54 protein-coding genes and 1 riboswitch (2 of these 55 running past the window's edge) are annotated in these 55,857 nt (G+C 70.8%); of the genes, 22 read left to right on the plus strand and 32 right to left on the minus strand.

Annotation, left to right across the window (positions count from 1 at the left end; all coding sequences use genetic code 11):
• Both pknB and DEJ49_RS09140 read left to right on the plus strand, forming a co-directional pair.
• Positions 1-851, plus strand: partial view of a Stk1 family PASTA domain-containing Ser/Thr kinase gene (gene pknB, locus DEJ49_RS09135; protein WP_150183662.1) — the 3' portion only. The gene continues 1,135 nt to the left of window position 1, outside the view; 851 of the gene's 1,986 nt are visible here — the last part of the coding sequence; its start codon lies off the left edge, out of view; its stop codon occupies positions 849-851.
• 75 nt (positions 852-926) lie between these two features.
• Positions 927-1,826: a deoxyribonuclease IV gene (locus DEJ49_RS09140; RefSeq protein WP_223832776.1), complete on the plus strand. Its 900-nt coding sequence runs from the start codon at positions 927-929 to the stop codon at positions 1,824-1,826.
• A 30-nt stretch (positions 1,827-1,856) separates the two neighbouring features.
• Here the strand turns inward: DEJ49_RS09140 and DEJ49_RS09145 are convergent, their stop codons facing one another.
• Positions 1,857-2,489: a sulfite oxidase-like oxidoreductase gene (locus DEJ49_RS09145; protein ID WP_150183663.1), complete on the minus strand. Its 633-nt coding sequence runs from the start codon at positions 2,487-2,489 to the stop codon at positions 1,857-1,859.
• A 165-nt stretch (positions 2,490-2,654) separates the two neighbouring features.
• Between DEJ49_RS09145 and bfr the strand changes: the two genes are divergently transcribed.
• Positions 2,655-3,134, plus strand: coding sequence for a bacterioferritin (gene bfr, locus DEJ49_RS09150; RefSeq protein ID WP_142216594.1), 480 nt, complete (start codon positions 2,655-2,657; stop codon positions 3,132-3,134).
• A 15-nt stretch (positions 3,135-3,149) separates the two neighbouring features.
• Here the strand turns inward: bfr and DEJ49_RS09155 are convergent, their stop codons facing one another.
• Complete coding sequence (locus tag DEJ49_RS09155; protein ID WP_150183664.1) at positions 3,150-3,389, minus strand: bacterioferritin-associated ferredoxin; 240 nt, start codon at positions 3,387-3,389, stop codon at positions 3,150-3,152.
• A 177-nt stretch (positions 3,390-3,566) separates the two neighbouring features.
• Positions 3,567-4,919: a class II 3-deoxy-7-phosphoheptulonate synthase gene (locus DEJ49_RS09160; RefSeq protein WP_150183665.1), complete on the minus strand. Its 1,353-nt coding sequence runs from the start codon at positions 4,917-4,919 to the stop codon at positions 3,567-3,569.
• Positions 4,920-5,188: 269 nt separating this feature from the next.
• On the opposite strand from DEJ49_RS09160, the gene DEJ49_RS09165 reads away from it, so the two are divergent.
• Complete coding sequence (locus tag DEJ49_RS09165; protein ID WP_150183666.1) at positions 5,189-7,114, plus strand: anthranilate synthase family protein; 1,926 nt, start codon at positions 5,189-5,191, stop codon at positions 7,112-7,114.
• Here the strand turns inward: DEJ49_RS09165 and DEJ49_RS09170 are convergent.
• The 5 genes from DEJ49_RS09170 to DEJ49_RS09190 form a co-directional block, all read right to left on the minus strand.
• Positions 7,057-8,061 carry a 2-hydroxyacid dehydrogenase gene (locus tag DEJ49_RS09170; RefSeq protein ID WP_150183667.1) on the minus strand — a complete coding sequence of 335 codons (1,005 nt, stop codon included), beginning with the start codon at positions 8,059-8,061 and terminating at the stop codon, positions 7,057-7,059. The two genes, DEJ49_RS09165 and DEJ49_RS09170, sit on opposite strands and share 58 nt — an antisense overlap.
• 69 nt (positions 8,062-8,130) lie before the next feature.
• Positions 8,131-9,168, minus strand: coding sequence for a 6-phosphofructokinase (locus DEJ49_RS09175; RefSeq protein ID WP_150183668.1), 1,038 nt, complete (start codon positions 9,166-9,168; stop codon positions 8,131-8,133).
• Between the two features lie 134 nt (positions 9,169-9,302).
• On the minus strand, positions 9,303-9,947 hold the full coding sequence (locus DEJ49_RS09180) for a response regulator (protein WP_150188122.1): 645 nt from the start codon (positions 9,945-9,947) through the stop codon (positions 9,303-9,305).
• Positions 9,948-10,030: 83 nt separating this feature from the next.
• On the minus strand, positions 10,031-11,281 hold the full coding sequence (gene macS / locus DEJ49_RS09185) for a MacS family sensor histidine kinase (protein ID WP_150183669.1): 1,251 nt from the start codon (positions 11,279-11,281) through the stop codon (positions 10,031-10,033).
• A 44-nt stretch (positions 11,282-11,325) separates the two neighbouring features.
• A complete protein-coding gene (locus DEJ49_RS09190) occupies positions 11,326-12,087 on the minus strand; it encodes a lysophospholipid acyltransferase family protein (RefSeq protein WP_150188123.1) in 762 nt (253 codons plus the stop codon).
• Positions 12,088-12,219: 132 nt separating this feature from the next.
• Between DEJ49_RS09190 and DEJ49_RS09195 the strand changes: the two genes are divergently transcribed.
• From DEJ49_RS09195 to DEJ49_RS09210, 4 genes are all read left to right on the plus strand, one after another.
• Positions 12,220-12,999: an alpha/beta hydrolase gene (locus DEJ49_RS09195; protein ID WP_150183670.1), complete on the plus strand. Its 780-nt coding sequence runs from the start codon at positions 12,220-12,222 to the stop codon at positions 12,997-12,999.
• The gene (locus DEJ49_RS09200; protein WP_150183671.1) at positions 12,992-13,663 is read left to right on the plus strand and encodes a hypothetical protein; all 672 of its coding nucleotides are present in this window, start codon (positions 12,992-12,994) and stop codon (positions 13,661-13,663) included. The genes DEJ49_RS09195 and DEJ49_RS09200 overlap by 8 nt, the downstream gene beginning before the upstream one ends.
• Positions 13,664-13,831: 168 nt before the next feature.
• Positions 13,832-14,458: an RNA polymerase sigma factor gene (locus tag DEJ49_RS09205; RefSeq protein ID WP_150183672.1), complete on the plus strand. Its 627-nt coding sequence runs from the start codon at positions 13,832-13,834 to the stop codon at positions 14,456-14,458.
• Positions 14,451-15,449, plus strand: a complete 999-nt coding sequence (locus DEJ49_RS09210; protein ID WP_150183673.1) for a CU044_5270 family protein — start codon at positions 14,451-14,453, stop codon at positions 15,447-15,449. The genes DEJ49_RS09205 and DEJ49_RS09210 overlap by 8 nt, the downstream gene beginning before the upstream one ends.
• A 4-nt stretch (positions 15,450-15,453) precedes the next feature.
• On the opposite strand, the gene DEJ49_RS09215 is transcribed toward DEJ49_RS09210, so the two are convergent.
• The 6 genes from DEJ49_RS09215 to DEJ49_RS09240 form a co-directional block, all read right to left on the minus strand.
• Complete coding sequence (locus DEJ49_RS09215; RefSeq protein ID WP_150183674.1) at positions 15,454-16,203, minus strand: endonuclease/exonuclease/phosphatase family protein; 750 nt, start codon at positions 16,201-16,203, stop codon at positions 15,454-15,456.
• A 75-nt stretch (positions 16,204-16,278) separates the two neighbouring features.
• Positions 16,279-17,232: an ROK family glucokinase gene (locus DEJ49_RS09220; RefSeq protein ID WP_150183675.1), complete on the minus strand. Its 954-nt coding sequence runs from the start codon at positions 17,230-17,232 to the stop codon at positions 16,279-16,281.
• A 52-nt stretch (positions 17,233-17,284) separates the two neighbouring features.
• Positions 17,285-17,794: a DUF5304 domain-containing protein gene (locus tag DEJ49_RS09225; RefSeq protein ID WP_150183676.1), complete on the minus strand. Its 510-nt coding sequence runs from the start codon at positions 17,792-17,794 to the stop codon at positions 17,285-17,287.
• Positions 17,795-17,828: 34 nt separating this feature from the next.
• Positions 17,829-18,989 (minus strand): ArsA family ATPase, encoded by a 1,161-nt coding sequence (locus DEJ49_RS09230; RefSeq protein WP_150183677.1) that lies wholly within the window; start codon positions 18,987-18,989, stop codon positions 17,829-17,831.
• A 199-nt stretch (positions 18,990-19,188) separates the two neighbouring features.
• A complete protein-coding gene (locus DEJ49_RS09235) occupies positions 19,189-19,629 on the minus strand; it encodes an SRPBCC family protein (RefSeq protein ID WP_150183678.1) in 441 nt (146 codons plus the stop codon).
• 72 nt (positions 19,630-19,701) lie between these two features.
• Positions 19,702-20,457: a metallophosphoesterase gene (locus DEJ49_RS09240; protein ID WP_150188124.1), complete on the minus strand. Its 756-nt coding sequence runs from the start codon at positions 20,455-20,457 to the stop codon at positions 19,702-19,704.
• A 319-nt stretch (positions 20,458-20,776) separates the two neighbouring features.
• Here DEJ49_RS09240 and DEJ49_RS09245 point away from each other — a divergent pair, with 319 nt between their 5' ends.
• The gene (locus DEJ49_RS09245; RefSeq protein ID WP_150183679.1) at positions 20,777-22,573 is read left to right on the plus strand and encodes an AMP-dependent synthetase/ligase; all 1,797 of its coding nucleotides are present in this window, start codon (positions 20,777-20,779) and stop codon (positions 22,571-22,573) included.
• Between the two features lie 446 nt (positions 22,574-23,019).
• Here the strand turns inward: DEJ49_RS09245 and DEJ49_RS09250 are convergent, their stop codons facing one another.
• Positions 23,020-24,162: a glycosyltransferase family 4 protein gene (locus tag DEJ49_RS09250; protein WP_150183680.1), complete on the minus strand. Its 1,143-nt coding sequence runs from the start codon at positions 24,160-24,162 to the stop codon at positions 23,020-23,022.
• Between the two features lie 132 nt (positions 24,163-24,294).
• Between DEJ49_RS09250 and DEJ49_RS09255 the strand changes: the two genes are divergently transcribed.
• The gene (locus DEJ49_RS09255; protein WP_150183681.1) at positions 24,295-25,536 is read left to right on the plus strand and encodes a glycosyltransferase family 87 protein; all 1,242 of its coding nucleotides are present in this window, start codon (positions 24,295-24,297) and stop codon (positions 25,534-25,536) included.
• On the opposite strand, the gene DEJ49_RS09260 is transcribed toward DEJ49_RS09255, so the two are convergent.
• From DEJ49_RS09260 to DEJ49_RS09280, 5 genes are all read right to left on the minus strand, one after another.
• Positions 25,493-26,698 (minus strand): hypothetical protein, encoded by a 1,206-nt coding sequence (locus DEJ49_RS09260; RefSeq protein ID WP_150183682.1) that lies wholly within the window; start codon positions 26,696-26,698, stop codon positions 25,493-25,495. The genes DEJ49_RS09255 and DEJ49_RS09260 overlap by 44 nt on opposite strands.
• A 38-nt stretch (positions 26,699-26,736) precedes the next feature.
• Positions 26,737-27,765, minus strand: coding sequence for an NlpC/P60 family protein (locus tag DEJ49_RS09265; RefSeq protein WP_150183683.1), 1,029 nt, complete (start codon positions 27,763-27,765; stop codon positions 26,737-26,739).
• A gap of 252 nt (positions 27,766-28,017) precedes the next feature.
• Complete coding sequence (locus DEJ49_RS09270; RefSeq protein ID WP_150183684.1) at positions 28,018-29,049, minus strand: C40 family peptidase; 1,032 nt, start codon at positions 29,047-29,049, stop codon at positions 28,018-28,020.
• Between the two features lie 288 nt (positions 29,050-29,337).
• Positions 29,338-30,687 carry an NYN domain-containing protein gene (locus DEJ49_RS09275; RefSeq protein ID WP_150183685.1) on the minus strand — a complete coding sequence of 450 codons (1,350 nt, stop codon included), beginning with the start codon at positions 30,685-30,687 and terminating at the stop codon, positions 29,338-29,340.
• Positions 30,688-30,721: 34 nt separating this feature from the next.
• On the minus strand, positions 30,722-30,961 hold the full coding sequence (locus tag DEJ49_RS09280) for a hypothetical protein (protein WP_150166909.1): 240 nt from the start codon (positions 30,959-30,961) through the stop codon (positions 30,722-30,724).
• A 133-nt stretch (positions 30,962-31,094) separates the two neighbouring features.
• On the opposite strand from DEJ49_RS09280, the gene DEJ49_RS09285 reads away from it, so the two are divergent.
• The 7 genes from DEJ49_RS09285 to DEJ49_RS09315 all read left to right on the plus strand — a co-directional run bounded on the left by DEJ49_RS09285 (position 31,095) and on the right by DEJ49_RS09315 (position 37,346).
• Complete coding sequence (locus DEJ49_RS09285) at positions 31,095-31,832, plus strand: rhomboid family intramembrane serine protease (protein ID WP_150183686.1); 738 nt, start codon at positions 31,095-31,097, stop codon at positions 31,830-31,832.
• Positions 31,829-32,110, plus strand: coding sequence for an Lrp/AsnC family transcriptional regulator (locus tag DEJ49_RS09290; RefSeq protein ID WP_150183687.1), 282 nt, complete (start codon positions 31,829-31,831; stop codon positions 32,108-32,110). Before DEJ49_RS09285 ends, DEJ49_RS09290 begins: the two co-directional genes overlap by 4 nt.
• Before the next feature lie 90 nt (positions 32,111-32,200).
• Positions 32,201-32,512 carry a small secreted hydrophilic protein gene (locus DEJ49_RS09295; protein ID WP_150183688.1) on the plus strand — a complete coding sequence of 104 codons (312 nt, stop codon included), beginning with the start codon at positions 32,201-32,203 and terminating at the stop codon, positions 32,510-32,512.
• Positions 32,424-33,965 (plus strand): sensor histidine kinase, encoded by a 1,542-nt coding sequence (locus tag DEJ49_RS09300; protein WP_150183689.1) that lies wholly within the window; start codon positions 32,424-32,426, stop codon positions 33,963-33,965. Before DEJ49_RS09295 ends, DEJ49_RS09300 begins: the two co-directional genes overlap by 89 nt.
• Positions 33,950-34,612: a response regulator transcription factor gene (locus DEJ49_RS09305; RefSeq protein WP_150183690.1), complete on the plus strand. Its 663-nt coding sequence runs from the start codon at positions 33,950-33,952 to the stop codon at positions 34,610-34,612. Before DEJ49_RS09300 ends, DEJ49_RS09305 begins: the two co-directional genes overlap by 16 nt.
• A 77-nt stretch (positions 34,613-34,689) precedes the next feature.
• Positions 34,690-36,102 carry an SLC13 family permease gene (locus DEJ49_RS09310; RefSeq protein ID WP_190329300.1) on the plus strand — a complete coding sequence of 471 codons (1,413 nt, stop codon included), beginning with the start codon at positions 34,690-34,692 and terminating at the stop codon, positions 36,100-36,102.
• A 44-nt stretch (positions 36,103-36,146) separates the two neighbouring features.
• Positions 36,147-37,346 carry a glycerate kinase gene (locus tag DEJ49_RS09315; protein ID WP_150183691.1) on the plus strand — a complete coding sequence of 400 codons (1,200 nt, stop codon included), beginning with the start codon at positions 36,147-36,149 and terminating at the stop codon, positions 37,344-37,346.
• Here the strand turns inward: DEJ49_RS09315 and DEJ49_RS09320 are convergent.
• The 6 genes from DEJ49_RS09320 to DEJ49_RS09345 form a co-directional block, all read right to left on the minus strand.
• Entirely contained in the window at positions 37,295-38,668 is a 1,374-nt protein-coding gene (locus DEJ49_RS09320) for an aminotransferase class V-fold PLP-dependent enzyme (protein ID WP_150183692.1), read from the minus strand. The two genes, DEJ49_RS09315 and DEJ49_RS09320, sit on opposite strands and share 52 nt — an antisense overlap.
• Before the next feature lie 189 nt (positions 38,669-38,857).
• Positions 38,858-38,975: riboswitch (SAM riboswitch) on the minus strand.
• A 77-nt stretch (positions 38,976-39,052) separates the two neighbouring features.
• Entirely contained in the window at positions 39,053-40,117 is a 1,065-nt protein-coding gene (trpD, locus tag DEJ49_RS09325; RefSeq protein ID WP_150183693.1) for an anthranilate phosphoribosyltransferase, read from the minus strand.
• A gap of 167 nt (positions 40,118-40,284) precedes the next feature.
• Positions 40,285-41,925, minus strand: a complete 1,641-nt coding sequence (locus DEJ49_RS09330; protein ID WP_150183694.1) for a cytochrome b — start codon at positions 41,923-41,925, stop codon at positions 40,285-40,287.
• Positions 41,922-42,977, minus strand: a complete 1,056-nt coding sequence (locus tag DEJ49_RS09335; RefSeq protein ID WP_150183695.1) for a ubiquinol-cytochrome c reductase iron-sulfur subunit — start codon at positions 42,975-42,977, stop codon at positions 41,922-41,924. The genes DEJ49_RS09330 and DEJ49_RS09335 overlap by 4 nt, the downstream gene beginning before the upstream one ends.
• Positions 42,974-43,783 (minus strand): c-type cytochrome, encoded by an 810-nt coding sequence (locus tag DEJ49_RS09340; RefSeq protein ID WP_055566233.1) that lies wholly within the window; start codon positions 43,781-43,783, stop codon positions 42,974-42,976. Before DEJ49_RS09340 ends, DEJ49_RS09335 begins: the two co-directional genes overlap by 4 nt.
• 76 nt (positions 43,784-43,859) lie before the next feature.
• Positions 43,860-44,480, minus strand: coding sequence for a heme-copper oxidase subunit III (locus tag DEJ49_RS09345; protein WP_055566234.1), 621 nt, complete (start codon positions 44,478-44,480; stop codon positions 43,860-43,862).
• Positions 44,481-44,683: 203 nt separating this feature from the next.
• Between DEJ49_RS09345 and DEJ49_RS09350 the strand changes: the two genes are divergently transcribed.
• Entirely contained in the window at positions 44,684-45,082 is a 399-nt protein-coding gene (locus tag DEJ49_RS09350; RefSeq protein ID WP_150183696.1) for a response regulator transcription factor, read from the plus strand.
• A 120-nt stretch (positions 45,083-45,202) separates the two neighbouring features.
• On the opposite strand, the gene DEJ49_RS09355 is transcribed toward DEJ49_RS09350, so the two are convergent.
• The 4 genes from DEJ49_RS09355 to coxB all read right to left on the minus strand — a co-directional run bounded on the left by DEJ49_RS09355 (position 45,203) and on the right by coxB (position 49,671).
• Positions 45,203-46,447, minus strand: a complete 1,245-nt coding sequence (locus DEJ49_RS09355; RefSeq protein ID WP_150183697.1) for an Ig-like domain-containing protein — start codon at positions 46,445-46,447, stop codon at positions 45,203-45,205.
• A 133-nt stretch (positions 46,448-46,580) separates the two neighbouring features.
• Positions 46,581-46,979, minus strand: coding sequence for a cytochrome c oxidase subunit 4 (locus DEJ49_RS09360; RefSeq protein WP_055566237.1), 399 nt, complete (start codon positions 46,977-46,979; stop codon positions 46,581-46,583).
• Positions 46,976-48,712, minus strand: a complete 1,737-nt coding sequence (gene ctaD, locus DEJ49_RS09365) for a cytochrome c oxidase subunit I (RefSeq protein WP_150183698.1) — start codon at positions 48,710-48,712, stop codon at positions 46,976-46,978. The genes DEJ49_RS09360 and ctaD overlap by 4 nt, the downstream gene beginning before the upstream one ends.
• Positions 48,709-49,671 (minus strand): cytochrome c oxidase subunit II, encoded by a 963-nt coding sequence (coxB, locus tag DEJ49_RS09370; RefSeq protein WP_150183699.1) that lies wholly within the window; start codon positions 49,669-49,671, stop codon positions 48,709-48,711. The genes ctaD and coxB overlap by 4 nt, the downstream gene beginning before the upstream one ends.
• A gap of 359 nt (positions 49,672-50,030) precedes the next feature.
• Here coxB and DEJ49_RS09375 point away from each other — a divergent pair, with 359 nt between their 5' ends.
• Positions 50,031-51,407: a cysteine desulfurase/sulfurtransferase TusA family protein gene (locus DEJ49_RS09375; protein WP_150183700.1), complete on the plus strand. Its 1,377-nt coding sequence runs from the start codon at positions 50,031-50,033 to the stop codon at positions 51,405-51,407.
• 18 nt (positions 51,408-51,425) lie between these two features.
• Here DEJ49_RS09375 and DEJ49_RS09380 read toward each other — a convergent pair whose 3' ends face one another.
• Entirely contained in the window at positions 51,426-52,400 is a 975-nt protein-coding gene (locus DEJ49_RS09380; protein ID WP_150183701.1) for a carbohydrate kinase family protein, read from the minus strand.
• 134 nt (positions 52,401-52,534) lie between these two features.
• Here DEJ49_RS09380 and DEJ49_RS09385 point away from each other — a divergent pair, with 134 nt between their 5' ends.
• Together DEJ49_RS09385 and DEJ49_RS09390 are read left to right on the plus strand one after the other, a co-directional pair.
• Positions 52,535-52,759: a hypothetical protein gene (locus tag DEJ49_RS09385; RefSeq protein WP_150183702.1), complete on the plus strand. Its 225-nt coding sequence runs from the start codon at positions 52,535-52,537 to the stop codon at positions 52,757-52,759.
• A 165-nt stretch (positions 52,760-52,924) separates the two neighbouring features.
• On the plus strand, positions 52,925-54,424 hold the full coding sequence (locus DEJ49_RS09390) for a hypothetical protein (RefSeq protein WP_150183703.1): 1,500 nt from the start codon (positions 52,925-52,927) through the stop codon (positions 54,422-54,424).
• Positions 54,425-54,516: 92 nt separating this feature from the next.
• Here DEJ49_RS09390 and DEJ49_RS09395 read toward each other — a convergent pair whose 3' ends face one another.
• Positions 54,517-54,873, minus strand: a complete 357-nt coding sequence (locus tag DEJ49_RS09395; RefSeq protein ID WP_030933606.1) for a HesB/IscA family protein — start codon at positions 54,871-54,873, stop codon at positions 54,517-54,519.
• A 247-nt stretch (positions 54,874-55,120) separates the two neighbouring features.
• Between DEJ49_RS09395 and nadA the strand changes: the two genes are divergently transcribed.
• Positions 55,121-55,857: the 5' portion of a quinolinate synthase NadA gene (nadA, locus tag DEJ49_RS09405; RefSeq protein WP_409240020.1), read on the plus strand. 469 nt of this gene lie beyond the right edge of the window; 737 of the gene's 1,206 nt are visible here — the first part of the coding sequence; the start codon lies at positions 55,121-55,123; the stop codon falls past the right edge of the window.

Genomic DNA, 55,857 nt, shown 5'->3' on the forward strand with positions numbered 1-55,857 from the left:
TCCTGCTCGTCCTCGGCATCGGCACCGGCGTCTGGTACATCAACTCGGGCCAGTTCACCGAGGTCCCGCCGCTCCTGGCGAAGACCGAGGCGCAGGCGAAGCAGCGGCTCGACGACGCCGGGCTCGACGTCAAGGACATCAAGCGCACCTACAGCGACACGGACAAGCGCGGCACGGTCATGGGGACCGACCCCGCGCCGGGCGACCGCATCCGGCAGAACGACGGCGTGACGCTGACCATCTCGCTGGGCCCGGAGACCGTGAAGGTCCCGGACGTGAAGGGCATCCCTCTCGCCAAGGCGAAGAAGGAGCTCAAGAACTCCGGACTCGCACCGGGCATGGTCACCAAGAGCTTCGACGAGTCCGTCGACAAGGGCTCCGTGATCAGCACGGACCCGCGGGCCGGGTTCACCCGCAAGGCGGGCTCCGCCGTCGCCCTCGTCGTCAGCAAGGGCCGTCCGGTCGAGGTCCCCGACGTCACCGGCGAGTCCGAGGAGGACGCGCGGGCCGACCTGGAGGACGCCGGCCTGAAGGCCGAGATCGCCCCGGAGCGGGTCAACTCCGACGAGGACAAGGGCGACGTCGCCAAGCAGTCACCCGTCGCCGACAAGACGATCGCCGAGGGCGACACGGTCCAGCTGACGATCTCCAAGGGCCCGCCGATGGTCGAGGTCCCCGACGTCACCGGGATGAGCGTCGACGACGCCACGGCGAAGCTGGAGTCGGCGGGCTTCGAGGTCGACGAGGACCGCGGTCTGCTCGGCATCTTCGGGGACACGGTGAAGAAGCAGTCGGTGGACGGCGGCGACACGGCGCCCAAGAACTCGACGATCACCATCACGATCCGCTGAGGATTCGAGCACCGGGCCCCGCGCCCGGGAGGACCCCCGCCGGGGCACTTCCGGGCGCGTGCCACCCTTGACGGTGTGAGCAGCAACATCTCCCCCAGCACCACGCCCTCCGGCACCACGTCCCGCAACCCCGTGGGCGGTCACGTCCCCGTGGCCGGTGGGCTCGCCTCCGTCGGCCTCTCGTACGCCAGGGACCTCGGCGCCGAGGCCGTCCAGGTCTTCGTCGCCAATCCGCGCGGCTGGGCCACCCCGCCCGGCAACCCCAAGCAGGACGAGGAGTTCCGCGCGGCCTGCGCCGCAGGGAACATCCCCGCGTACGTCCACGCGCCGTACCTCATCAACTTCGGCTCGCACACCGAGGCGACCGTCGACAAGTCCGTGGACTCCCTGCGCCACTCGCTGCGCAGGGCGCGCGCGATCGGCGCGCTCGGCGTCGTCGTGCACACGGGTTCCGCGACCGGCGGCCGGGAGCGTGCCGTGGCCCTGGCGCAGGTGCGCGAACGCATGCTGCCGCTCCTCGACGAGCTGACGCACGACGACGACCCGTTCCTGCTCCTGGAGTCGACCGCGGGCCAGGGCGCCTCGCTCTGCTCCCGCACGTGGGACTTCGGCCCGTACTTCGAGGCGCTCGACTCACACCCCAAGCTCGGTATCTGCCTGGACACCTGCCACATCTTCGCGGCGGGCCACGACCTGGCGGGCCCGGGCGGCATGAAGCAGACCCTCGACCTTCTCGTCGACACCGTCGGCGAGGGCCGCCTGAAGCTCATCCACGCCAATGACTCCAAAGACGTCGTCGGCGCGCACAAGGACCGGCACGAGAACATCGGAACCGGCCACATCGGCGAGGAGCCCTTCCGCGAGCTGATGCTCCACCCCGCCACGGAAGGCGTCCCCCTGATCATCGAGACCCCCGGCGGCAAGGAGGGGCACGCGGCGGACGTGGCGCGCCTGAAGGAGCTCAGGGGCGTCTAGGCCCTGTGTCGAAAGTCCCTGGCGGCAGGGTCAGAGCTCGGGGCCGTCGCCGGGCTCTTCCTGGTACGAGTAGCGCTGTTCCAGCCAGGGGTCGCCGAGGTTGTGGTAGCCGCGCTCCTCCCAGAAGCCGCGGCGGTCCGCCGTCATGTACTCGACGCCGCGGACCCACTTGGGGCCCTTCCATGCGTACAGGTGCGGCACCACGAGCCGGAGCGGGAAACCGTGTTCGGCGGTGAGGAGTTCGCCGCCTTTGTGCGTGGCGAGAATCGAGCGCTCGGAGGCGAAGTCCGACATCCGCATGTTCGAGCTGAAGCCGTACTCGGCCCAGACCATGACGTGGGTGGCGTTGGCCGCCGGCGGCACGAGCTCCAGGAGCTTGCGGGCCGGGAGGCCGCCCCACTCCGCGCCCAGCATGCTGAACTTCGTCACGCAGTGCAGATCGGCGACAACGGTGTCGTAGGGCAGCGCGGAGAACTCCTCGTGCGACCAGCAGTGCTTCTCGCCGTCCGCGGTGGCCCCGAAAACCCTGAACTCCCAGCGCTCGGGACGGAACTTCGGCACCGGTCCGTAGTGCGTGACCGGCCAGCCGCGCTGCAGCCGCTGACCCGGCGGAAGCTCCGGCTCCGCTGCCTGTCGAGATGCGCGTTCCGCCGGCTGACCCATGACTCCATCCTGACAGACCCGGGGCGGTGGACGTGACCAGCCGGAGCCCGGGCGGCACCGATTGGGGCAACTCCTACTAAGCGTGCACTTACTGGACGCCCTCCGAACACCGGTGCAAGGATGCGCGCTACCTGCCCAGTCACTCGTGCGGAAGGAGCCTCTGCGATGCAGGGCGACCCCGAGGTCATTGAATTTCTCAACGAGCAGCTGACCGCCGAACTCACGGCGATCAACCAATACTTTCTCCACGCCAAGATGCAGGAAAACTTCGGCTGGACGAAGCTCGCGAAGTACACCCGTGCCGAGTCGTTCGACGAGATGAAGCACGCGGAGGTGCTGACCGACCGGATCCTGTTCCTCGACGGTCTGCCCAATTACCAGCGGCTCTTCCATGTGCGCGTGGGCCAGACGGTCACCGAGATGTTCCAGGCCGACCGGCAGGTCGAGGTGGAGGCGATCGACCGCCTCAAGCGCGGGATCGAGGTGATGCGCGCCAAGGGCGACATCACGTCCGCAAACATCTTCGAGTCGATCCTCGAGGACGAGGAGCACCACATCGACTATCTCGACACGCAGCTGGAGCTCGTCGAGAAGCTGGGAGAGGCGCTCTACATCGCGCAGCTCATCGAGCAGCCGGAGAGCTGAACCGGCCCCTGAGGGTCAGGCCGCCTCGGGGAGTTCCGCCTCGGGAGCCAGCGCCACAGCCGGTTCTCCCTGGTCCACGAGGTCACGGCGGGGGCACGCGCCCCGGCCGAGCAGCGCCTGGATGCGGCGTACGCACGAACCACAGTCCGTGCCCGCCTTGCAGGCCGACGCTATCTGGCGGGGGGTCCAGGCACCGTCCGCCGCGTGCTTCTTCACCTGCGCCTCGGTGACCCCGAAGCAGTTGCAGACGTACACGCGGTTTCACCTCCCGGGCAGGACTCATCGGTAACGCCGTCCCGATTGATCGGTGAGGCTAACCTAACCTTACCCGCGACGTCCTGCCCACAAAAGCCCCGGATACGCCGGTGGGGCGCGGATCACACGGATCCGCGCCCCACGCGCACGTACAGATGTGCCGACCAGACGTGAGAACTACTGGTCGCGGTACATCTCCGCCACCAGGAACGCCAGGTCGAGCGACTGGCTGCGGTTGAGCCGCGGGTCGCACGCCGTCTCGTAGCGCTGGTGCAGGTCGTCGACGAAGATCTCGTCGCCGCCGCCCACGCACTCGGTGACGTCGTCACCGGTGAGCTCGACGTGGATGCCGCCCGGGTGGGTGCCGAGGGCCTTGTGGACCTCGAAGAAGCCCTTGACCTCGTCGAGCACGTCGTCGAAGCGGCGGGTCTTGTGGCCCGAGGCCGCCTCGTAGGTGTTGCCGTGCATCGGGTCGGTGATCCAGGCGACGGTCGCGCCGGACGCGGTGACCTTCTCGACGAGCTCGGGCAGCTTGTCGCGGACCTTGTCGGCGCCCATGCGGACGATGAAGGTCAGCCGGCCGGGCTCGCGGTCGGGGTCGAGGCGCTCGATGTACTGCAGCGCCTCCTCGGCCGTCGTGGTCGGGCCGAGCTTGACGCCGACGGGGTTGCGCACCTGGGAGGCGAACTCGATGTGCGCGTGGTCCAGTTGACGGGTGCGCTCACCGATCCAGACCATGTGGCCCGAGGTGTCGTAGAGCCGGCCGGTGCGGGAGTCGGTGCGGGTCAGCGCCGATTCGTAGTCGAGGAGCAGCGCCTCGTGCGAGGCGTAGAACTCGACGGTCTTGAACTCCTCCGGGTCGGTGCCGCAGGCCCGCATGAAGTGCAGCGCGTTGTCGATCTCGCGGGCCAGCTGTTCGTACCGCTGGCCGGAGGGGGACGACTTCACGAAGTCCTGGTTCCAGGCGTGCACCTGGCGCAGGTCGGCGTAACCGCCGGTGGTGAAGGCGCGCACCAGGTTGAGCGTGGAGGCGGACGCGTTGTACATCCGCTTCAGGCGCTCGGGGTCCGGGATCCGGGCCTCTTCGGTGAAGTCGAAGCCGTTGACGGAGTCGCCCCGGTAGGTCGGGAGCGTCACGCCGTCGCGGGTCTCGGTCGGCTTGGAGCGCGGCTTCGAGTACTGCCCCGCGATGCGGCCCACCTTCACGACGGGCACGGACGCCGCGTATGTGAGGACGGCACCCATCTGGAGCAGCGTCTTCAGCTTGTTCCGGATGTGATCGGCGGACACGGCGTCGAAGGCCTCGGCGCAGTCGCCGCCCTGGAGGAGGAACGCCTCTCCCTTGGCGACAGCGGCCAGTCGGGCGCGCAGCTGGTCGCACTCGCCCGCGAAGACGAGCGGCGGATACGACTCGAGGTCCGCGATCACATCGCGCAGAGCCTCGGCATCGGGGTACTCGGGCTGCTGCGCCGCGGGCAGGTCTCGCCAGGTGTTGCCACCGGTAGCGGTGGTCTTAGCGTTCACGGTCACCTCGTCAACACTACGTGGTGATGCGCCCCGTCCATCCCCCCGCTCACGAAGTGAGACGGACGAGACACCACGGAGTGACCGATGCGCTAAGGTGCGGGACATGCGTACGCAGACGACGACCCAGAACTGGTGGTGGCCCGCTCATCCGGCGGCCCACTGACTCTGCGCGCACACAGACTCGCGAAGGCCGCCCGAGGGGCGGCCTTCAGTGTTTTCCGGACTCTGCCGGGAGCGGGCCGTTCCTCTCCGAGTGAGAAGGAACAGCCCCCATGCAGCCAACACAGCAGCCAGCAGAGCAGCCGACACGGCAGCTGACCGACCTCCTGTCCGACGACCGTCCCTTCGCCCTGCTGCGCCGCCGTACCCCGGGCCGCGACCACGGCACGGTCGAGGTCCTGACCGGCCCGACGGGCACGTACGAACGCCTCGCGGACATCCCCGAAGGGCTCGCCCTCGTGCCGTTCCGGCAGATCAGGGAGCGCGGCTTCGACGTCCGCGACGACGGCACGCCGCTGACCGTCCTGACGCCCGAGGAGCGGTACGAGGTGCCGCTCGCCGACGCCCTCACCGCGCTGCCCGCGCACGACGTGCGGGTCGAGGGCGGGGCCTTCGACGTGGACGACGCGGCGTACGCGGACATCGTGGGGCGGGTCCTGCGCGAGGAGATCGGGCGGGGCGAGGGCGCCAACTTCGTCATCCGGCGGACGTACGAGGGTGAGATCCCGGGCTTCGGGCGCGCGGACGCCCTCGCGCTCTTCCGGCGGCTGCTGGTGGGCGAGCGGGGCGCGTACTGGACGTACGTCGTGCACACCGGGGAGCGGACGCTCGTCGGGGCGAGCCCCGAGGTGCACGTGCGGATGTCCGGCGGGACCGTCGTCATGAACCCGATCAGCGGCACCTACCGCTATCCCGCGGAGGGCCCCACCGCCGACGACCTCCTTGCCTTCCTCTCCGACGGCAAGGAGATCGAGGAGCTCTCGATGGTCGTCGACGAGGAGCTGAAGATGATGTGCACGGTCGGCGACATGGGCGGGGTGGTGGTCGGGCCGCGCCTGAAGGAGATGGCCCACCTCGCGCACACCGAGTACGAGCTGCGCGGCAGGTCGTCGCTGGACGTGCGGGAGGTCCTGAAGGAGACGATGTTCGCGGCGACCGTCACCGGGTCGCCCGTGCAGAACGCCTGCCGTGTCATCGAGCGCCACGAGGCCGGGGGCCGCGGCTACTACGCGGGTGCCCTCGCCCTCATCGGCCGGGACGCGGGCGGCGCGCAGACACTGGACTCCCCCATCCTCATCCGCACCGCCGACATCTCCCCGGCCGGGCGCCTCCGGGTGCCGGTGGGCGCCACGCTGGTGCGCGGCTCCGACCCGATGAGCGAGGTCGCCGAGACGCACGCGAAGGCCGCGGGCGTCCTGGCCGCGCTCGGCGTACGCCCCGGACGCGCCCGCGACGAGGAGGCGCGGCCCGCGCTCGCCGACGATCCCCGGGTGCGGGCGGCCCTCGACGGGCGGCGCGCGGCGCTCGCGCCGTTCTGGCTGCGGATGCAGGAGCGCGCGGACGACCTGGCGGGGCACGTGCTCGTCGTGGACGGCGAGGACACGTTCACGGCGATGCTCGCGCACGTGCTGCGCTCCTGCGGGCTCGGCGTGTCGGTGCGGCGGTACGACGAGGAGGGGCTGCGGGAGGCCGTGCTCGCGCACGAGGGGCCCGTGGTGCTCGGTCCCGGTCCCGGCGACCCGGCCGACCTGGCCGATCCGAAGATGCGGTTCCTGCGCTCACTGGCGGCGGAGGTGGTCCGCACGCACCGGCACGGCGTGCTCGGCGTCTGTCTCGGGCACGAGCTGATCGCGGCCGAGCTGGGTCTGGAGATCGTACGGAAGGAGGTGCCGTACCAGGGTGCGCAGACGGGCATCGACCTGTTCGGGCGCACCGAGACCGTCGGGTTCTACAACAGCTTCGTGGCGCGCTGCGACGACGAGGCGGCGGGGGAGCTCGCCGCGCACGGCATCGAGGTCAGCAGGGACGCGGCGACCGGCGAGGTGCACGCCGTGCGCGGGGCGTCCTTCGCGGGCGTGCAGTTCCACCCGGAGTCGGTGCTCACGCTGCGCGGGGCCGACATCGTGCGGGAGCTGCTGGGTCAGCTCCTGTCCGGGGCCGGGACGAGGACGTTGTCGGAGCGGCGGCCCGCCAGGTAGTCCAGGACGTTGCGCACCGTGGTGTCGATGATCTGGCCGACGGCGTCCGCGGTGTAGTACGCCTGGTGGGACGTGACCACGACGTTCGGGAAGGTGACGAGGCGGGCCAGGGTGTCGTCGGCGACGACCTCAAGGGACTTGTCGAGGAAGAACAGGCCCGCCTCCGCCTCGTACACGTCCAGGCCCACCCCGGTGAAGCGGCCGGCGCGCAGCTCGCGGACCAGGGCCTCGGTGTCGATCAGGCCGCCGCGGCTGGAGTTCACCAGGATCGCGTCGTCCTTCATCGTCCGCAGCGCGTCGGCGCCGATGAGGTGCTGGGTGGTCGGGAGCAGCGGTACGTGCAGGCTGACGAGGTCGGCTTCGGCGAGGAGTTCGGCCTTGTCCACGTACTTCATGCCGAGTTCGAGGCAGGCGGGGTTCTCGGCGACGTCCCAGCCGAGCAGGCGCATGCCGAAGCCGTGGGCGATCCGGGTGAACGCCTCGCCGATCTTTCCGGTGCCGACCACGCCGACCGTGCGGCCCCGCAGGTCGCGGCCCATCAGGCCGTCGAGGCGGAAGTCGAAGTCGCGGGTGCGGTTGCTTGCGCGGACGATGCGGCGGTTGACGGCCATCGCGAGGGTCCAGGCGAACTCGGCCACCGAGTAGGGCGAGTAGTACGAGACGCGGGCGACGGTGAGGCCGAGGCGCTCGGCGACCAGCAGGTCGATGTTGTTGAACCCGGTGGACCGCTGGGCGATCATCTGCGTGCCGCCTGCGGCGAGGGTCTGCAGGACGCGGTTGTTCAGCGTGGCGTTGACGCTGGAGGAGACGATCTCGTAGCCCGCGGCGATGGGGGCGGTGTCCTCGTTGAGGAAGACGTCGACACAGCGGACGTCGTGGTGTCCCCGGAAGGCCTTCTCGATCAGCGGCTTCTCGTCGGACTGCACGCCGAACGCGAGGATCTCCATGGCCGCCAGTCTAGGGAGCACCTGTCGGGACGGCACCCGGAGCGGGCGCCGCCCCTGAAGGAGTCCGGCTCAGCCGAAGAACACCCCGACCTCCTCGTACAGCGCCGGGTCCACCGTCTTGAGGCGGGCCGTGGCCTCGGCGATCGGCACCCGCACCACGTCCGTGCCGCGCAGCGCGACCATCTTCCCGAAGTCGCCGTCCCGCACGGCCTCGATCGCGTGCAGCCCGAACCGGGTGGCGAGCCAGCGGTCGAAGGCGCTCGGAGTGCCGCCGCGCTGCACGTGCCCGAGGACGGTGGTGCGCGCCTCCTTGCCGGTGCGCCCCTCGATCTCCTTGGCCAGCCACTCGCCGACGCCGGAGAGCCTGACGTGCCCGAAAGAGTCCTGCGATCCGTCCTTGAGGACCATCTCGCCGTCCTTGGGCATGGCGCCCTCGGCGACGACGACGATGGGGGCGTACGACGCCTTGAAGCGCGAGGTCACCCAGGCGCAGACCTGGTCGACGTCGAAGCGCTGCTCCGGGATGAGGATGACGTTCGCGCCGCCCGCGAGACCGGAGTGCAGGGCGATCCAGCCCGCGTGGCGGCCCATGACCTCGACGACTAGGACGCGCATGTGCGACTCGGCGGTGGTGTGCAGGCGGTCGATGGCCTCGGTGGCGATGCCGACGGCGGTGTCGAAACCGAAGGTGTAGTCGGTCGCGGAGAGGTCGTTGTCGATGGTCTTGGGGACGCCGACGACCGGGACGCCGTACTCGTCGGTGAGCCGTGCGGCGACGCCGAGGGTGTCCTCGCCGCCGATCGCGATGAGGGAGTCCACCTCGTACTTGGCGAGGTTCTCCTTGATGCGGCGCACCCCGTTCTCCGCCTTGAACGGGTTGGTGCGCGACGAGCCGAGGATGGTGCCGCCGCGCGGCAGGATGCCGCGGACCGCGGGGATGTCGAGCGGGACGGTGTCGCCCTCCAGCGGACCGCGCCAGCCGTCCCGGAAGCCGACGAAGTCGTAGTCGTACTCCTGCACGCCCTTGCGGACGGCGCCGCGGATCACCGCGTTGAGCCCGGGGCAGTCGCCGCCGCCGGTCAGTACGCCGATTTTCTTGGCCCCCATAGGAGCAGTCCCTTCGCCTCAGTGACCTGATGCGAGTCACGCTAATGGTGATCCAGGTCACTGCGGCACGGTGCGAACGGTCAATTCCCTTGCGGCGCTTGGGAGTTGATCATGCACATTCACCCGTACGAGGGTCAGGCGCTGTCGATGCCGCGCTCTATCGCGTACCGCACGAGCTCCACCCTGTTGTGCAGCTGGAGTTTGCCCAGGGTGTTCTGGACGTGGTTCTGGACGGTGCGGTGCGAGATGACCAGGCGCTCGGCGATCTGCTTGTAGCTGAGGCCCTTGGCGACCAGGCGCAGGACCTCCGTCTCGCGGTCGGTGAGCTGCGGGGCCCTCGGGTCCTCCGGGGTGCCGGCGGCGGGCTCGGTGGCCAGGCGGCGGTACTCGCCGAGGACCAGGCCCGCGAGGCCGGGCGTGAAGACCGCGTCGCCGACCGCCGTACGGCGCACCGCGTCGATCAGCTCCTCGGTTGACGCCGACTTCAGCAGGTAGCCGGTGGCGCCGGACTTGACCGCCTCCAGGACGTCGGCGTGCTCGCCGCTGGCCGAGAGGACCAGGACGCGCAGCGCGGGGTTGGCGCCGACGAGCTCCTTGCAGACCTGCACGCCGGGCTTCAGCGGCAGGTTCAGGTCGAGGACAAGGACGTCGGGGGCGGCGGCCTGCGCGCGACGCACCGCCTGCTCGCCGTCGCCCGCCGTGGCGACCACGTCGAGCCCCGCCTCGGCCAGGTCACGGGCCACGGCGTCGCGCCACATGGGGTGGTCGTCGACGACCATGACCTTGATCGGATCGGCCGCCCGGCCGTCCCCGCCGGACCCCGTGGTCCCCGTGGCCGGTTCCTGTCGCTGCTGCTGCTCGCTCATCTCGCCTTTCCTGCCTTCCCCCGTGTGTCCCGCGCCTGTTCGCGCGGCACTCTCAGTTCCACTTCCGTGCCCTGGCCCGGCACCGAGATCAGCTCGGCCGTGCCCCCGATGTCCCGCAGCCGCCCCCGGATCGACAGGGCCACACCGAGGCGGCCCTCCCCCTCCGCCTCCACGAGCCGCCCCTCCGGGATGCCGGGGCCGTCGTCCCTGACCGTCACGATCACCTCGTCGGGCTCGTCCTCGACCAGGATCCACGCGCGTGCCTCCGCGCCGGCATGCCTGCGGACATTGTCCAGGGCGGCACCGACGGCGGCCGCCAGCTCCCGTGCGGTCCCCGGCGCGAGAAGCACCGGCGCCCCGGGCTCGGAGAGCGTGACCTTCGACCCCGCGTGCGCGGCGAGCAGCGGGCGCAGGTCGCGGGGTGCCGCGTCGTCCGGCTCGTCCGGGCCGTTGTCGGGCACCTCGAAGGCGCGGACGACGGCGCCCTGCGCGATGTCCTCCGACACGTGCGAGGCGGGCACCATGCCCCCGGCGACCAGAGTGCGCAGGGCGACCTCCTGCTCCCCGGCGAGCCGGCCGAGCTCCGCGGCCTCGCCGCCGATGGCGGTGCCGCGCCGCTGCACCATGGCCAGGACCTGGAGGACGCTGTCGTGGATGTCGCGGGCGAGGCGTTCGCGCTCGCGGGTCGCGGCCTCTATCTCCAGGGCGCGGGCGAGGGTGCGCTCGGAGGCGCGGGCCAGCTCCACGACGTAGCCGATGGCGATGGAGGCGATGCAGACCAGCAGGACGTTGTGCAGGGTGTCGCGGCTGAACGCGCCGCGCTGCACCACGTTGGCGACGCCCACGAGCAGGGACGCCGATGCCGCCCAGCGCCAGCCGCCCTTGATGGCGAACGCGAGCACGGAGCCCGCGGTCCATATGGAGGGCAGCGTCGGGGAGCCGTCGGTGATGCGCTGCTGCGAATCGGCGAGCGGCGTCAGGAGGATGCCGACGAGCGCGACGGTCAGGTCCGCGAACAGGAACCGCCGGGTGCAGCTCGCCGCGTTCGCGACGCGGGGCAGGGTGGCCAGGGTCCAGGGAGCGAGCACCGCGTAGTAGGCGATGGCCAGCCAGGGGCGGTCGAGCTTCTCGTGGGCCGCCACGAAGAGCCCGATCGCGTACAGCATCGTCAGGACGCGGTAGGCGGTGAGCGCGCGCCACAGCGGCTGCTCGACCGACATCCTCATGACTTTCTCGCGCTTGGCCATGTCCCCCACCGCCGCCCGTGTGCCCCACCCCTGAACGGACGCGGCTAGGAGCCGGACCGTTCCTTGTCGCCCTTCTCGGCCTTCTCGGCCTTCTCGCCCTTGTCGGCCGCCTTGGCGGCCTTCGCCGCCTCGGCGATCTGGCGCTTCGCGGCCGTCGCGTACATGTCGACGTACTCCTGGCCGGAGAGCTTCATGATCTCGTACATGACCTCGTCGGTCAGCGCGCGCAGCACGAAGCGGTCCTGCTCCATGCCCTGGTAGCGCGTGAAGTCGAGCGGCTTGCCGATGCGGATGCCGGGACGCATCAGCTTGGGCATCACCTTGCCGGGCGGCTGGATCTTCTCCGTGTCGATCATCGCGACGGGGAGGACGGGCGCACCGGTGGCGAGCGCCACGCGCGCGAGGCCGCCCGGCTTGCCGCGGTAGAGGCGTCCGTCGGGCGAACGCGTGCCCTCGGGATAGATGCCGAAGAGCTCACCCCGCTCCAGGACCTCGATGCCGCTCTTGATGGCCGCCTCGCCGGCGCCGCGCCCGCCGGAGCGGTCCACGGGCAGCTGGCCCACGCCCTTGAAGAAGGCAGCGGTGAGCTTGCCCTTCACGCCGGGCGAGGTGAAGTACTCCGCCTTGGCGATGAAGGTGACCTTGCGGTCGAGGACCGCGGGTAGGAAGAAGGAGTCCGAGAACGAGAGGTGGTTGCTCGCGAGAATCGCTGGGCCCTCGGCGGGGACGTTCTCAAGGCCCTCCACCCAGGGCCTGAAGCCGAGCTTCAGCGGCCCTCCGATGGCAACCTTCATTGCGCCGTAGATCAAACCGAGTGCCTCCTGTGTCTGTGGATCAGACCTTAACCCGGGGTACGGCCAATGGGCCCGACGACCCTGGTCGGTGTCAGTCCGGTCGCGTACGGTGAAGTACTCCCACCTCTCACGAAGGAGACCGAAGTGCCGGTCCTCCCCGGAGCCGAGCCGTACCGCCACGAAGGCGGCGAGATCGGCGTCCTCCTCTGCCACGGCTTCACCGGTTCCCCGCAGTCGCTGCGCCCCTGGGCCGAGTACCTCGCGGAGCGCGGCCTGACCGTCTCGCTGCCGCTCCTGCCCGGCCACGGCACACGCTGGGAGGACATGCAGGTCACGGGCTGGCAGGACTGGTACGCGGAGGTGGAGCGCGAGCTGCGGTCGCTCCTGGAGCGGTGCGAGCGGGTCTTCGTCTTCGGGCTCTCCATGGGCGGGGCGCTCGCGCTGCGCCTGGCGGCGAAGCACGGGGACGCGGTCGCCGGACTCGTCCTCGTCAACCCGGGGAACAAGGTGCACGGCCTCGCGGCGCACGCGCTGCCCGTCGCCCGGCACCTCGTGCCGAGCACGAAGGGCATCGTCAGCGACATCGCGAAGCCCGGCTCCGAAGAGGTCGGGTACCACCGCATCCCGCTGCACGCAGCGCACTCGCTGCGCCGGTTCTTCCGCGTGGTCGACGCCGAGCTGCCGCAGGTGACGCAGCCGCTCGTGGTGCTGCACAGCCCGCGCGACCACGTGGTGCCGCCCGCCGACTCGGCCCGCATCCTCAGCCGCGTCTCCTCCACGGACGTCACGGAGATCCTGCTGGAACAGAGCTACCACGTCGCGACGTTGGACCACGATGCGGACCGGATCTTCGAGGAGAGTCACGCGTTCATCGGCCGGCTCGCCCCCAGCGTCGGTAAGGAAGGGACGGCCACCGGTGGCTGAGCACGAGGCGGACCGCGAGGACAGCCGCGAGCCCGAGAAGAGCAAGGTGCCCGCGGACGGGACACCCGTGGACGGCACGCCCGCGGACGGCGTGCCCCTGGACGAGGACGCCGCCTGGCGGGCGATCGTCGCGGGGTACGGCGAGGAGCCCGCGGACCCGCCGGGCGCCAAGCCGTTCAAGTCCATCGAGGACCTGGCGCTCCTGGAGACGGAGACCAACGGCCCCGCGGGCGGCCCGGACGGGACGACGGAGGGCAAGTCCGGCATCGACAAGCCGGGCCCGGCCAGTCCCGGCCCCGACAAGCCGCTCGGCAGCTCCGTCTCCTTCGCACCCGGCGTCGGCCCCGGCACCGGCGGCCCGCGTGACTACACCACGCCGGAGCCCTCCGAGAGCGACTTCGACGCGGACGACGAGGGACACTTCGTGCCGCCCGAGCCGCCCCCGCTGCCCGAGGCCGACGTGACGGCCAAGTTCGCCTGGCTCGCCGTGCTCGGCGGCCCGCTGCTCATCCTCCTCGCCGTGCTGTTCGGCTGGCAGATGACGTGGTGGCTGACCACGCTCGGCATCGGCGGCTTCCTGGGCGGTTTCGCCACACTGGTGGTGCGGATGAACAGCGGGGACGACGAGGAGGACGACGACCCGGGACGCGGCGCGGTCGTCTGAGTCCACCCTCCACCACAGCCTTCGGGGCCCGTCCGGAACCTCTCCGGGCGGGCCCCCGCGTATGCCGCACACCTCGATGGAACCCGATCGGCCCGAGCGGCGAAGGAGAGGTGACACACCGAACGAGCCCAAGCCTTCGAGGCGTTCAGACGAACGAAAGGAGCCCCGATGACCGTCGATCCCGGCGTCCCCCTTCGCACGGGGCAGCGCACCTGCGAGAAGAGCGACGCCTGGTCCATCGAGCGGTCCCGGGACGAGCCCGAGCAGTTCGCCGCCCTCTTCGACCGGCATGCCGACGCCGTGTACCGGTACGCGGCCCGCCGGCTCGGCCCCGAGGCGGCGGAAGACCTGATGTCCGACACCTTCACCACCGCCTTCAAGGAGCGCCACCGCTACGACCTGGCGCGGGCCGACGCCCGCCCCTGGCTGTTCGGCATCGCGACCAACCTGATCGGCCGGCACCGCAGGGCCGAGGCCCGCCGCTTCAAGGCGCTGGCCAGGGTGCCCGCGCCGGTGCCGCACGACGAGCCGGTCGCCGACCTCGCGGTCGCCCGCGCGGGTGCCGAGGGGCTCCGCGGCGACCTGGCCGCGGCCCTGGCCGGGCTCTCGGCCCGGCACCGCGACGTGGTCCTCCTCGTGGCGTGGGCCGACCTCGACTACGAAGAGGCGGCCCAGGCGTTGGGGGTGCCCGTCGGCACCGTCAGATCGAGACTGCACCGGGCCCGCAGCACATTGCGCGAAGCACTGGGCGGATCCGATCCGACAGCTTTCCAGGAGGCACACGCCCATGAATGAGCTCGATGAACTGCGCGACTGGGACACGGGGGCTCCCCCGCTGGACGACGACACCCGCCACCGCGCGCGCGTGCGCCTGTTCGCCGCGATGAACGACGAGCCGACGGCTCGGGTACGTCCCCTGTGGCGCCGCCCCGTGCTGCGCGTCGCCGTCGCCGGGACCGTCGCGGCCGCCGTGGCGGGCACCGTGCTGGTCGCGGTGAACACCGGGGGCGACGAGGAAGCCCGCGCCAAGCCGCCCGCCGACAGCGCGCCGTCGATGCGCAACGTCAGCGCACGCGCCGTGCTGAACGGCGCGGCCGCGTACGAACGGAAGCACGAGAGGACCGTCGCCCCGCGCGACGACCAGTACATCTACACGAAGGAGATCATCAAGGAGACCGAGCAGCGCACGGGCGCGGTCAAACGGCACGTCGACGAGAACTGGCGTTCCGTGGACGGTTCGAAGCGCTCCTGGATCATGGAGATCGGCCACGGCTGGTGGTCGGAGCCCGACAAGGACAACGAGACGTCCTGGCCCCCGCAGGACTGGGGCACCCTGAAGAAGCTCCCGACCGACCCGGAGAAGCTGATCCTCTCGCTGCTCCACAAGACGGGACCGAACGACAGGAACGACTCGCTGGACGAGATCACCGACCAGGAGTGGCCGGACATCCACTTCAGCCTCGCCGGCCTCCTGAAACTCGTCCCGGTGATGCCGGAGGGCCTGCGCCCGGCCGCGTACGAGGCGCTGGGCATGGTCCCCGGGGTGAAGGCGGTCCCCGGCCAGAAGGACGCCAAGGGCCGCACGGGGGTGGCCATCACCTACGACGACCCGACGGGGCAGGGCATGTCGTTCGGCGGCCACTTCATCTTCGACCCGAAGACGTACGCCTTCCTGGGCTTCCGTGACACGCGCTCATCGGGTGACGGCAAGAACATGAAGACGTACACCCAGCTCTCGTACCTCGACAGCTGGGCGATCACCGACAAGGTGAAACAGCGCCCCTAGGGCCTCACCGGGGGACTCTGAGGGCGGCCAGGACCGGCAGGTGGTCCGTGGCCGCCCTCAGGTCGTCCGGGCCCACCCCGGGCAGGTCCAACGGCACGCCGCAGCCGAGGACTTCGATGCCGGGGGTCGCGAAGAGCGCGTCGATGCGCTGGTGCGGGTCGGCCGGCGTGGAGGTGTTCTCGCCGCCCCACGGCTTGACCGCCCAGCAGTCCTGGAGAGCCTCGGCGAGCCTGCGGAACGTCCGGCCGCCGGGCCGCTCGTTGAGGTCACCGCCCGCGACCGCGTGCTCCACGCCCATCCCCGCGAGCCGGTCGAGCAGCATCCCGCCCTGGTCGTACCGCTCGTCGCCCTGCAGGCTCAGGTGGCAGCTCAGGACGCCGAGCCTGGCGCCGCCGAAGCGGACGACGGCGGTCGCGAAGCCGCGCCGGTGCAGACCGGGGGTGAGCGGCAGCAGCACGTCCTCGGTGCGCTCGACCGTGGCGCGCAGCGAGCAGAGCAGCGCGGGTCCGGCCGCGGAGCCGCCGCCGGAGAGGATCACCAGGTCGGCGGCGCGCGCGAGTCGGGCCAGCTTCTTGCGCCAGCGGAAGAACCGCGGGGCCTCTTGGACCAGGACGAGGTCGGGGGCGCAGGCGGCGATGACCCGGGCGAGCGCGGCGGTGTCGTCGCGCATCGAACGGATGTTGTAGCTGAGCACCCGGATGACGGCCGAACCGTCGGGTTCAGTGCGGGAGTTGGGGAGCGGTTCGCTGACCATGGCGATCAAGATACGACAGCGCCCGCCGCTCCCCCGAAGGGACGCGACGGGCTCCGTACACCTGTCGTCACGAGGTCACATGACCGGATCCGGCTCCCGCGCCAGGTCCGCCGCTCCGACCAGACCCGCGTCGTTGCCCAGCTGGGCCGCGATGACCTGCGCCTCGGGGCGCCACGCCGCGCCGACGAGCCAGCGCTTGAAGGACTTGCGGATCGGGTCGAGGACCAGCTCGCCCTCGTCCGACAGGCCGCCGCCGACGATGAACGCGGACGGGTCGAAGAGCGACGCCAGGTCGGCGAGGCCCGCGCCCGCCCAGCGGGCCAGCTCGCGGTAGGAGTCGATGGCGACGGCGTCGCCCTGCCGCGCGGCCATCGAGATGTGCTTGCCCTCGATGCCCTCGGGGGTGCCGTCGCCCAGCGAGAGCAGGTACTCGGCGTTCTCGGGGGTGGCGTTGGCGCGCTGCTTCGCGTACCGCACGAGGGCGCGCCCCGACGCGTACTGCTCCCAGCAGCCCTGGCTGCCGCAGCCGCAGAGCAGGCCGTCCGGCACCATCCGGATGTGGCCGAACTCGGCGGCGACGCCGAAGTGACCGCGGCGCAGCTTGTTGCCGATGATGATGCCGCCGCCGAGACCGGTGCCGAGCGTGATGCAGATGACGTTGCGGTGGCCCTTGCCGCCACCGAAGCGGTACTCGCCCCAGGCCGCCGCGTTCGCGTCGTTCTCCACGACCACGGGCAGGCCGACGCGCTTCTCGACCTCTTCCTTGAGCGGTTCCTGGCGCCAGTCGATGTTCGGCGCGAAGTAGACCGTGGAGCGCTGCCGGTTGACGTATCCGGCGGCGCCGATGCCGACGCCGACGATGTCGTGCCCGGCCCGTGCGCCCGCCACGGCGGAGGCGATCGCGTCGACGATGGCCTCGGAAGTACCAGGGGTCGGCACCTTGAAGGTCGAGAGGATGTTGCCGTCCTCGTCGACCACTCCGGCCGCGATCTTGGTGCCGCCGATGTCGACGCCGATGGTGAGTCCCATGAATCCCTCAGTTCGATCGAGCCCCGCTACGGCCCACCGTACCCGAGGGGCATCAGTCCAGATCGATGTGTTCGCCCGCGGAGGAGCCGCCGTCTCGGGGGTCCCGGCCGGGCGCGGCGTCCTTCGTGGCGTCCCTCGTCGCGTCCTTCGAGGTGTCGTCCGCGGCGTCGCCGCGAGTCCACCGGCTCTCCTGGCCCTCGACCGCCGAGCGGTAGGCGGCGAGCAGCTCGGAGCCCGCCGCGGCGAGGTGGTCGAAGACGTCGGGGTTGCGTTCGATGACCGGCTCGACGACGGCCTTCGCCTCCTTGGCGACCTGCCGGAGCGTCTGCTCGACGGCGCCCTGCGCGACCGCGCCGAGCAGCGGTGCCTGCAGTCCGGAGAGCTTGTCCGACACGACGTCGAAGAGCTTGCGCAGCTCCTCGGCGGCGGAGCCGGGCGGCGGCCCGTACTGGGCGCGGCGGCGGGCCTTCTCCGCCGCGAGGTCCTCGGCGCACGCCCGCTCCCAGGCGTCGGCGTGACTTTCCTGGGGTTCCGGGGCTTCGCGCTCGGTGGCATCGCTCATGCCACTCGACGTTACCCGAATGGAGGTACGACGTTCACCGCTCGCGCGGCCACAGGTCCGGGTCGGGCGCGAACCGTACCCTCAGCTCGCCCTCGCGCAGCCCGGCGCCCGCGACGGTGCAGCGGCGCAGCGCAGACGGCAGGGTCACGATGCGGCGGTAGGGGCCGGCGGTGACGACGAGCTCGTCGCCGCGCCGGATCAGACCCAGCTCCTCACGGGTGACGAAGGGCAGCGGGATGTGCCATACGTACGCGTGACTGCCGTCGTCCTCGGGGGCCTCGGTGACAGGCCAGACGGCAGGGGCGGGGGCCGCCGCGGGCGCCGTCAGGCCGAGGGCTTGGAGGTCGTCGGTGCCGCGGGGGTCGCGGCCGAGGTGCGGGACCCTGACGACGTGGTCGTACGTCGACTCCCACACGTCGAGCGTCTTGTGCTGCTGCGCGCTGAGCCCGGCGAGCCAGGTGTCGGGGCTGGCGTCCGGCAGGATCCGGTTGGCGACGACGAGGTCGGTGCGCAGGCCGTGCAGGGCGAGGCCGGTGGCGGCGGCACGGACGGCGTCGGCGCCCGCGGGGCCGGGTTCGGCGACCAGGCGGACGGTGGTGCCGGGGGCCTCGATCACGCGCTGGACGGCGGCGAGTTCGTCCTCCCCGCGGGCCGCGGCCTCGTACAGCCAGGAGGCGGGCATGGGGACACCGGCAAGCCGGCCGAGCATGGGGCGCAGGGCGCGGGCCGCCTGGCGCTCGGGCGGGAGCAGCCTGCGCAGATAGCGGCGGAGCTGCTCGGGCAGGGCGAGGGTCGCGAGGGCCTTGGGGGTGGGCGGAAGGTCGACGACCACGGTGTCGTACGTGTCGTCGCGGGCGGCGTCGCGCAGGGCGCGCAGCAGCGCGAGCTCCTCGGCGCCGGGCAGCGGGGTCAGCTCCTCGCCGTCCAGGCGCTCGGCGCCGAGCAGGTCCAGGGCGGAGGCGGCACGTTCCTGCAGGGCGAGCAGGTCCTCGCGGAAGCGGGTGTCGGGGGCGGGGCGGAGGGGGGTGAGCCCCGGATGCGCGTCCGGGGCGCCGAGGACCGCGCCGAGGGTGTCGGCGCGGTCGGCGGAGATCACCAGGGTCCGGTGGCCGGCCCGCGCCGCGGCGAGTGCCGTGGCGGCGGCGACGGTGGTGCGTCCGGAGCCGCCGGGGCCGGTGATGAGGAGGGTGCGCATGGTTCTGAACGGTAGCTGGCGGGGCGCCTGGGTGGGTGGGGTGCCCACTCGCCGTGGGGGGTTTGTTCGTTTGCGGCTGCCGGTTCGTTGTGGCTGGTCGCGCAGTTCCCCGCGCCCCTGAAGCGAGGGCTTCGCCCCGCTTCCCACCCGCCCCCGTGTTCCCCACCGGCCCCCGTGCGCCTGAAGCCCCCTAGGCCCTCTAGACCTCCTTCGACTCCACCCGCTTCTTCAGGCCTGCCAGGGCTCGGTCGATGATGACCTTTTCCGCCTTGCGCTTGATCATGCCGAGCATGGGGATCTTGACGTCGACGGTGAGGCGGTAGGTGACCTCGGTGCCGGAGGCGGTGGGGCGCAGGAGGTAGGAGCCGTCCAGGGAGCGGAGCATCTGGGACTTGACCAGGGTCCAACTGACCTCGTCGTCGCCGGTCCAGGTGTAGCCCAGCGTCTGGTCGTCCTTGATCGCGCCCGCGTCCATGACGAGGCGGACCTGCTCGGCGCGGCCCCGCTCGTCCGTGGCGAGCACCTGGGCCTCCTTCACCTCACCCGTCCAGTCCGGGTAGCGCGCGAAGTCGGCGATCACTCCCATGACCTCGGCCGGTGCCGCCTCGATCGTGATGCTCGAGCTGGTGTGTTCCGCCATCGCTGTGGCTCCTCCAGATGCGGTCCGGGATGAGGGTGGTGCAACGCGTGAAGGCTACCGCGCGCGGGACGGTCACCACTCCAGGGCCCAGGGCCTGGACGTCCCGGCGAAGTGCCCGACGTTCACGCACTCCGTGGCGCCGACCCGCATGCGCCGGACCAGCGGCTGGTGGACGTGGCCGAAGAGCGCGTACTTGGGGCGGGTCCGGTGGACCGCGTCGAGCAGCGCCCGGCTGCCCCGCTCGAAACGGCGCGCCACGGTGTCGTAGAGGAGCTCGGGTACGTCCGGCGGGATGTGGGTGCACAGGACGTCGACCTCGCCGACGGCCTCGATCTTGGCGGCGTACTCCTCGTCGGAGATCTCGTAGGGCGTACGCATCGGGGTGCGCAGTCCGCCGCCGACGAAGCCGAAGACGCGGCCGCCGATCTCGACGCGCTCGCCGTCGAGGACGGTGGTGCCCGGTCCCGCGTACTCGGGCCACAGGGTGGGGATGTCGACGTTGCCGTAGGTGGCGTAGGTCGGAGTGGGGAGGACGGCGAACATGTCGGCGTACTGCTTGCGGACGGCGCGCTCGATCACCGCGGCCCGGTCGCTGTCGACCGTCCCCCACAGTTTTCGGCCGAATTCCCTGGCCTCGTCGAAACGGCGTGCGGTACGCAGCTCCACCAGCCTCGTCGCGTTCTCGGCGCCGAACAGGTCGGGGAAGATGCCGCGCGAGTGGTCGGCGTAGTCGAGGAAGAGCACGAGGTCGCCGAGGCAGACCAGCGCGTCCGCGCCGTCCCCCGCACGCGCGAGTGCTTCGGTGTTGCCGTGCACGTCACTGACCACGTTGACCCGGAAAGCTGGCATGCCGATCACCCTAGGACGGTCGTCGCGAGGGCGGTAGAGGCCCGTTCCAGCGGCCGGACCTGCGGTTACTTCCGAGTCGGGAAGACGGTGGCGTACTGTGCGATTCAGACCACGACGACGTGTGACGCACCGAACATCTGGGCCCGCCCCCCTACCGAACCAGCCATACCGATGGGTAACGTCCGGGCAGTCCAGTAGTGCTCAGCCCCCCACTCGACTGAGCACCTGCCCGATCTTGGACCGCACCGTCGCAGCACACAACGTCGTGGCGCCGGCGCCCTATGTAGGAGCAGCAGTCTTGCGCGAGTTCAGCCTTCCGGCCCTGTACGAGGTCCCTGCGGACGGCAATCTGACCGACATCGTCCGTAGAAATGCCGCGCAGCACCCGGACGTCGCCGTCATCGGCCGCAAGGTCGACGGACGCTGGCAGGACGTCACGGCCAAGGCCTTCCTCGCCGACGTGCGCGCCACCGCCAAAGGGCTGATCGCCGCCGGAGTGCGGCCCGGCGACCGTGTCGGCCTGATGTCCCGCACCCGCTATGAGTGGACGCTTTTCGACTTCGCCATCTGGAGCGCGGGCGCGGTCACCGTTCCCGTGTACGAGACGAGCTCCGCCGAGCAGATCCAGTGGATCCTCGGTGACTCCGGCGCCGTGGCCTGCGTCGTCGAGCTCGACGCGCACAACGCCGCCGTCGAGTCGGTGCGTGAGGCGCTGCCCGCCCTGAAGCACGTCTGGCAGATCGACGCGGGCGGCGTCGACGAGCTGCACGCCGCCGGTGCCGAGGTCCCGGACGCGACCGTCGACGAGCGCAGCGGCGCCGCCAAGGCCGACGACCCCGCCACGATCGTCTACACCTCGGGCACGACGGGTCGTCCCAAGGGCTGTGTCCTCACCCACCGCAGCTTCTTCGCCGAGTGCGGCAACGTGGTGGAGCGCCTGAAGCCCCTGTTCCGTACGGGTGAGTGTTCGGTCCTCCTGTTCCTCCCCGTCGCCCACGTGTTCGGACGCCTGGTCGAGGTCGCCGCGCTGATGGCGCCGATCAAGCTGGGGCACGCGCCCGACGTCAAGAACCTCACGGACGAGCTCGCCTCGTTCCGGCCGACGATGGTCCTGGGCGTGCCGCGCGTCTTCGAGAAGGTCTACAACTCGGCGCGCGCGAAGGCGCAGGCCGACGGCAAGGGCAAGATCTTCGACAAGGCGGCGGACACGGCCATCGCGTACAGCCGCGCGCTGGACACGCCGTCGGGTCCGTCGCTGGGCCTGCGCCTCAAGCACACGCTCTTCGACAAGCTGGTCTTCAGCAAGCTGCGCGCGGTCCTCGGCGGGCGCGGCGAGTACGCGATCTCGGGCGGGGCGCCGCTCGGCGAGCGCCTGGGCCACTTCTTCCGCGGCATCGGCTTCACGGTCCTGGAGGGCTACGGCCTCACGGAGTCCTGCGCGGCCACGGCCTTCAACCCGTGGGACCGGCAGAAGATCGGCACGGTCGGCCAGCCGCTGCCGGGTTCCGTCGTGCGGATAGCGGACGACGGCGAGGTCCTGCTCCACGGCGAGCACCTGTTCTCGCACTACTGGAACAACGAGGGTGCCACGGAAGAGGCCCTCGCCGACGGCTGGTTCCACACGGGTGACATCGGCACGCTCGACGAGGACGGGTATCTGCGGATCACCGGCCGCAAGAAGGAAATCATCGTCACGGCGGGCGGCAAGAACGTCGCTCCGGCCGTGATCGAGGACCGTATCCGCGCGCACGCGCTGGTCGCCGAGTGCATGGTCGTCGGCGACGGGCGTCCGTTCGTGGGCGCACTGGTCACCGTCGACGACGAGTTCCTCGGCCGGTGGGCGGCGGAGCACGGCAAGCCGGCGGGGTCGTCGGCGTCCTCCCTCCGCGACGACGCGGATCTCCTCGCGGCGATCCAGAGCGCGGTGGACGACGGCAACGCGGCGGTCTCCAAGGCGGAGTCCGTCCGCAAGTTCCGCATCATCGGCTCGCAGTTCACGGAGGAGTCGGGGCACCTGACTCCGTCGCTGAAGCTGAAGCGGAATGTGGTGGCGAAGGACTACGCGGACGAGATCGAGGCGATTTACCGCGGGTAGCGTTGACGGTCCCGCCCACTCGCCGTGGGTGGCAGCTACCCGTCCGCGACTCCCGCGCCGCGCTGGTTGCTCGCGCAGTTCCCCGCGCCCCTAAGAGCTGGGGCTGCGCCCCGCTCTCTCCCTGCCTGGAGGCGGCGGAGCCGCCTTTCAGGGGCGCGGGGAACTGCGCGGACGCCCCCCACCGGCCCGCAGGCGCGAAACGAGCCCCCGCGGCACGGCCGAGGGCGGGCCTTTAGGGGCGCGGGGAACTGCGCGAGCAACCCCCACCGCCCGTAAGGCGCGAAACGAGCTCCGCGGCACGGCCGAGGGCGGGCTTTTAGGGGCGCGGGGAACTGCGCGGACGACCCCCACCGGCCCGCAGGCGCGAGACGAGCCCCCGCGGCAGGGCCGAGGGCGGGGGGTGCAGGGGTGCGGGGAACTGCGCGGGCCGCACCCGCCCGCCTCCGCTACAGGAGTGACTTGAGGTTCTCCGCCAGGAGGTCCCAGCGCCACTTCTCCTCCACCCACGCCCGCCCCCGCTCCCCCATCCGGGACCGAAGCTCCGCGTCACCCAGCAGCGCGGTGATGCGGTCCGCCGCCTCCTCGGGCGCGCCACCCCGTACGACCCACCCCGTCTCCCCGTCCCGCACCGCATCCGGCGCCCCGCCGGAGTCCCCCGCGACGACGGGCAGCCCTGTCGCGGACGCCTCCAGGTAGACGATGCCGAGGCCCTCGACGTCGAGGCCCCCGCGCCGCGTCCGGCAGGGCATGGCGAAGACGTCCCCCGCGCCGTAGTGCGCGGGAAGTTCCGACCACGGGACGGCCCCCGTGAAGCGGACGGAGTCCGCGACCCCCGTCTCCGCGGCGAGCCGACGCAGGTCCTTCTCGTACGGGCCGCCCCCGACGATCAGCAGCACCGCGTCCGGCTCCGCGGAGAGAATCCTCGGCATGGCGAGGATCAACGTGTCCTGGCCCTTGCGCGGCACGAGCCGCGACACGCACACCACCACGGGCCGGTCCGTCAGGCCGAGCCGCGCCCGCACCTCGTCGCCGCCCGACCCCGGGTGGAACGTCTTCTCGTCGACCCCGGGCGGGAGTTGGACCATACGGCCCGCCGCCGCCGGGCTCAGCGCAGCCGCGATCCGCGAGCGCGTGTACTCGCCGAGATACGTGATCGTGTCCGTCGCATCGCCGATCCGGCGGAGGAGTTGGCGGGAGGCGGGCAGCTGGGCCCACCCCGCCTCGTGGCCGTGCGTCGTCGCGACCAGCCGCGTCGCCCCCGCCTTGCGCAGCGCGGGCGCCATGAGCCCGAGCGGCGCCGCCGCCCCGAACCACACCGACGTGCAGCCGTGTTCGCGCAGGAGCGACACCGCGCGACGGGTGACGCGAGGCGTCGGCAGCAGCATCGTCGTGGCGTCGCGTACGACCTGGAAGGGCTGCTCGGCGTCGAAGGCGGCCGTCGCCTCCGCGCCTTCGCGGCCCCGCTTCCACGTGGAGGCGTAGACGACGAGCTGCTCGGGGTCCAGGCGCAGCGCCATGTTGTGCAGGAACGCCTGGATGCCACCGGGCCTGGGCGGGAAGTCGTTCGTGACGATCAGGGTCTTGTGCATCGCGCACGACAGTACCGAAGCGCGGCCCCGGCGCCGAAAGCCACGGCCCAGCCTCTTCGCCCCTCCCCCGCCCCGCCCGGCATCATGTCGTCTTGAATCCTGATTAAGCATGTGAAAAGGGGCGAGGCGCTCATGGCACGCATCCTGACCGTCTGGGGGCTGACCAGGGCCCTGCTCATGCTCTTCGTCCTCCACGTGTTCACCGCCCCCGGACCCGACGTGACCAGCGACGTCTCCGTCATCTATCAGGGCTGGTACGAGATCCTGCGCACCGGCACCTTCCCGCTCGACGACGTCACCTGGCAGTACCCGCCCGCCGCCGCCCTCGCGGTCCTCTCCCCGGCCCTCCTCCCCTTCCTCGACTACGCACCCGCCTTCTTCGTGTGCTGTCTGCTGTGCGATGCGGCCGTGTGTGCGCTGCTGCTCTACGCGGGGTGTCGGCCCGGGAAGTCGCTGCGGGGGGCTTGGGTGTGGGTGATCGGCGTCGTCCTGCTCGGGCCCACCTCGTACGCGCGCTACGACGTGCTGGTCGCCGCCGTCGCCGTCGCCGGGCTGCTCGCCGGGGCCCGGCACCCGCGCACGATGGGGGCGCTCGCGGGGTTCGGGGCACTGCTCAAGGGGTGGCCCGTGCTGCTGCTCGTCGGCGCGCCGCGCGGGCGGGCGACGCGCCGGTCGTGGAGTGCCGCGGCGGGCACAGCCCTTGTGCTCGCCCTGGCTTTCCTCGTCACGATGCCGGGGGCGCTCGCCTTCCTCACCTTCCAGCGCGACCGCGGCACCGAGGTCGAGTCGCTCGGCGCCCTCGTCTTCCACGTCGCGCGCCACTTCGGCTGGCGGGGCGAAGTGCGGCTCAACTACGGCTCGGTGGAATTCCTCGGGCCGTACGTGCCGCTGGTGAGCACCGTCGCCCAGGGGCTGTCCGTGGCCGCCCTCTGCTGGCTCCTCGCGTGGCGGCTGCGCGCTCGCGTCCGTGCGGCGAGCACCCCGGCGGACGCGGCCTTCGTCGCGGTGCTGCTCTTCACCACCACGAGCCGGGTGATCAGCCCGCAGTACATGCTGTGGCTGGTCGGGACGGCCGCCGTGTGCCTGGCGTTCCGTGCGAGCCCCATGGTGGTGCCGGCGCGGCTGGTGCTCGTGGCCACGTTCGTGACGTTCCTGGAGTTCCCCGTGTGGTTCTCGCACGTGGTCGCCGGCGATCCGCTGGGGCTGGCCCTCCTCCTCGTACGCAACGGGCTGCTGGTCGCGGCGACCGTGCTGGCCTGCCGGAACCTGTGGCGTCGGACGGTGTCCGTGCCGCCGCGCGGGGCCGCGTCGCGTCCGATGCCGGAGCAGGTCAGCCAAGCTCCGCGCGCAGATACGTATGCCAGCGCGCCGTGAAGTCCTCGGGCGTGGTGTCCAATACGCCCCGCAGCGCGCCCTCGACCGCGCCGTCGCGCCCGTCGTGGGCACCCACCGCCTCGTAGAAGTCCGTGAGCTTCCGCTCGCCCCACTGCTCGGCGATCATCCGGCAGGCCAGCCACGCGCCCTCGTACGCCCCCGCGAGCTTCGCGGCGTCCCCGCCGAAGCCGAAGTCCTTGTCCTCGGGGAGCGCGGCGGGCAGGTGGCCGCGCTGGACCGCGCGGCGCAGCTCGGGCGCGGCCTGCGCGGCGGTGCGTCCGGTGTCGCGGTAGCCCACCCAGTCGGCGAAGCCCTCGGAGAGCCAGAGCGGGGTGGCCTCGGAGGTGTCCGTGCGGGTCGCGACGTGGGTCGCCTCGTGGGTGAGGACGACCCGCTTGCCGAAGTCGCCGAGCACGCCGTACGCCTCGGGGTTGACGATGATCCGGTCGGCGGGGGCCCGCCCCGACCTGCCCGTCTCGCCGGTGGTGACCGCGGCGATCCCGCGGTAGCCGGACGCGGGCGCCCCGAGGAGCCCCGCCATGCCGTCCAGCGACCGGGGCACGAGGACGACGATCCGTCCCGGCCACTTCCCCGGCCAGGCCTCCCGCACCGCGGGCACCGCCCGGTCGGCGAGTTCGCGGTGGGCGCGCAGGTCGGCGGCGCTCTGCCCGACGCCGAGTACGAGGCTGCGCTCGCCGCGCTCGGCGGTCACGCGCCCCTGGTCCCAGAGCTGTTCGCCGGTCTTCTTCGCGGGCCGCTCGTCGGTGACGTACCACTGCCCGCCGGTGCGCCTGAGCGTGAGCGTGCGCTCGGCGGTGATCGGGGCGCGGTCGAAGCCCTTGACGCGGTAGTGGAGCTCGGCGTTCGCCGTGGCCCTCGCGCCGTCGCGGTCGAGGCCGGTCAGCCGGTAGTCCCAGGAGTCGAGCGGGACGGCGCGCAGGCGCCCGAAGAGGTCCTCGGCGCCCTTGGCGGGGCGCTCGGTCCTGTCGTACGCCTTCTCGTCCCCGGCGAGGACGGCCCGCGCCCGCCGCTCCAGGACCTTGCGCACCTCGCCCGCCGCCGCGTCCGGGACGGGGTCGCGTCCGCCGCATCCGGCCAGCACGACGAGACAGAGGGCGCAGCAGAGCGCCGCCAGCCATGACCCACGTCCGTGACCTGCCACCTTCCCGATCGTACGGGGCGTGCGCGGCGTACGGCCGGTCAGATCCGCGTCACGGACGAGACCGGCATCATGCCGACGGGGTCGTAGCGGACCGGCGCTCCGGGGTAGGGGGCGTGCACGACCTGGCCGTTGCCCATGTACATCCCGATGTGGCTGGCGTCGTCGCGGTAGGCGACCAGGTCACCGGGTTGTGCCTCGGACAGGGACACCTGGCGTCCCGCGTACCGCTGGGCCTGCGAGGTACGGGGCAGGCCGACCCCTGCCTGGGCGTACGACCACTGCATGAGGCCGGAACAGTCGAATCCGGAGGGTCCGTTGGCGCCCCACACGTAGGGCTTGCCGATCGCGGACCGGGCGGCGGCGATCGCCGCGGCGGCGCGCGAGGAGGACGGGGCGCCGCCGAGCTCGGGCAGGCCGTCGCGCCCGCCGGACCGCGAGGACCTGTCGTACGCGTCGCGCTCGTCGTCGGGCAGCGAGTTCAGGAGCTTCCTGGCCTTGGCGAGCTTGTGCTCGACGGAGCGCTTGTGGCGGGCGACGGTGGTGCGGCTCTTCTCCAGCTCGGCGAGTTTGCGGCCCGCCTCGGCGCGCTGCTGCGCGAGGGTGCGCTGCGCCCGCTGGAGGTCGGCCAGTTCGCCCGCCTGGCGGGCGCTGACGCGGTCGAGGACCGAGGCCCGCTCCAGGTAGCGGTCCGGGTCGGAGGAGAGCATCAGGGCCAGCGAGGGGTCGATGCCGCCCTCGCGGTACTGCGCCCCGGCGAGGGCGCCGAGGGCGCCGCGCATCCGGTTGATGCGCTCCTGGCCGCGCGCGACGCTGTCCTTGGCCCGTGCGACCTGCGCGCGCAGCTTGTCGGCGTGCTCGTCGGCCTTGTTGTACGACTCGGTGGCCTGCTCCGCCTGTTCGTAGAGCCGGTCCACCTTGGCGCGCGTGTCGGACGGCTTGTCCTGCGGCGCGGCACCTGCGGGCGCGGCAGCGAGGGCCGCCGCCGCGGTGGCCGCTGCCGCTGAAAGGACGGTCACGCGCGTGCTCCGGTCGAGACCGGGCTGTGCGGGACGGCGATGGAACCCCACGGGACGCCGCTCTCCCTTCCGATGACACAGACTCTGACGACCCCCCGGGTGTCCCGGGGAATGCGCGCCGACAGTAGCCGTGCGGGAACGGACGGCCAAAGACCCGTCCGGGTGCGGAAAGGGCGCGGACAGCCCGACGCCCCGCTTCTGACGCAGGTCATCAACGGGGCGTGGGGTCAGCGGGAGTTGCCGGAATTCGCCCGTTTGGGCGGTGTCGGCAATGCGTTGACGCCGAGCGTCAACCGGGATTCGTCAGACGCGGACGCCGAACTGGAAGGTGCCGAGGTACGCCATCGACTCGTAGCGCACCGAGGCGCCGGGGTGCGGGGCGTGCAGCACCTGGCCGTTGCCCGCGTAGAAGCCGACGTGCGCGAGGTTGTTGAAGAACACCAGGTCGCCGGGCTTCAGTTCGCTGCGGCCGATCCGCGTGCCGTCGTTCTGCTGGGTGTATGTGGTCCGGGAGATGTGGACGCCGGCCTGCGCGAACCCCCACTGGGTGAGGCCGGAGCAGTCGTAGGAGTTGGGGCCCGTGCCGCCGGAGACGTAGGGCTTGCCTATCTGGGTGGCGGCGGCGGCCATCGCGGCGGCGCCGCGGCCGGAGGCGGGCTTCTCGTCGCCGAGGTCCACGCGCTCGTCGGCGGCGCGGCTCGCGCGCTTCTGCTCCTTGGCGTCCAGCGCCGCCTTCTCCTTGGCGGTCAGCGTGTTGAGGAGCTTCTGCGCCTCGCCGAGCTTGGCCTGGACTTCCTTCTTCTTCTTGCCGAGCTCCGTGCGGGTGTCGGCGAGGTCGTCCAGCTTGCCCGCGGCCTCCTTGCGCTGCTGCGCGAGGTCCCGCTGCTTCTTCTGGATCTTCTTGAGCCCGTCGACCTGCTGGCTGCTCAGCTGGTCGAGAGTGGACGCCTTGTCGAGGTAGTCGTCCGGGTCGGAGGAGAGGAAGAGCTGCAGGGAGGGGTCGATGCCGCCGGAGCGGTACTGGGCGCTGGCCATCGAACCGAGGCCGTCGCGCAGGTCGTTGAGCTCCTCCTGGCCGCGGGCGACCTTGTCCTGGAGATCGCCGATCTGCTTCTCGAGCTTCTCCTGCTTCTCCTTGGCCCCGTTGTACTTGTCGGTGGCCCGCTCCGCGTCTTCGTAGAGCTTGTCGACCTTGGACTTGACCTCGTCCTTGCTCGGCTTCGGCGCGGCCTGGGCGGCACCCTGCGAGGTGAGGGCCACGGCAGCGGCGGCGGTTGCGGTGAGCACGGTCACGCGGGTGCGGCTCGGCTGCTTGGGTCGACGGTGGGACGCCACGAAGGCGGCTCCTTCTTCCTCCAGCCGCCTACCGAGACCCGGTCGGCGGGTACCGCCGCCGTCACCCCGGATGGGTGATCAACCGAGCGGAGGTTCGAGGTGACATTAGTGACCTTCTTGTGATCAGTTCAAATCACACCATCAAAAAATCGTCCCAGGAGAGCATTCTTTACTCATGACGCACAGTCAGTGATGATCTTCTGACGCTACGTCGCGTGAAGGGCGCCTCAATTCGGGCATAGGGCACAGGAGTTGCCGAGTGCCGCTTAGCGAGCGAAAGCCTCGTCCTCAGCCGCGCGAGAGCCGCTTCAGGAGCACCGCCGAAGCCACCGGCCGCGCCCCCGCCTTCGCGATCCCGTCGGCCACCTCGCGGTCGGTCGAGACGACCACCACGGGCCGCCCCGGCGGCTCCGCCCGCACCAGCTGACGGATCAGCTCGTCCGCCGTGACGCCGGGCTTGGAGAAAAGCACCCGCACCCCGCGCGGCGGCGCGAGCAGCACGGGCGCGGCCAGCTCCGCGCCGTCGAAGACGCAGGTGACCTCGGCGCCCGACTGCAGGGCGAGCTGCGAGAGCGAACCGAGCAGCCGCAGCCGCTGCTTCTCCAACGGCATGGTCGGATAGCCGGTCTTGGTGACGTTGTAGCCGTCCACGACCAGGTGGGCCTGGGGCAGCGCGAGGAGCTGGTCGAGGATCGCCGGGTCGTTCTCGGAGAGCGCGCGGGCGGCGATGTCCTTGGGCGACATCCGCCCCGGCTCGACGGCGTCCACGGTCTCCGCGGGCCGCACGGAGACCGGCGGCAGGGCGAGCTCGCGCCGCAGCCCCTGCGCCGCGTCGAGGACCGTGTCGAGCAGCAGGCGCACCCGCATGTCCTCGACGCTGCGCCCCTCGCGCGCGGCCCTGCGGCTGGCCTCCAGGGCCGCCTCGGTCTCGCCGAGCCGCGCCTTGAGCCGCCGCGTCTCGCTCTCGGCGGCGGAGATCTGTGCCTGTCCCTCGGCGCGCACGGCCTCGACCTCCGCGGCGGCCTTGCGCAGCGCGGCCTCGCCGCGCTTGACGTCACTGAGCGCGCCGCGCAGTTTGCGGTGCATCGATTCGGCTTCCCTGCGCGCCGATTCGAGCTCGGCGCGCAGCCGCTCGGTCTCCGCCTTGGTCTGGCCGCGGGCCGCGACCAGCTCCTCGCGGAGCCGCTCCAGCTCCGCCCTCGTCTCGTCGTCGACGCGTTCGGCGTCGGCCCGCTGAGCCTCCTCGCCCGCGGCGGTGACCAGCTTCACCCAGCCGGTGGGCCGCAGTACGTAGGCCGCGGCGGCCACGTCGAGGGGGTCGGCGGCGGGGGGCGGCGAGCCGGCGTCCAGGGCGCCCGCGAGCTCGGGCTGGACCTCTCTGAGGCGTTCGCCGATGCGCTGCCGGAAGAGGGTGTCGTTCTCCACCGCGGCCGCCATGGCGTTGGCCGCGAACTTGGCGCGCCGGGTGGGCGTGAACCGCGCGTACTGCCGCAGCTGCGCGGGCAATTCGGCCAGGGTGAGGCCGCCGAAGCCGTCCGAGACGATCTGGACGACCCGCCGCCGCACCCCGTCGGGCAGCGGACGGTCGAGCACCTCAGCGGCGCCGTCGTCCGGCTCCCCGCCTGAGCTCTCCACCATCCGTCACCCCACTAGCTGTGCGGGCCCCGCTCCCTCAGGAGTCGGTGCCCGGCCTGTCCACGAGTTCCACCTGATCCACCGCGTTGCACCAGCGGCAGCGCACCGACTCGATGGTCTCACTGACCACCTCGCGTTCCTCGACGTTCGACTCTCCGGCCAGGTCGAGATGGACATACTCGACGACCTTCGAGCTGCGGGTCACGTCGAAACGCGTGAGATTGCCGCACAGCGTGCAGCGCCACCGGGTGGTGTCCGTCGGCAGGGGGACCGTCATCGTGGCTGCTTTCCCTCGGTGTCCTTGGTGCGTATTGCCCGTAACCCTAAGGCCTGTAAGGGGCACCACGCGGCGGCCTCCACAGCGGCATGGCGGTCTGTGCGGGAAGCGCCCGTTACGTCATGCTCTGTTCATGATCGCCACATGGGGTACGAAGGCGGGCCGGCTGCTCAGGGGACAGTCCGCCACGGTGACGTACGGACTGATCGCCGTCTGCTGCGTGATCTTCGTGATCTCGCCGGTGTCCGGGTTCAATCCCGCGTACGGCAGGGGCAACGAACTGCTCGCCGCGCAGCAGGCCTACTTCGAGCGGTGGGGCGTCGTCCCCGCCGAGCTCTTCAAGGGCGTCCCGGGCGCCGCCCTCGGACCGTTCACCGCTCTGTTCGTGCACGGAAGCTGGCTGCATCTGCTCGGGAACATGCTGTTCCTGTACGTGTTCGGGGCCATGGTCGAGGAACGCATGGGGCACCTCCTGTACGCGCTCTTCTACGTCTGCTGCGGCTACCTCGCCCTGCTCGCCTACGCGGCCGCGCACGCGGGCTCCGACCAGACGCTCGTGGGGGCGTCCGGGGCGATCTCCGCCGTCCTCGGCGCCTTCCTCTATCTCTTCCCGAAGGCGCGCGTCACCAGCCTCTTCCCGTTCCTCTTCTTCCTGCCGCTGCGCTTTCCCGCATGGGTGGTGCTGCCGTTCTGGGTGGCGCTGCAGTGGCTGGCGGCGGGGCAGGGCGGCAAGGGCACGGGGGTGGCCTATCTGGCGCACCTCGTGGGCTTCTCGCTCGGGTTCCTCTTCGCGTGGGGGTGGAGTCTGCGGAGGACTAGAGTGCGTGTGAAAGGCAGCGCACCGGCCACCGAGGGAGACAGCCAGCCGTGATCACCGCGATCGTGCTCATCAGGACCAGCGTGGACCGGATTCCGGAGATCGCCGAGTCGATCGCCGCGCTCGACTCGGTCAGTGAGGTCTTCTCCGTGACGGGTACGTACGACCTGATCGCGATGGTGCGCGTGCCGCGCCACGACGACCTGGCGGACGTCATCCCCGGCCGGATCAGCAAGATCCCCGGCGTCGAGGGCACGGACACGCACGTCGCCTTCCGCACGTACTCGCAGCACGACCTGGAAGCGGCCTTCGCGATCGGCCTCGACTCCTGAGCACTGCCCGGCCGAGGGTTTCCTCCGCATGAGGGTTTCTTCATCCGCGCCTCATCCTGACGGTGCGGTGCGTCGCGCACCCTCGCAGTCATGGTCTTCTCCCACCGCATGGCCGCCCTGGCCGCCGTCGTCGCGATCCCGCTCGGCATCGCCGCGACCAGCTACCTCCTGACGGACAGCCCCGAGCAGCCCAAGGCCCCGCCCAAGGTGGAGCTGGAAAGCGACTCGCCGTCCTCGGAGCCGGCCCCTCCACGGCCCGCCCCGAGCGACGAGAAAGTATCCCCTCCGCCGGTGAGCGAGAATCCCTCGAACGATGACAGCGGAGACAGCCGAAGCAGTGGGAACGGCGACGAAGACGCCGCGGACGACAACGACGACGACGGCCCCGGCGACGACGGGTGAGCCCCGGGGCCGCTGGATAACGGCCCGGGTCCGCATCCTGCTGTGGCTGCTCGTCGTGATGACGGTCGCCCTCACGGCGGTCGCGGCCACCACCCGATCGGTCCTGCTCCGCGACGTCGACCACCGCATCGACGGGCTCCTCGCCCAGGAGACCGCGGAGTTCACCAACCTCGCGCGCGAGGGCGTCGACCCGCACACGGGCGAGAGGTTCACCGACCCCGACCCGCTCCTGCGGCTCTTCCTGTCCCGGCAGTACGCCGACCCCGACGAGGAACTCCTCGGTCTGGTCGGCAGCTCCGGGGAGGTACCCGCCAAGAAGGAGCAGTCGCGCGAGGCGCGCATCGACCACCCCCTCGCCGAGGACCCCGCCGCGCTGCGCACCGTCTTCGCCTCGCCCGACGCGACCGGCACGGTCCACCGCGACCGGGGCGAGATCCGCTGGGCGAAGGTGGAGATCGGGGCGCGCGCGGGGCATCCGGCCGCCGCGTTCGTCGTGGCCTTCCACCCCGCGGGCGAACAGGCCAAGGCGAACGACGTGTTCACCATGCTGCTCGCCATCTCCGGCGTCGCGCTCCTGATGACGACGGGCATCGGCTGGGCGGTCGCGGGCCGCATCCTCAGACCGGTGCGTCTGGTGCGCACGACCGCCGCCCAGCTCACCGAACAGGACCTGACCCGGCGCATCCCGGTCCAGGGCAGGGACGACATCGCGGCGCTCGCCGAGACGTTCAACGGCATGCTGGACCGCCTGGAGCGGGCGTTCGCCGCGCAGCGCGAGTTCGTCGACGACGCGGGCCACGAGCTGCGCACGCCCATCACCATCGTCCGCGGCCATCTGGAGCTGATGGGCGACGGTCCCGGCGAGCGCGAGGAGACCGTCCGCATCGTGACGGAGGAACTGGACCGGATGAGCCGCATCGTCGAGGACCTGCTGCTCCTCGCCAAGGCCGAGCGGCCCGACTTCGTCGCCTCGGAGCCCGTGCAGCTCGCCGAGCTGACCGCGGACGTCTTCGTCAAGGCGCGGGCGCTCGGCGACCGCGCCTGGCGGCTCGCCGAGGTCGCCGACGCCGAGGCCCCTCTCGACCCCCAGCGCATCACCCAGGCGATGGTGCAGCTGGCCCAGAACGCCGTCCAGCACACCGCCCCCGGCCAGCGGATCGGCATCGGCTCACGCCTGTGCGCGGGACGCGTCGAGCTGTACGTCGCCGACAGCGGGCCCGGCGTGCAGCCGCAGGACGCCGGGGTCATCTTCGAGCGGTTCCGCCGCGGCACCGCCCGGCGCGGCTCCCGCGCCACGGGGGCGGGCCTCGGTCTCGCCATCGTCAGGGCCATCGCGGAGAGCCACGGGGGCGGCGTCGAGCTGCGGTCCACGGACGGCGGCGGCGCCACCTTCGTACTCGTACTCCCCGAGGGGCAGCCGGAAGGGACGGAGCGGCAGTGCACCGCATACTGATCGTCGAGGACGAGGACCGCATCGCGGCCTTCGTCGAGAAGGGCCTGCGCGCCAACGGCTTCACCACCACCGTGGTCGCCGACGGCGAGAGCGCCTACGACTACGCCCTGACCGGCGGCTTCGACCTGATCGTCCTGGACATCGGCCTGCCCGGCAAGGACGGCTTCACGGTCCTTCGGCAGCTGCGCGAGGCCCGCGTGACCACGCCCGTCATCGTGCTGACCGCGCGGGACTCGGTGCGGGACACGGTGGCGGGTCTGGAGGGCGGCGCGGACGACTGGATGACCAAGCCGTTCCGCTTCGAGGAGCTCCTCGCCCGGGTGCGGCTGCGGCTGCGCACGGCGGCCGGGGCGCCCGAGGTGACGGTGTTGCGCAGCGGGGAGGTCACGCTGGACCTGCGGACGCGCAGGGCGCGTTCGGCGGGGCGGACGGTGGACCTGACGGCGCGTGAGTTCGTACTCCTCGAACTGTTCATGCGCCACCCGGGGCAGGTGCTCTCGCGGGAGCAGATCCTGTCGCACGTGTGGGGGTACGACTTCGATCCGGGGTCCAACATCGTGGACGTGTACGTGCGCGCGCTGCGCAAGAAGCTCGGGTCGGAGCGGGTCGAGACGGTGCGCGGGATGGGGTACCGGCTGCCGGAGTGAGCGCGGGGCGCGGTGGGTGAACCTTCCTTCATCTGCGCCTCATTAAGGGCTCACGGCCCGGCACCACGCTGGACAGCGTGACCTTGAACCTGCGGCAGGCCGTGACCCTCTGCGCGGCGCTCAGTCTGTGCGCGCTGCTCGCGGTCCCCGGGAACTTCCCGGGTCTGAGCGGCGACGCCCGTCTCACCCTCGCCGTCTTCGCGCTGGCGACCTGCGCCTGGATCGGCACGCCGGTCGACGACACGTACATCGCGCTCGGCGCGGGCCTCGCCCTCACCGCGACCGGTGTGATCAGCAGCGACACCCTGTTCGGCACCCTCGGCGACGAGACGGTGTGGCTGCTGATCTGCGCCTTCGTGCTCGCGGCCGCGGTGGCGCGCAGCGGGCTCGCGGGGCGGGCGGCGGCGTTCCTGGTCAGCGGGGCGTGCACCGTACGGCAGTTGACGCATCTGACGACCGCGGCGCTGGTCGTGACCGCCTTCGCGGTGCCGGCGACCTCGGGGCGCGCCGCGCTCGCGCTGCCCGTCTTCCTCGCGCTCGCCAAGGTCCTCGCCGACCGGAGACGACTGGTCGTGATGCTGGCGCTGCTCTTTCCGACCGTGATCCTCCTGTCCGCGGTCGCGACTCTGATCGGTGCGGGGGCACATCTGATCACGGTGTCGGTCCTGTGGGAGGCGACCGGTGAGCGGATCGGCTTCACGCAGTGGCTGCTCCTCGGGCTGCCCCTCGCCATGACCTCCTCTCATCTCGCGGCGGAGGCCGTCCTGTTGACGACGACGCGGCGCGCCGACCGCAAGGGTCCGGTCCGCATCACCCTCGACCAGCTCCAGGAACACAGCGAACAGCCCGTCACCGGCCCCTGGGAACCTGCCGAGACGCGCTGCGCCCTGCTGCTCGCCACCGTCGTCGCCCTGTGGTGCAGCGAGCCGCTCCACCAGGTGCCGCCCGCCGTCGTCGCGCTGATCGGCGCGGTCGTGGCCGCATCGCCCGCGCTCGGCACCGTCGGCCTCAAGGACGCCCTCAGGACGGTCCCCTGGGCGCTGCTCCTGTTCATGGCGGCGACGATGGCGATGGGGGTCGCGCTCGCCGACTCGGGGGCGGCCCAGTGGCTGGTGTCCGGGCTGCCCCTCGACCTCCCCGCGTGGCTGTTCCTCGCCGTGGTCGTCGCGGTCAGCACGGCCGCGCACCTCGTCCTGCAGTCCCGCTCGGCCCGCTCGTCGGTCCTGGTGCCGCTGGTCGTGGCGGCGGCCGTCGGCGCGGGCGTCAACCCGGTCGCCGCGGCGCTCGCCTCCACGGCGGCGGCCGGGTTCTGCCACACCCTGCCCGCCTCCGCGAAGCCCGTCACCCTCTTCGCCGACATCCCGGACACGCCCACCTACACCCCGCGGGACCTGCTGCGGCTCTCCGCGGTCCTCGCGCCGCTGACCGCCGCGCTCGTCCTGCTCTTCGCCGTGACGCTCTGGCCGCTGCTCGGCGTCCCCGTCCGCTGAACTCCCACGGCTCACCGCCCCCTCGCGTCCACCTGGAGACCACCGTGCTGACCCGTTTCGCCATCGCCCCCAGCGGCTTCAAGGAGTCGCTGTCCGCGGGCTCCGCGGCCGAGGCCATCGCCGCGGGGGTACGCCGTGCCGTCCCGCACGCCGAGACCGATCTGATCCCACTCGTGGACGGCGGCGAGGGCACGGCCCGCGCGCTGGCGTCCGCGAGCGGCGGCCGCCTCGTCGCGCTGCCCGCGACCGGACCCGTCGGCCAGCCGATCGGCACCCACTTCGCCCTGCTGCCCGACGGCACCGCGGTCGTCGAAATGGCGGCCGTGGCCGGCCTCTCCCTGGTCCCCCGCGATCTGCGCGACCCGGGCGTCACCACGACGTACGGCGTCGGCGAGCTGATCCGCGCGGCGCTCGACACGGGCGCCCGCCGCATCCTCGTCGGCTGCGGCGACTCGGGGACGTCGGACGGCGGCGCGGGCGCCCTGCAGGCACTCGGCGCCAGACTCCTCGACCTCGACGGCTGGGAACTGCCGCGCGGCGGGCGGGAGTTGACGCGCCTGAGCCGCATCGACCCGAGCGGCATCGACCCGCGCCTCGCGGCCACCGAGCTCCGCGTGGCCTGCAACCCCTACAACGTCCTGTGCGGCGAGCGCGGCGTCGCCCGCGTCTTCGGCCCCCAGAAGGGCGCGACCCCCACCCAGGTCGAACAGCTCGCCGCCGCCCTGGAGCACTGGGCACACCTGCTCACCAGGGACCTCCGCGTGCGCGCCGATCTCTTCGAGGGTCCCGGCACGGGCGCGTCGGGTGGTCTCGGCGCCGGGCTCGCCGCCCTCGGCGCCGCCCTGCTCCCCCGCTTCGACGTCCTGCTCGACCGGCTCGACCTCGACGCCCGGCTCGCCCGCGCCGACCTGGTCATCACCGCGGAGGGCGCCCTCGACCACCAGACGCCGCGCGGCAAGGTCCCCGCCGAGGTCGCCCGCCGGGCCAAGCTCTCCGGCAGGCCCGTCCTGGTGCTCGCGGGCACGATCGGAGCCGGCGCGCACGCCGTGCGCTCCGTCGGCGTCGACGCCTACAGCTCGATCCTGCCCGCCCCGATGTCGATGACCGAGGCGCTCGGCAGGGGCGGCGAGTTCCTCACCGACGCGACGGAGCGGGCCCTGCGCATGATCCAGCTCGGCTCACGCCTGCCCGCTCAGACCGCGGCGCCGGTGTCCGGCACGCACCGTCCGTCCTCGGTGCGGTAGCTCCAGCGCGCACCGTCCGCGACCAGTTCCCTCACCGCGCGCACGAAGCGCTCGACGTGCTCGTCGGGGGTGCCCGCGCCGAAGCTCACGCGGATCGCGTTCAGCGACTTCTCGCCGGGCGCGGCCTCGGGGGCGCCGCACTCGCCGGGCTCGTCGGGCTCGCTGTCGAGGAGGGTGCGCACCAGCGGGTGGGCGCAGAACAGGCCGTCGCGTACGCCGATGCCGTACTCGGCGGAGAGCGCGGCGGCGAAGTGCGAGCTGTTCCAGCCGTCCACGACGAAGGAGATGACGCCCACGCGCGGCGCGTCGTCGCCGAAGAGGGAGAGGATCCGCACCTGCGGAACCTCGGCGAGGCCCTCGCGGACCGTCCGGATGAGGTGCTGCTCGCGGGCGACGAGCTCGTCGAAGCCCGCCTCGGTGAGCGCCTTGCAGGCGGCGGCGATGGAGTAGACGCCGATGACGTTCGGGGACCCGGCCTCGTGGCGGGCGGCGGTGTCGTGCCACTCCACGTCCACGCCGCCGTCGGCGCGCCGCGCGACCTTGCGGGAGGCGCCGCCGCCCGCGAGGTACGGCTCCGCGTCGCGCAGCCAGTCGGAGCGGCCCGCGAGGACACCGGAGCCGAAGGGCGCGTACAGCTTGTGCCCGGAGAACGCGACCCAGTCGACGTCCAACTCCGCGATGGAGACGGGGTGGTGGGGTGCGAGCTGCGCGGCGTCGAGGACGATGCGGGCGCCGTGCGCGTGCGCGGCGGCGGCCAGCTCGCGCACGGGCCACAGCTCGCCGGTGACGTTGGAGGCGCCGGTGACACAGACGAGGGCGGGCCCGTAGGGTTCACGGTCGGCGAGGGCACGCTCCAGGGTGTGGACGGCCTCGTCCGGGGTGCGCGGCGCGTTGAGGTAGGTGACGCGGGCGTCCCGCCACGGCAGCAGCGAGGCGTGGTGCTCGGTCTCGAAGACGAAGACCTGGCAGTCGGCGGGCAGCGCGGCGGCGAGGAGGTTCAGGGAGTCGGTGGTGGAGCGGGTGAAGACGACCTGGTCGCCCTCGCGGCAGCCGAGGAACTCGGCGACGGTCTTGCGGGAGTTCTCGAAGAGGTCGGTCGACAGCTGCGACAGGTACCCGGCGCCGCGGTGCACGCTGCCGTAGTACGGGGCGTACGCGGCCACGTCGTCCCACACGCGCTGCAGCGCCGGCGCGCTCGCCGCGTAGTCGAGCGCCGCGTAGGTCACCTCGCCGCCGGTGACCAGCGGGACGGTGACGTCCCGGCCGAGGACGGCGAGCGGGGCACAGACGGACGAGTCGGCGGCAACGGCGGAAACAGACATGGCGAACTCCCGTGAGAGACAAGTGAGTTCACTGCGACGACGGCCGCGCCGAAGGCATGCGGCAGCGCAGTGATGAAGAGAGAAAAGGTGCGCGGAAAGGGGCCGAAGGCCCTAGCACATTCGCTTGCTCACGAGACTGCTCCCTTGAGGACCAGGACCCCAGGGCTGTGACATCCGACGATGTCCAGGGGTCCGCGCTTGCCATACGCCTTGCTGCGTACGACCTGGTCTTCACCCGGGGCACCCCGCCACGGACGGAGGGTTGCCGGACAGCGGGCCGGGGCCGTAGTCGCTGTCACTCATGACCTGTGCAGCATCCTGCCACACGATCTTCGATGCGCAAGGCGCAGTCCAGATTCCGGACTGCGCCGTGCGTCACATTCCTCAGCGGTTGCTGGCGGACACCCAGCGCTCGAGGGCCCGCTTCGCGGCCCCCGAGTCGATCGCCCGCGCCGCCTTCGCCATGCCGGCGCCGATCTGCTCCACCAGGGGCTGATCGGTGGGCGCGAGGGCGACGAGCGCCGCCGCCGAGTTCAGCAGCACCGCGTCCCGTACGGGCCCGGTCTCCCCGTCGAGCAGCCGCAGCGCCACCTCCGCGTTGTACGAGGCGTCGGCGCCCCGCAGCGCCTCGACGGGCACCAGGTCGATCCCGACGTCCCGCGGGTCGAACGCCTCCTCGCGCACGGCGCCGTCCCGCACCGCCCAGACCCGCGAGGTCGCGGTCGTCGTCAGCTCGTCGAGCCCGTCGTCGCCGCGGAAGACGAGGGACGAGTTGCCGCGCTCGGCGAAGACCCCGGCCACGATGGGCGCCATCCGCGGATCGGCGACACCGACCGCCTGGGCGCGCACCTTCGCGGGGTTGGTGAGCGGGCCGAGGAGGTTGAAGACGGTGCGGATGCCGAGCTGGCTGCGGGCGCCGCCCGCGTGGCGCAGCGCGGGGTGGAACTTCACGGCGAAGCAGAAGGTGATGCCCGCCTCGTCGGCGACCTCGACCACCCGCTGGGGGGTGAGGTCCAGGTTGACGCCGAGCTTCTCCAGGACGTCGGAGGCGCCGGACGCGCTGGAGGCGGCGCGGTTGCCGTGCTTGACGACCTTCGCGCCGGTGCCCGCGACGACGATCGCGGACATGGTCGAGATGTTGACGGTCTTGGCGCCGTCGCCGCCGGTGCCGACGATGTCGACGCTCGGGCCCGGCACGTCGATGACGTTGGCGTGCGCGTACATGGCGCGCACCAGACCGGAGATCTCCTCGACGGTCTCGCCCTTGGCGCGCAGGGCGACCACGAACCCGGCGATCTGGGCGTCGGTGGCCTCGCCGCGCATGATGCGGTCCATGGCCCAGGCCGTGTCGTCGGCGCTCTGGTCGCGCCCGTCGAGCAGGCCGTTCAGTACGTCGGGCCAGGAACGGTCCGCCGCGGTGTCGCCTCCTGCGGGGGTCACAGCGCTCATAGCCGCTCCTGGTTTTTCCGTCTGCGTATGTAGGAAACACCCCGACACAGCGGGGTGGGACCACCCTATCCAGCCCCCGGGACGGCAAAGAGCCCCGTCCATGCAATGGACGGGGCTCCTGCCGTGGCGACCGTGTAGTCGGTCAGAGCTTCAGAGCTCGGGATTGATCAGTGGTGGCCGTGGCCGCTCGTGATCTCCTTGTACTCGTCGGCGGTGGGCTTGGGGATCTGACCCTCTTCCCCGTAGTAGCCCTTGGAGAGCTTCGCCCGGAGCTTCTGCGAACCGGACAGCTTGCGCTCGACGCCGTTCTCGTCGACCGACGGGCCGAGCTCGACCGGCTTGTACTGCTCGTGCGCGGTGAGCGTGTGCAGCTGCTCCCTGCTGAGCGGCTCGTGGACCTCGATGAACTCACCGTGCGGCAGGCGCTTGATGAGACCCGACTCGCGGCCGTGCAGCACCTTGTCCTTGTCGCGCCGCTGCAGACCCAGGCAGATCCGCTTGGTCACGATGAAGGCGATGACCGGTCCGGCGAAGAAGGCGATCCGGACGAACCAGGTGATCGCGTTCAGCGACAGGTGGAAGTGCGTGGCCCACAGGTCGTTGCCACCACCGACCAGCATGACCATGTACGCGGTGATCCAGGCGACACCGAAGGCCGTACGGGTCGGGGCGTTGCGCGGGCGGTCCAGGATGTGGTGCTCGCGCTTGTCGCCGGTGACCCAGGACTCGATGAACGGGTAGACCGCGATGGCCACGAGGACCAGCGGGAAGACCACGACCAGCGGGATGAACACGCCCAGGGCGAGCGTGTGGCCCCAGAGGTTGATCTCCCAGCCCGGCATCACACGGATCAGACCCTCGGCGAAGCCCATGTACCAGTCGGGCTGGGCGCCGGTGGACACCTGGTCCGGCCGGTACGGGCCGATGGCCCAGATCGGGTTGATCGAGGCGATCGCCGCGATGACCGCGATGACACCGAAGACCAGGAAGAAGAAGCCTCCGGCCTTGGCCATGTAGACGGGAAGCAGCGGCATGCCGACGACGTTCTTGTTGCTCTTGCCGGGGCCCGCGAACTGCGTGTGCTTGTGGTAGAAGACCAGGATCAGGTGCGCCACCACGAGGCCGAGCATGATGCCCGGCAGCAGCAGGATGTGGACCGAGTAGAACCGGGCCACGAAGTCGCCGCCCGGGAACTCGCCGCCGAACAGGAACATCGACAGGTACGTGCCGACGATCGGCATCGACAGGATGGCGCCCTGCATGAAGCGGACACCGGTGCCGGAGAGCAGGTCGTCCGGGAGCGAGTAACCGGTGAAACCGGTGAACATGCCGAGGACGAACAGCAGGAAGCCGAAGACCCAGTTGACCTCACGGGGCTTGCGGAACGCACCCGTGAAGAACACGCGCATCATGTGCACGAACATGCCGGCGAGGAAGATCAGCGCCGCCCAGTGGTGGATCTGCCGGATCAGCAGACCACCGCGCACATCGAAGGAGATGTGCATGGTCGAGTTGAACGCCTCCGACATCAACTGTCCCTGCATCGGGATGTAGCTGCCGTGGTACTCCACCTCGTTCATCGACGGGTGGAAGAACAGCGTCAGGTACACACCCGTGAGGATGATGATGATGAAGCTGTACAGGCAGATCTCACCGAGCATGAAGGACCAGTGGTCCGGGAAGATCTTGCGCATGTTGGCCTTGGCGAGGGAGTAGATCCCCAGCCGGCCGTCGGCCCAGTCCGCTACCCGCTCACCGGCGGGCGCCTTCTGGCGGTTGTCGTTCGATGATGTCGTGGTGGTGCTCATCCGCGCTCCCAGAAGGCAGGACCGACGGGCTCTTCGAAGTCGCCGAGCGCCTCGAGGTAGCCCTTTTCGTTCACGCCGATGCGCAGCTGCGGCAGGGCGTGGCCGGCCGGGCCGAAGATCACTCGGGCACCGTCGGAGAGATCGAAGGTGGACTGGTGGCACGGGCAGAGGACGTGGTGCGTCTGCTGCTCGTACAGGGAGATCGGGCAGCCCACGTGGGTGCAGATCTTGGAGTACGCCACGATGCCCTCGTGCGACCACTCCAGCTCGCGCTTGTCCTTGATGTTCTCCGGCTGGATCCGGACGATCATCAGGGCGGCCTTGGCGATCTGGGTCTGGAAGTCGTGGTCGTGCTCGGACATGCCCTCGGGCATGGCGAAGGTCAGCGAACCGACCGCCACGTCCGCGGGCCGCAGCGGCTCGTGGGTGTTCATGTTCACGAGCATCTTGCCCTTGGCCCACTTGGTGTGCCGGAGCTTGTCCTCGGGCAGCGGACCGAGGTCGCGCAGCAGGACGACGCCGGAGAGCGGGACCAGGGCCAGCGCGCCGAACATCGTGTTCCGGATCAGCTTGCGCCGTCCGAAGCCCGACTCCTCGGCACCCTGCTTGAAGTCCGCCATGACCTTGGCGCGGACCTCGGGCTCGGCCGCGATCGGGTGCCGCTCGTCGGTCATCTCGACGTCGGACATCAGGGTGCGGGCCCAGTGGACCGCGCCCGCGCCGATGCAGAACAGCGCCACGCCGAGGGTGGTGCCCAGGGCGAAGTTGAGGCCGCTGATGTGACCGATCGGCCAGATGAAGACGCTCTTGTCGGCGGGGATCGCCACGTACGAGGCGATGAAGCCGACCGTCGCGATCATCGACAGCGTGAACAGGAACGCCACGGCGCGCTCGGACCGCTTGGCGGCCCGCTCGTCGATGTCCTGGACGCGGTGCTCGTGGGGCGGCAGCCCCGGGTCGGCGAACGGGTTCTCTTCCGTCACCGCCACCGAGCCGTGCTCGGTCTCCTGCTTGCTGGGCAGGTTCTCTTCTGGAATCTCTTGGCTACTCATGACTTCTTGGCCTTTGCGGTCCGAGCGGCGACCCACACGGCGACCGCGATCAGCGAGCCGAGACCGAAGATCCAGCCGAAGAGGCCTTCACTGACCGGACCCAGACCACCCAGCTTGAGACCGCCAGGGCTCTCGGTCTTCTCACCGTTGACCGCGTCGAGGTACGCGATGATGTCCTTCTTGTTCTTCTCCGGCATCGTCGTGTCGGGGAAGGACGGCATGTTCTGCGGGCCGGTCTGCATGGCCTCGTAGATGTGCTTCGGGGAGACACCTTCGAGCGACGGCGCGAACTTGCCGTGCGTCAGCGCGCCACCTTCACCGGTGAAGTTGTGGCACTGGGCGCAGTTGGTGCGGAACAGCTCGCCGCCCTTGGCGATGTCCGCCCCGTCCGGGCTGTACTGCTTCTCGGTCGGGACCGAGGGACCGGCGCCGAGCGACGAGATGTACGCCGCCAGCTGGTCGATCTGGGCCTGGTTGTAGATGACCTTCTTCTTGGGCGCCTGGGCGCCCGGCTGCTGGAGCGGCATGCGGCCGGTGCCGACCTGGAAGTCGACAGCGGCGGCGCCCACGCCGACCAGGCTCGGACCGTCGGAGGAGCCCTGACCGCCGGTTCCGTGGCAGCTGGAGCAGCCCACGGCGTAGAGCTTCTTGCCCTCGTCGATGGCGAGGGACTGGGCGGTGTCATCGGCCTGCGCCTTGTCCGCCGGCGCGAACGCGGCGTACAGCCCCCCGGTGGCCGCCAGCGCGAGGAGTAGGACGACGACCGCCGCCAGCGGATGGCGTCGTCGTGCGGAGAGCTTTTTCACGGATTACCCCGGTGTCAGGATCTTCTGCGTCGATGCTTCTGGAATGTTTCGGATGCGTCGCGTGAGCGACCTCCGCTTACTTGATCATGTAGATCGTGGCGAAGAGGCCGATCCAGACCACATCGACGAAGTGCCAGTAGTAGGACACGACGATGGCTGCGGTCGCCTGTTCGTGGGTGAACCTCCTGGCCGCATAGGTGCGGCCGAGGACCAGCAGGAAGGCGATGAGGCCGCCTGTCACGTGCAGTCCGTGGAAGCCGGTGGTCAGGTAGAAGACCGAGCCGTACGGGTCGGACGAGAGCGAGAGGCCCTCGTGCTTGACCAGCTCGGTGTATTCGTACACCTGACCGCCGATGAAGATCGCACCCATGATGAAGGTGACGATGAACCACATCCGGAGCTTCTTCACATCCCCGCGTTCAGCTGCGAACACGCCCAGCTGACACGTGAGGGAGGAGAGCACCAGGATCGTGGTGTTCGTCGCCGAGAACGGGAAGTTAAGGGCCGAGGCCATTTCCTTCCAGTGATCAGGACCTGTCACCGATCGCAGGGTGAAGTACATCGCGAAGAGGGCCGCGAAGAACATCAGCTCGGAACTCAACCAGATGATGGTTCCGACGCTGGTGAGGTTCGGTCGATTGACCGGCGGGTGCGCGTGCCCGGTATCTACTGTCGTTGCTGTCGCCACGACCGACATTATGTCGGTCGCTTATCCCGCCCTCACCCCGGGGGGTGCCGTTCGGAGTGTCTACGGGGTGTGTCCTGCCCGGATGGCCCATCGGAGGCCTGTCCGAAGCGGTGTTGACGGGGTGTCGGGAGGAGTAGCATCCGCGCATCGGTTCCCGATCCCATGACGGCACAGCTCAGCTCGACGCAACAGCTCGACGTATCGGAGGAACAATGCAGCCGACCGCCACGGTGCTGGTCTACAGCGACAACGCGAGCACCCGCGAGCAAGTCCGGTTGGCCACGGGCCGCAGGCCGGCCACGGACGTTCCCCAGGTCCAGTTCATCGAGTGCGCGACGCCGCACGCGGTCATCAAGGAGCTGGACCGGGGCGGCATCGACGTCTGCGTCCTCGACGGCGAGTCGGCGCCCGGCGGCATGGGCGTCTGCCGCCAGATCAAGGACGAGGTCTTCCAGTCGCCGCCCGTGCTGCTCCTGATGGGGCGCCCGCAGGACGCCTGGCTGGCCACCTGGAGCCGGGCCGAGGCCGCGGTGACGCTTCCGGTCGAGCCGGTGGAGTTCGCGAGCGCCCTGGCCGGGCTGCTGCGCGCCAAGACGGCCGTCGAGGCCTGAGCGAGTCTCCAGCGGTTCACGAGCGGCACCACCGGATTCCACTAGAGGGGCCCACGCCATGGCGTGGGCCCCTCTCGCATGGCCCTCTCGTATGCCTCTGACAGCCTCTCTGCCGGGCCGTCAGACCCGCGGCCGCAGCCTGGCCGCGTCGGCCGCCGCGGGGCCCTCCTTGGTCCCGGAGAGCAGCGCGCTGCCCTTGCGCCACTTCTTCCAGCTCAGGTTCCAGTCGCCGAGTCCGTTGCCGAACGCCGGCATGTCCTCGCCGTAGCTGTTGATGACCGTCACGAGGTCGCCCTGGCGAACGGTCTCGTAGAACCAGGCGGCGTTCCCGGTGCTCATGCCGGTGCAGCCGTGGCTGGTGTTGGCGGAGCCCTGCGAGCCCACCGACCAGGGCGCGGCGTGCACATACTCACCCGAGTCGGTCACCCGTGTCGCGTAATAGACCATCTTGTCGTAGAAGTCCGATGCGCCGATGCTGGCACTGGTCATACGTACGGAGTACTCCTTGCCCAGCACCACCTTGACGCCGTTGCGCGTCGAGTAGCCGGGCTTGCCCGTGGTCACGGGCATGGAGTTGATCTCCTCGCCGTTGCGGTAGACCGTCATGTAGTGCGATCCGGCGTCCGTGACGGCTTCGACGCGGTCGCCGATGGTCAGCTTCAGGGGCTTGGCCTCGCCGCCCCACAGCTTGTCCTTGACCTTGAGGCCCTCCAGGTTGCTGGAGATCCTGACGGTCGCGCCCGCGGGCCAGTACTCCTTCGGGCGGTAGTGCAGCGTCTCGCTGTCCACCCAGTACCAGGAGCCGTCGGTGGCGGGCACCGAGCGGACCTTCAGCGCGCGCTCGACGACCGCCCTGGCCTCCTTGCCCTTCACCGGGGTGCTGAGCTTGGCCGTGACGGGCTGCCCCACGCCGTACTTGCCCGCGTCGGGGCCGAAAGTGACCTTCAGCCGCTTCTTCTCGGGGGGCAGGTCGGTGTCGAAGGTGAGGACCTTGCGGCCCGGCGCCCCCTCGTCGTCCTCCGCGCTCACCCGCACGGTGTAGTGCGCGCCTGCCGCCAGCGGCGTGGTGCTGTGCCACCGGGAGCCGTCGGCCGAGAGTTCGCCCGCCACGTACCGCCCCATCGCGTCGGTGGCCAGTACGTCGGTGATGCGCCCGTCCTCGCCCTGGGCCGTGACCTCCAGGGGCTTGTCCGGATCCGCTTTCTTGCTGCCCACGGGGCCGTTGAAGGCGATCTGGTCCGCCGCGTCGTACGGCTTGGCCGAGAGCGGGTGGCCGGAGCTCCCACAGGCCGTGGTCCCCGCACCGAGTGCGGCCACCAGCATCGTGCAGCTCAGTACCGTGCGAATTCGCGGAGTGTGGCTCATAAACACACGGTATGAAGGTTCATCACGCCCGGCGCGGCGAGTGACCCGTCCGTGGGGGTGTCGCTTACGCCGAAGGGCCCCGGCGCTCCTCGCGGAGTGCCGGGGCCCTTCGGGTGCGTCGGGAACTACAGACTCACTGGGTCTGGTTCTCGCCGCGGTAGTACTCGAACACCCAGCCCCACAGGCCGATCAGGATGATCGGGGCCGAGAAGTACAGCAGCCACCAGCCGAAGACGACGCCCATGAAGGCGAGCGCGCCACCCACGGCCAGGGAGAGCGGCTGCCAGCTGTGCGGGCTGAAGAAGCCCACCTCGCCGGCCTCGTCCGCGACGTCGGCCTCCTTGTTGTCCTGTGCGGAGGCGTCGACACGCCGGGCCGTGAAGGCCAGGTAGTAGCCGATCATGATGCACAGGCCGAAGGCCAGGAAGAGCGCCGTGGTACCGGCAGGCTCCTTCGACCAGACGCCATAGACGATCGCCATGGCGAGGACGAAGACGCTCAGCCAGATGAACATCTTGCCCTGGATCTTCACTTCGTGGCCTCCTTGTCGCCGCCGAACAGCGCGGTGTCCTTCTGTCCGTCGTTCTCGAGGTGGCCGATCGCCGCGATCTCAGGGTGGTGCAGGTCGAACGCGGGCGATTCCGAACGGATCCGCGGCAGCGTGAGGAAGTTGTGCCGCGGGGGCGGGCAGGACGTCGCCCACTCCAGGGAGCGGCCGTAGCCCCACGGGTCGTCGACCTCGATCTTCTTGCCGTACTTGGCGGTCTTCCAGATGTTGTAGAAGAACGGCAGGATCGACAGACCGAGCAGGAACGAACAGATCGTCGAGATCGTGTTCAGGGCCGTGAAGCCGTCGGCGTGCAGGTAGTCCGCGTACCGGCGCGGCATGCCCTCGGCACCCAGCCAGTGCTGGACGAGGAACGTGCCGTGGAAGCCGACGAACAGCGTCCAGAAGGTGATCTTGCCGAGCCGCTCGTCGAGCATCTTGCCGGTGAACTTCGGCCACCAGAAGTGGAAGCCGGAGAACATCGCGAACACCACGGTGCCGAACACCACGTAGTGGAAGTGCGCCACCACGAAGTACGAGTCCGAGACGTGGAAGTCCATCGGCGGCGAGGCCAGGATGACGCCGGTCAGACCACCGAAGGTGAAGGTGATCAGGAAGCCGACCGCCCAGAGCATCGGGGTCTCGAAACTCAGCGACCCCTTCCACATCGTTCCGATCCAGTTGAAGAACTTCACACCGGTCGGTACGGCGATCAGGAACGTCATGAAGGAGAAGAACGGCAGCAGCACGCCGCCGGTGACGTACATGTGGTGGGCCCACACGGTCACGGACAGACCCGCGATCGCGATGGTCGCGCCGATCAGACCCATGTAGCCGAACATCGGCTTGCGGGAGAAGACCGGAATGACCTCGGAAATGATGCCGAAGAACGGCAAGGCGATGATGTACACCTCTGGATGGCCGAAGAACCAGAAGAGGTGTTGCCATAGCAGTGCGCCGCCGTTTGAGGCGTCGAAGATATGGGCGCCGAATTTACGGTCCGCCTCCAGGGCGAACAGTGCGGCGGCCAGGACCGGGAAGGCCAGCAGGACGAGCACCGCGGTCAGCAGCACGTTCCACACGAAGATCGGCATGCGGAACATCGTCATGCCCGGAGCGCGCATGCAGATGATGGTGGTGATGAAGTTGACCGAGCCGAGGATCGTACCGAAGCCGGAGAACGCCAGACCCATGATCCACATGTCCGCGCCGATGCCCGGCGAGCGGACCGCGTCCGACAGCGGGCTGTACGCGAACCAGCCGAAGTCGGCCGCACCCTGCGGGGTGAGGAAGCCGCCGACCGCGATCAGCGAGCCGAACAGGTACAGCCAGTAGGCGAACATGTTCAGCCGCGGGAACGCCACATCGGGCGCACCGATCTGCAGCGGCATGATCCAGTTCGCGAAACCGGCGAACAGCGGCGTCGCGAACATCAGCAGCATGATCGTGCCGTGCATCGTGAACGCCTGGTTGAACTGCTCGTTCGACATGATCTGCGTGCCGGGACGGGCCAGTTCGGCGCGCATGAAGAGCGCCATGACGCCGCCGATGCAGAAGAACGCGAACGACGTGACCAGATAGAGCGTGCCGATCGTCTTGTGGTCGGTGGTGGTCAGCCACTTGATCACGACGTTGCCCGGCTGCTTGCGCCTGACCGGCAGCTCGTCCTCGTACGAGTCTGCTGCCGCGGCACCCTGGGGTTCGTTGAGGATGCTCACAGGTTGTTCGTCTCCCGGTTCTTCTCGTGGCCCGTCTGCTCGATGCCGGCCGGGATGTAACCGGTCTGGTTCTTCTTCGCGAGGTCCTCGAGGTGCTGCTTGTAGCGCTCGGGAGAGACGACCTTGACGTTGAAGAGCATCCGGGAGTGGTCGACGCCGCAGAGCTCGGCGCACTTGCCCATGAAGGTGCCCTCCTTGTTCGGAGTCACCTCGAAGGCGTTGGTGTGGCCCGGGATGACGTCCTGCTTCATGAGGAACGGCACCACCCAGAAGGAGTGGATGACGTCACGCGAAGTCAGGACGAAACGAACCTTCTCGCCCTTGGGGAGCCAGAGGGTCGGTCCGGGGTTGCCGTTCTGGGGGTTCCGCTCGCCGGGCGTGCCGACTTCGTAGACACCGCCGGCGTTGGCCGGGAAGTCCTTGCGGAAACGGTCCGGAATGGCGTCCAGGTCCTTGGACGTCTTGGCGTCGCCCTTGTCGGAACCCGGCACGTCCTCGATGTAGTTGAAGCCCCAGCTCCACTGATAGCCGACCACGTTGACCGTGTGGGCCGGCTTGTCGTCGAGTTCGAGGAGCTTCGACTCGTCACGTGCCGTGAAGTAGAAGAGGACCGACACGATGATGAGCGGAACCACCGTGTAGAGCGCCTCGATGGGCATGTTGTAACGCGTCTGCGACGGTACTTCCACCTTGGTGCGGCTGCGCCGGTGGAAGATGACGCTCCACAGGATCAGACCCCAGACCAGCACGCCCGTGGCGAGCGCTGCCGCCCACGAGCCCTGCCAGAGGGAGAGAATCCGCGGAGCCTCTTCCGTTACCGGGGTGGGCATTCCAAGGCGGGGGAAATCCTTGTATGTGCAACCGGTGGCGGTCGCCAGGATCAGGCCCGCAGTCAGCACCTGCGGCAGCTTCCGCCGCATCGGGCGCCGCGACGAGCGGTCGGAGCCGTTGGGACTCACGTAGCGCCTTCCCGAGAGTCTCGCCCGCGCGGTCGGCTGCGGCCTTCACGCTGGTCGGTCGCCGCCCTGCGGCGGGCAGGGGTTTGGATGTTTATGCGGACCAAACCCTACTGGACGCTATTTGGGGTCGCGCGGGGAGGGTGCCTAACGCGCCGCGGGTCACTCCGAAGGGTGGGACGCCCGCCCCTCGACCGGTTTCTGACGGAGCCTTGGAGCGCCCACGAGCTGGGTGGAATCCGCTGGTCCGCGGGTGCGGGTGGAGGGTGGTTGCTCGCGCAGTTCCCCGCGCCCCTGCAGGGCTGCCCCTGCGGGGCGCTCCCCCTGGGCGGGGTGCTCGGGTGACGTCTTAGCGTTGACGCGTGTCCTACTTCGACGTTGCCTCCTCCGCTCCCCTTCATCCCGTCGCGCGGCAGGCGCTGCAGGCCTCCCTTGACGAGGGGTGGGCCGATCCCTCGCGGCTCTATCGCGAGGGGCGGCGGGCCCGGCTGCTCCTCGATGCCGCGCGTGAGGCGGCCGCCGACGCGGTGGGCTGCAGGCCCGACGAGCTCGTCTTCACCTCCTCCGGCACCCGCGCCGTGCACTCCGGGATGGCCGGGGCGCTGGCCGGGCGGCGGCGCGTCGGACGCCACCTGATCGTGTCGGCCGTCGAACATTCGTCGGTACTCCATTCGGCCGAGGCCCATGAGGGCGACGGCGGGGCGGTGACCGAGGTGGGGGTGGACCGCGGCGGGGCGGTGGACCCGGAGGCGTATGCCGCGGCGCTGCGCGAGGACACCGCGCTCGCCTGTCTGCAGTCCGCCAACCACGAGGTCGGCACGGTGCAGCCGGTCGCCCGGGTCGCGGAGGTGTGCCGGGCCGCCGGGGTGCCGCTCCTGGTGGACGCGGCGCAGTCGCTGCCCTGGGGACGTGTCGACGGGGACTGGTCGCTGCTGACCGGGAGTGCCCATAAATGGGGTGGCCCGGCAGGAGTCGGGCTTCTCGTCGTACGCAAGGGAGTGCGCTTCGCCGTGCGGGGGCCCGTCGACGAGCGGGAGTCCGGGCGCGCCGTCGGCTTCGAGAACATTCCGGCGATCGTGGCGGCGGCCGCCTCGCTGCGGGCGGTGCGGGCCGAGGCGGACGCGGCGGCCGTACGACTGCGGGAGCTGACGGAGCGGATCCGGGCGCGGGTGCCGGGGCTCGTGCCGGACGTGGAGGTGGTGGGCGACCCCGTGCGGCGGCTGCCGCACCTCGTCACCTTCTCCTGTCTCTATGTCGACGGGGAGACAGTGCTGCACGAGCTGGACCGGGCCGGTTTCTCCGTGTCGTCCGGGTCCTCGTGCACCAGCTCGACGCTGACACCGAGCCATGTGCTGCGCGCCATGGGGGTGGTCAGCGAGGGGAACGTACGGGTGTCGCTGCCGTTCGGCGTCGAGGAGGCGGAGATCGAACGGTTCCTCGATGTGCTGCCCCGGGTGGTGCGGGGCGTGCGGGAGACCCTGGGGGCGCCGGTGGGGGGCGGGGACGGGGCCGCGGAGGCCGTGACCGTGGACGCGCTCGGGATGAGCTGTCCGCTGCCGGTGATCGAGCTGGCCAAGGCGATCGGGCGGGTACGGGTGGGCGGCACCGTCACCGTCCTCGCCGACGACGAGGTCGCGGCCGTGGACATCCCCGCCTGGTGCTGGACCCAGGAACAGGAGTACGTGGGCGAGCGGCCGGCGGACCGCGGTGTCGCTTACGTGGTCCGCCGGAGCTCGTGATCGGTCGGCGCCCGGGGCTCAGGCCAGGTGCGGCTTGACCTCGGTGGCGGCCTCGTGGCCGTACGCCTTGGTGAAGCGGTCCATGAAGTTGCTGCGGCGCAGCTCGTACTCCTGCGTGCCGACGGTCTCGATGACCAGGGTGGCGAGCATGCAGCCGACCTGGGCGGCGCGCTCGTGGGAGACGCCCCAGGCGAGGCCCGAGAGGAAGCCCGCGCGGAACGCGTCGCCGACGCCGGTCGGCTCGACCTTCGCCTCCTCCTCCGGGACGCCGACCTCGATCGGGTCCTTGCCGGCGGACTCGATGCGGACGCCGTTCGCGCCGAGAGTCGTCACGCGGTGGCCGACGCGCGAGAGGATCTCGGCGTCGGTCCAGCCGGTCTTGGACTCGATGAGCCCCTTCTCGTACTCGTTGGAGAAGAGGTACGTCGCCCCGTCGAGGAGCGTGCGGATCTCCTCGCCCTCCATGCGCGCGATCTGCTGCGAGAAGTCCGCGGCGAACGGGATGCCGCGGGAGCGGCACTCCTCGGTGTGGCGGAGCATCGCCTCGGGGTCGTCGGCGCCGATCGAGACGAGGTCGAGGCCGCCCACGCGGTCCGCGACCGTCTTCAGCTCGATGAGGCGGGCCTCGCTCATCGCGCCCGTGTAGAAGGAGCCGATCTGGTTGTGGTCGGCGTCCGTGGTGCAGACGAAGCGCGCCGTGTGCAGCGTCTCGGAGATGCGGACGGAGGCCGTGTCCACGCCGTGCCGGTCGAGCCAGGCGCGGTACTCGTCGAAGTCGGAGCCGGCCGCGCCGACCAGGATCGGGCGGGTGCCGAGCTGCCCCATGCCGAAGGTGATGTTGGCGGCGACGCCGCCCCTGCGCACATCGAGGGCGTCGACGAGGAAGGAGAGGGAGACCGTGTGCAACTGATCGGCGACCAGCTGGTCGGCGAAGCGGCCGGGGAAGGTCATCAGGTGGTCGGTGGCGATGGAGCCGGTGACTGCGATACGCACGGCTGGGTGCTCCTGTGGAGGAGAGGCGAGGATTGACAGTTCACGCTACCGGGTCGAGGCACCCCGCCTGAAGTGCCAAAACTACCCGATAGTAGGGCTTTTTTCGTGAGCGTCCGGATGCATACGGTGCCGTTATGACCGTTATCCCGAAGGATGTCGTCCTGCACCGTCGCGCCACGGCCGCCGAGGCCCCCGAGAGCATGGAGTCGCTGCGCGGCGACTGCGCCCGCATGGCACCGCACTGGGCGGTGCCCGCCGCGACCGCGGCCGCCCCCGTGCCGCCCTCGCTGATCCACGGCATCACCGTCCCGCTGTCCTCCGCCCGTCTGATCGGCGAAATGTCGGAGTACGGAGACTGAGGGAGACTGATCGCAGGGTCCCGGCGCGCGCCGAAGGGAACCGTGCGCTCCCCTCCTGCGTCCCATCGCCGTCCCCCGTAAAGGGGAACTGGGATACGACGAGGCCCACCGGTGGCGGCACCGGTGGGATGTCCGGGACAGCAGTGCAGTCGAAGGAGCGATGCGGTGAGCACCGAGCGATCCGATTCCGAGGCGTCCGAGCCGCAGCGGCGGCGGTCCCGCCTGGCCGTCGCCTCGGTCGCGGCCACCGTGCTGCTGGTCGGCGGCGGTGGGGCGTACTTCGCGGCGTCCGCGTCCGGCGGCGGCGGCAGTGACGGGGCACCGGCCGGGGACGGCGGCAATCCGCCGCCCCTCGCCCTGGACGGCTATCCGGCCGCCGACCGGCAGGGCGGTGACGACAAGAGCGGCACCGGCGGCACCGGTGACTCCCACGGCATCGCGCCCGGCGAGCCCGACCCGAACGGCGTGCGGTACCGGGCGACCACCCAGCTGCCCGAGGGCCCGGAGTCCGCGTCGGTCTACCACGCACGCGGCGAGGTCACCGCGGCCGAGGTCGGCAGGCTCGCGAAGGCGCTGGGCGTGGACGGGACGCCGACCTCGCAGGACGGCACCTGGAGGGTGGGCCACTCCAACGACGGTTCGGGGCCCTCGCTGCAGGTGAACAAGCAGGCGCCCGGCACCTGGACCTACGCGGCGCACGGCACGGGCGGCACCGACAACTGCCTGCGCGGCAAGCCCTGTTCCAGGAGCTCCACCGCACCGAACGGCGAGACGGGTGACGCGGTCGGCGAGCAGGCGGCCAAGGACGCCGCGGCGCCCGTCCTGAAGGTCCTCGGCCAGGACGACGCGAAGCTGGACGCGCGCCAGCTGATGGGTGCCGTACGCGTGGTGAACGCCGACCCGAAGGTGGACGGCCTGCCGACGTACGGCTGGTCGACCGGCATCCAGGTCGGCGCGGGCGGCGAAGTGGTCGGCGGCAGCGGCCAGTTGAAGGCGCCGGAGAAGGGCGCGAAGTACCCCGTCATCAGCGCGCAGGAGACCCTGGACCGGCTGAACAGGTCGGGCGTCGAGGGCCATGGCGGCATCGGCGGCTGTGCCACTCCGGTGCCGCACGCCGACGACGAGACGAAGTCCGAAGGCGGCAGCGGCCCGGAGCAGGCCCCCTGCAAGCCGTCGTCCGAGGCGCCGAAGCCGCAGCCGGTCGCCGTCAGCGGCGCCACGTTCGGCCTCGCGACGCACTTCGTGGACGGCAAGCAGACCCTCGTACCGTCCTGGCTGTTCGACGTGAAGCCGCAGGGCGCGCAGGACACGTTCACGGTGACGCACCCGGCGGTCGCGCCCGAGTACCTGACGTCGCCGAGCACGCCCGGCACACCGAGCACGCCTGGCACGCCGAACACGCCGGCGGACAAGACGCGCCTCACGTCCTACACCGCCGACGGGAAGTCGCTGACCGTGCACTTCTGGGGCAGCGCCTGCGGTGAGTACGCGGCGTCCGCGCGGGAGGACGGCGACCGCGTCAAGGTCACGGTCGAGGAGACCGGCAAGACCGGTGACGTCTGCGTCATGATGGCCAAGGACCTGAAGAAGAAGGTCACTCTGGACAAGCCCCTGGGCGATCGCAAGGTCGTGGACTCCGCGGGCGAGACGGTCCGCCGGAAGTAGGTACCGGTCCCCACGGATACCGGTACGCACGAAGGCGGCGGCCCCCTGGAAACTCAGGGGGCCGCCGCCTTCGACGTGGGTGCCTCGCAGCCTCAGCTGAAGGAGTCGCCGCAGGCGCAGGAGCCCGTGGCGTTGGGGTTGTCGATCGTGAAGCCCTGCTTCTCGATGGTGTCCACGAAGTCGATGGAGGCGCCGCCCAGGTAGGGAGCGCTCATGCGGTCCGTGACGACCTTCACGCCGTCGAAGTCCTTGACGACGTCGCCGTCGAGCGAGCGCTCGTCGAAGAACAGCTGGTAGCGCAGGCCCGAGCAGCCGCCGGGCTGAACGGCGACGCGCAGCGCCAGGTCGTCCCGGCCCTCCTGCTCCAGCAGGCCCTTCACCTTGGCCGCGGCGGCGTCCGACAGGAGGATGCCGTCGCTCACGGTGGTGGTCTCGTCCGATACGGACATCTGCTTCTCTCCCGGGTTGTACGGAGACTGCTTGCCGACGGTTGCAACCGGCGGGGCCGCGGATTCATTCCGGGCCGAGCGCTTACGTCTTACCCCTTCATGCTCGCACATGGCGCGGCGGGGAACAGCGGGCCGCCGGACGGCGAATGCGTCACATCGACACTATGGCCATCGTCAAACTGACACGAAGCGGTTATGATAGATAACGTCAATTAGACGAAAAGGATCGTCTGCAGAGTCAGAAAGGGTGCGTGTTGTGACCACCGCCCAGTCCCCCGCGGACAGCGTGACCCTCGATGTACAGCCCACGCCCCTCGCCCTGCTCCTCCTCGGCCGCGAGGCCGACCCCAGGAGCGAGCGCGGTGTGGAGTGCCCCGGCGATCTGCCGTCCCCCTCCGACCCGGACCTGGTGGAGCGCGCCCGCGCCGCCAAGGAGAGGCTCGGGGACAAGGTCTTCGTGCTGGGCCACCACTACCAGCGCGACGAGGTCATCCAGTTCGCGGACGTCACCGGCGACTCCTTCAAGCTGGCGCGTGACGCGGCCGCGCGGCCGGACGCGGAGTACATCGTCTTCTGCGGTGTGCACTTCATGGCCGAGTCCGCGGACATCCTGACGACGGACGACCAGAAGGTCGTGCTGCCCGACCTGGCCGCCGGCTGCTCGATGGCCGACATGGCCACCGCCGAGCAGGTCGCCGAGTGCTGGGACGTGCTGACCGAGGCCGGGATCGCCGAGCAGGTCGTGCCCGTCTCGTACATGAACTCCTCGGCCGACATCAAGGCGTTCACGGGCAAGCACGGCGGCACGATCTGTACGTCGTCCAACGCCAAGCGCGCGCTGGAGTGGGCCTTCGAGCAGGGCGAGAAGATCCTGTTCCTGCCCGACCAGCACCTGGGCCGCAACACCGCGGTGCGCGACATGGGCCTCTCGCTGGACGACTGCGTCGTCTACAACCCGCACAAGCCGGGCGGCGGCCTGACCGC

The sequence above is a fragment of the Streptomyces venezuelae genome (genome assembly GCF_008642335.1).
GTDB lineage: Bacteria > Actinomycetota > Actinomycetes > Streptomycetales > Streptomycetaceae > Streptomyces > Streptomyces venezuelae_F.

Excerpts from the sequence above, each read along its gene's own strand:
- DEJ49_RS09165 (WP_150183666.1), top strand. The coding sequence starts at position 5,189 with ATGCAGCCAACACAGCAGCCAGCAGAGCAGCCGACACGGCAGCTGACC.
- DEJ49_RS09220 (WP_150183675.1), bottom strand. The coding sequence starts at position 17,232 with ATGGGACTCACCATCGGCGTCGACATCGGCGGCACCAAGATCGCGGCC.
- DEJ49_RS09210 (WP_150183673.1), top strand. The coding sequence starts at position 14,451 with ATGAATGAGCTCGATGAACTGCGCGACTGGGACACGGGGGCTCCCCCG.
- DEJ49_RS09355 (WP_150183697.1), bottom strand. The coding sequence starts at position 46,447 with ATGAGCCACACTCCGCGAATTCGCACGGTACTGAGCTGCACGATGCTG.
- DEJ49_RS09180 (WP_150188122.1), bottom strand. The coding sequence starts at position 9,947 with ATGGTCGTCGACGACCACCCCATGTGGCGCGACGCCGTGGCCCGTGAC.
- DEJ49_RS09285 (WP_150183686.1), top strand. The coding sequence starts at position 31,095 with ATGATCGCCACATGGGGTACGAAGGCGGGCCGGCTGCTCAGGGGACAG.
- DEJ49_RS09275 (WP_150183685.1), bottom strand. The coding sequence starts at position 30,687 with ATGGTGGAGAGCTCAGGCGGGGAGCCGGACGACGGCGCCGCTGAGGTG.
- bfr (WP_142216594.1), top strand. The coding sequence starts at position 2,655 with ATGCAGGGCGACCCCGAGGTCATTGAATTTCTCAACGAGCAGCTGACC.
- DEJ49_RS09225 (WP_150183676.1), bottom strand. The coding sequence starts at position 17,794 with ATGAGCGATGCCACCGAGCGCGAAGCCCCGGAACCCCAGGAAAGTCAC.
- DEJ49_RS09215 (WP_150183674.1), bottom strand. The coding sequence starts at position 16,203 with ATGGTCAGCGAACCGCTCCCCAACTCCCGCACTGAACCCGACGGTTCG.
- DEJ49_RS09145 (WP_150183663.1), bottom strand. The coding sequence starts at position 2,489 with ATGGGTCAGCCGGCGGAACGCGCATCTCGACAGGCAGCGGAGCCGGAG.
- DEJ49_RS09170 (WP_150183667.1), bottom strand. The coding sequence starts at position 8,061 with ATGGAGATCCTCGCGTTCGGCGTGCAGTCCGACGAGAAGCCGCTGATC.
- macS (WP_150183669.1), bottom strand. The coding sequence starts at position 11,281 with ATGGCCAAGCGCGAGAAAGTCATGAGGATGTCGGTCGAGCAGCCGCTG.
- DEJ49_RS09230 (WP_150183677.1), bottom strand. The coding sequence starts at position 18,989 with ATGCGCACCCTCCTCATCACCGGCCCCGGCGGCTCCGGACGCACCACC.
- DEJ49_RS09330 (WP_150183694.1), bottom strand. The coding sequence starts at position 41,925 with ATGAGCACCACCACGACATCATCGAACGACAACCGCCAGAAGGCGCCC.
- DEJ49_RS09235 (WP_150183678.1), bottom strand. The coding sequence starts at position 19,629 with ATGGCGGAACACACCAGCTCGAGCATCACGATCGAGGCGGCACCGGCC.
- DEJ49_RS09320 (WP_150183692.1), bottom strand. The coding sequence starts at position 38,668 with ATGTCTGTTTCCGCCGTTGCCGCCGACTCGTCCGTCTGTGCCCCGCTC.
- DEJ49_RS09300 (WP_150183689.1), top strand. The coding sequence starts at position 32,424 with ATGACAGCGGAGACAGCCGAAGCAGTGGGAACGGCGACGAAGACGCCG.
- DEJ49_RS09385 (WP_150183702.1), top strand. The coding sequence starts at position 52,535 with ATGACCGTTATCCCGAAGGATGTCGTCCTGCACCGTCGCGCCACGGCC.
- DEJ49_RS09250 (WP_150183680.1), bottom strand. The coding sequence starts at position 24,162 with ATGCACAAGACCCTGATCGTCACGAACGACTTCCCGCCCAGGCCCGGT.
- DEJ49_RS09345 (WP_055566234.1), bottom strand. The coding sequence starts at position 44,480 with ATGTCGGTCGTGGCGACAGCAACGACAGTAGATACCGGGCACGCGCAC.
- DEJ49_RS09255 (WP_150183681.1), top strand. The coding sequence starts at position 24,295 with ATGGCACGCATCCTGACCGTCTGGGGGCTGACCAGGGCCCTGCTCATG.
- DEJ49_RS09295 (WP_150183688.1), top strand. The coding sequence starts at position 32,201 with ATGGTCTTCTCCCACCGCATGGCCGCCCTGGCCGCCGTCGTCGCGATC.
- DEJ49_RS09335 (WP_150183695.1), bottom strand. The coding sequence starts at position 42,977 with ATGAGTAGCCAAGAGATTCCAGAAGAGAACCTGCCCAGCAAGCAGGAG.
- DEJ49_RS09350 (WP_150183696.1), top strand. The coding sequence starts at position 44,684 with ATGCAGCCGACCGCCACGGTGCTGGTCTACAGCGACAACGCGAGCACC.
- DEJ49_RS09395 (WP_030933606.1), bottom strand. The coding sequence starts at position 54,873 with ATGTCCGTATCGGACGAGACCACCACCGTGAGCGACGGCATCCTCCTG.
- DEJ49_RS09175 (WP_150183668.1), bottom strand. The coding sequence starts at position 9,168 with ATGGGGGCCAAGAAAATCGGCGTACTGACCGGCGGCGGCGACTGCCCC.
- DEJ49_RS09280 (WP_150166909.1), bottom strand. The coding sequence starts at position 30,961 with ATGACGGTCCCCCTGCCGACGGACACCACCCGGTGGCGCTGCACGCTG.
- trpD (WP_150183693.1), bottom strand. The coding sequence starts at position 40,117 with ATGAGCGCTGTGACCCCCGCAGGAGGCGACACCGCGGCGGACCGTTCC.
- DEJ49_RS09205 (WP_150183672.1), top strand. The coding sequence starts at position 13,832 with ATGACCGTCGATCCCGGCGTCCCCCTTCGCACGGGGCAGCGCACCTGC.